Source organism: Pseudanabaena cinerea FACHB-1277, from assembly GCF_014696345.1.
GTDB lineage: Bacteria > Cyanobacteriota > Cyanobacteriia > Pseudanabaenales > Pseudanabaenaceae > Pseudanabaena > Pseudanabaena cinerea.
In genome coordinates this window covers 1-55595 of the sequence record NZ_JACJPY010000020.1, presented here as the reverse complement: position 1 = coordinate 55595, position 55595 = coordinate 1, and the positions used below count along the sequence as shown (strand labels likewise).

Sequence of the window (55595 nt, the reverse complement as noted above, 5' to 3'; positions counted from 1 at the left end):
TCCCTGTTAGATTTAGACCTTACTTCGATTAAATTACACCCTAATTTCCACAAGCTTTGCTCTTACGGCTCTATCTCTGACCAATTTTGTCCGTAGTATTGCTTAACGCAGATCTAAATAATTATAGGAGATGCCCTGTAAGAGTCCTTGAGATGTTTTTTGCAAGACCTATGGCGATCGGTCAGGCAGTGGAAATCTTAGCTAATGAAGCTGTACTAAGTGAGTCTCAACTTAAAAAGATCATTACAATCATCGAAGAAACACAAACCAAAATAAAAGAAGCACTCAGCCACAAATAAAAACAGATATATAGCAGTTTGACTATCAAATGACTATCATAGAAGATATAGAAATCTGTAGCTATCTCTAGCAAATACTTTCAGCCTAGTTAGTCATAGACTCATAATCGTTGATATGTCGGTTCGATTCCGACACCTTGGATTAGGCAATACAAGACACTACGACTAACTTACACCGTGTAAACACTTACAAGGTTAGACATTTTTGGACACATTTAGCCTAGTTTTTTTGACTATGTTGTTAAATTTAGACAGGCTGTTGTTTTTGGCGAAGGCTATCAGCCTATAGTCAATGAGGAGTTTAGTTGTACCAGAGCTGTGGGAGAACACAACAATGCCAGAAATTTTTGACAATATGCAGAACCCTTTACTACCAGAGTTACGCAGAACTCTAGATAAGGGAATTCGGGCAGATTTTTGTGTGGGTTATGTCAATCTGAGGGGATGGCGATCGCTTGAAGACAAGATCGAGCAGTTTGCAGGGACGGATGACGCACGTTGTCGCCTATTGGTGGGAATGCAGAAATTACCAAAAGATGAACTACATACGTTATTAAGCTTTGCCAATACAGAAAATAAAGTTGATTTGGCAGAAGTTAATCGCATCAAACGCAAGTATGTCGAAGAATTTCGATCGCAGTTAAGTTTTGGCGCACCAAATAATCAAGACGAAGCAGCATTACGAAGGTTGAGCGCTCAAATAAAAGCTGGGAAAGTAACGGTGAAATTATTTGCTCGACATACTCTCCATGCCAAGCTTTATCTAATTTATCTGCCTGAAATAACACCACGTATGGCTTATTTAGGGAGTAGTAATCTCACGCTATCAGGACTGTCTAAGCAGGGTGAATTAAATATCGATGTTAACGATCGCAAGAATACAGAGACTTTAGAAACTTGGTTTGAGGACAAATGGACAGATAAATTCTGTGTGGATATTTCGCAAGAACTAGCGCAAATTATTGATGAAAGTTGGGCTAGGGAAACACTGATACCGCCCTATCACATTTATCTAAAAATGGTTTATCACCTATCACAGGAGGCGAGAGCAGGGATGTTAGAATATCGATTGCCAAAGGAGTTTCGCTTATTTGACTTTCAGGCGGCGGCGGTAAAAATTGCGGCGCATCATGTGAATAAACATGGCGGGGTGATGATTGCCGATGTGGTGGGACTTGGTAAGACGATTATTGCGACCGCATTGGCAAGGGTTTTACAGGATGATTCATTTTTAGAAACTTTGATTATTTGCCCTAAGAATCTTGTGCCAATGTGGGAAGACTATGTGGCGGAATATCGCTTAATTGCGAAGGTAATGCCCATTAGTCGAGTGTTGGAAGAGTTGAAAGAGTTACGGCGCTATCGGGTGGTGCTGATTGATGAAAGTCATAATTTACGAAATCGGCAAGGGCGGCGCTATCGAGCGATTCAAGAATATATTGAAATCAATGGCAGTAAATGTATTCTATTAACCGCCACGCCCTACAACAAAGGCTATCTGGATTTGTCGGCACAGTTTCAATTATTTATCGATGAGGATCGCAATCTAGGAATTCGTCCTGAGCGATATATTCAAGAACTTGGGGAGACTGAGTTTCGGAATCGGTTGCAAGGGGAAGAGCGATCGCTGAAAGCTTTTAACTTGAGTGAGTATGCCGATGATTGGCGGGACTTGATGAAATTATTTATGATTCGGCGGACTCGCAGCTTCATCAAAAATAACTATGCTAAGACTGATTCTCAAGGAAGAAAATATCTAGAATTTCCTGATGGAAAGGTGTCGTATTTCCCCAAACGAATTCCGAAGACTGCGGAGTTTTCGATTAAGACCCTCACCCCTAGCCCCTCTCCCCCCTTGGGAGAGGGGAATAAGAACGATTCTCTTGCTCCCCTTCTCCCTACTTGGGAGAAGGGGCTGGGGGATGAGGGCGATCCCTATGCTTTGCTTTATTCCGATCGCGTGGTGGATGTGATCAATGAGCTAAATTTACCGCGCTATGGGTTAGGCAACTTTGTTTTGGAAGGAAAAAGGAAAAAGGAAAAAGGAAAAGGAAAGACGGTAGATTTGGAGATATCGGAGGGTGAGCAGAAGATTTTAGATAATCTTTCCCATGCGGGGCGGCGGTTGATGGGATTTTGTCGGACTAATTTATTTAAGCGTCTAGAAAGTAGTGGATTTGCGTTTTTACAGTCCCTCGATCGCCATATTTTACGCAACTATGTTTACCTCCATGCCATTAATAACGGGTTAGATATTCCCATTGGCACGCAGGATGCAGAGCTTTTAGATACGCGCAATGCTGATGAAGATTCGGATTCATTAGTATCGACAGAATTTGAGATCGAAGCAGAGGGGAACTCTAGCAGCGATGTGGAAGAAGAATCGCGCACAATTACAATGAATTATCTTGACCGTGCTGCTACGGTCTATAAACTCTATGGGAGCAAATACAAAAAGCGGTTTAAATGGATTCGGGCAAGTTTGTTCAAACCAGAGCTAAAAACGGCTTTATTAGCGGATGCTCAAGCCTTGACTAGGGTTCTCAATCTATGTCCTGAATGGAAATCTGAGCAAGATTGTAAATTAGCTTCCCTTGTTAATTTGCTGAAAGTCGAACATAGCGATCGCAAGGTGTTGATTTTTACCCAGTTTGCGGACACCGCTAAATATTTGGGTGAGCAGCTACCCAAGTTTGGGATTGATAAATTGGCGATCGTTACAGGTAACACGCCTAACCCGACCGAACTCGCCTATCGATTTAGTCCTAAAAGCAATAACAAAAGTCATAAAATCCCCAAAGATCAGGAATTGCGGGTGTTGATTGCCACGGATGTACTTAGTGAAGGTCAAAACTTACAAGATTGCGACATGATTATTAATTACGATCTACCTTGGGCAATCATTCGCCTAATCCAACGGGCAGGACGGATCGATCGCATTGGTCAGGAGTCAGAAGAAATTCTCTGTTATTCTTTTTTACCTGCGGATGGTGTTGAAAAGTTGATTAATCTAAGAAGCCGTTTACGTCAGCGTTTGGATCAAAATGCGGAAGTGGTGGGTACGGATGAGGCTTTTTTTGAGGGAGATGCCGATCAAATTGTGCGAGATCTGTATAACGAAAAGACAGGAATTATTGATGATGATGAGGATAATGAAGTAGACCTGACTTCTGAGGCTTTTCAGATTTGGAAAAATGCCACCGATCGCAATCCCGAACTCAAAAAGATTGTGGAGTCATTGTCGAATGTTTCCTACTCCACGCGATCGCATACGCCAGAGATCACTAAGCCTGAAGGGGTGCTGCTCTATGTTCGCACGGCAGAAGGGAATGATGCTTTAGCTTATGTCGATCGCAATGGTTATAGTGTGACGCAATCGCAATTGGCGATCCTCAAATTAGCTGCCTGTGAGCCGAATACTCCAGCGATACCAAGAGATGCAAACCATCATGAGTTAGTGAGGCAAGCAGCGATCATGCTAGTTAAGGAGGAGAAAAGTACAGGTGGTCAGCTTGGTAGTGTTAAGGGTGCAAGATATCGCACCTATGAACGGCTCAAGCGCTATCTAGATCATGAACTAGAGCGTAATCCTCTATTAGTTCCCACCGATTTAGACAAGGCGATCGATGAGATTTATCGCTATCCGTTGCGCCAATCAGCGATCAATACTTTGAGCAGTAGGTTTAAAGATGGCATTGATGATCAGCAGTTGGCAGATTTAGTTTTGGCTCTCCGCACTGATCATCTTCTTTGTATAATTTCAGAAGAAGAGCATGAGCAGGAGCCACAGATTATTTGTTCGATGGGAATTTTTCAATATTAGTAAATGTGGAATTTATGGCACAAGATTTATTTCATGATGCAGTCAAAAATGCCCTCATCAAAGATGGTTGGCAGATTACAGACGATCCATTTTTCTTGAAAGTTGGAGGCGTTGAATTTTATATAGATCTTGGAGCCGAAAAACTCATTGCTGCGGAACGTAATAATGAAAAAATTGCCGTGGAGATCAAAAGTTTTATCAATCCGTCATCACTAACGGATTTTCATCTGGCGATCGGGCAGTTTCTTAACTATCGAGTAGCATTAAAAGTAAGAGAGCCAGAACGCGCAAACTATTTTTAGCAGTCCCCAATACTGCTTATGCAAGCTTCTTCCAAAAGGAGTTTGCCTATATGGTCATTGCCGAATATCAATTGGAAATCTTTGTCTACGATATCGAAAATGAGGTAATCATCACATGGAAAATCTAGAAAAAACCGCTAAGTATCGCGCCATCATCAAAGAGATTTTGGGACAATATGCGTCATATAAACCTTCTCACGGCGAGATCGAGATGCAGTTTCTGTCAGATACAGAACATGATCACTATCAAGTGTTAGGTGTGGGTTGGGATCAAAAAATACGGGTTTACGGTTGTTCGATGCACTTAGATATTAAAAATGGCAAAATCTGGATTCAAGCTAATAATACGGAATTAGATATTGGTCAAGCTCTCGTTGAGAAAGGTGTCCCGCGAGAAGATATTGTGATCGGTTTTCAGCCTGTCTATATCCGTAAAGTATCTGGATATGCGATCGCTTGACAAGTAAAAAGGTAAAAGTAAAAAGGTAAAAGTTATGGCTGGATTATATGAAACAGATTTTTATCAATGGACGGTTGAGCAGTCGCAGCTTTTGGCTTTAGGTAAGTTGCAAGGTTTGGATTTAGAAAACTTAGCTGAGGAGATCGCATCTTTGGGTAGGCAGGAAAGACAGGAGCTAGAAAATCGGTTGGGTGTGTTAATTGGGCATCTTTTAAAATGGCAATATCAACCAAATAAGCGATCGCGTAGTTGGCAGGTGACGATTAGTAATCAAAGACGCGCAATCAAGAAGCTATTAACAAATAATCCGAGCTTGAAACCCTATTTAGATACGGCTGTGCAAGATGGATTTTTATTAGGATTGGGTTTAGTGCTTTCGGAAACAAAACTTAAAAAGAAGCTATTACCAACTGATTGTCCCTATGCGATCGCGCAGATTCTTGATGCTAATTTTCCTGATGATATTAATGAAGATTTGGAGTAAAATAAAAGTATGGAGATTTAAATTATGACGATCGCCCTAAAAAAAAGCACAAGTACACTTTCCCTTGAGGAGTTTCTGGCTTTACCAGAGACAAAACCTGCGAGTGAGTATTTCAATGGCAGAATTTTTCAGAAACCAATGCCCAATATGCATCACAGTGTTTTGCAAGGTGAGTTGACGAGTCTAATTAATCAGAAAAGAAGAGGCGATCGCTTGGCTAGTGCTTTTCTGGAATTAGATTTTGTGATGAGTGATGCGATGATCGTTCCTGATATTTCTGTATTTGTAAGCGATCGCATTTTGATTGATGAGAATGACGAAATTTCTAATGCTCTGATTAAGGTTGCGCCTGATTGGTTGATTGAAGTTCTTTCGCCTGAGCAGTCGGTGACTTTGTTGATTGCCAAAATCAAGTTAGCGCTTTTGCATGGGACTAAGTTGGCTTGGTTGGTAGATTCTATGGAGGATGTGATTTTGACTTTTACGGATAATGGGTTTAATAGTCATCATGGTATGGACATTTTGCCAATGTTAGAAATTTTTGAGGATTGGCAGTTGTCGGTACAGGATGTGTTTAATTTACTAAAGTTTTCATAAATAGATCATAAGCAAACAGTATAATTATAAAAGTTAGTCTCATAGAAAAACAGGTATGCAATATCTGAACTTGCAGGAAATTGATCCTTCCCTTGCTGCAATTGTTAATCAAATTTCAGTCAACCAATCTGAAATTGTCATTACTCGTAATGGAACACCTTTAGCACGGATTATTCCTTATAAAATTTCTCGTAATAGGCATTACCCACTTTTGGGGATGCCTATTACGATCGCAGATGATTTTGATGAGCCAATGCCTGAGCTTTGGGAAGCGTTAAGCGAATGATTTTACTGGATACTCATGTTTGGTTATGGTTACTTCATAATCCCAGCCAATTGTCAGAAAAGGCACTGTCGGCGATTCATGCTGAACAAAATCAGGATAGCTTGTTGATTTCCGCTATCTCTGTATGGGAAATAGCTGTTAAAGTTAGTCTTGGCAAATTAACCATTCCACTTCCAATTGATGAATGGTATCAGTTAGCTCAAAGTCATTCAGGAATTATCGTTGAACCACTTTCTCCAATAGATGCGATCGCTAGTAGCTTATTGCCTGAACTATTTCACAAAGATCCTGCTGATAGAATTTTGGTGGCGATCGCTAGGCGTTATCAAATTCCATTGGTGACTTGTGATAGCAAGATTTTAAATTATCCTCATGTAGAAACAATCTGGTAATCATGGCAATTAATCTCAAAAAGTCGCGTCAATATTTACAGGATTTTGATTTTTCGAGTTTGTTTATTGAGGAGTTGGGCTGGTCGAATCCGCCTAGTGGTGGCGCGATCGCTTTTAAATGTGATGGGAAAACTTTTTATCGTAGGGGTGTGGCGGAGTTGGCGGGGGTGTTGGTTTTAGAGGTGACGGCTGAGGATGGGGAGATTCCTGATGGTAAGGTGCGAGCGAATGTGCATAAGGAGATTTGCAAGTTAGCGCTGGAGAATTTGGTGATTTTTTTGGATGGCGATCGCCAGAAAAGTCTGTGGTATTGGGTGAAACGGGAGGGGACTAAGCAATATCGCCGCGATCATTTATATGTGAAGGGGCAATCTGGCGATTTGTTTTTGAGTAAGTTGGGGGCGTTGGTTGTTGATATTAGTGATTGGGATAAGGGAACTGTATCGGTAATCACGGCGGCGCGGCGGCTGAGGGATAGCTTTGATATCGATCGCGTAACTAAGAAATTTTTTAGTGAGTTTCAAGACTTACATGGGGATTTTTTGGAGTTAATTGAGAATATTGAACTTGAAAGCGATCGCCGTTGGTATGCTTCTATTTTGTTGAATCGTTTGATGTTTGTGTACTTTTTACAGCGCAAATATTTTTTGGATAATGGCGATGAGTTGTATTTGCAAAATAAGCTGAAAGTGAGTAAACAAACGGGTGATGATTGTTTTTATCGAGAATTTTTGCAGCCGTTATTTTTTGAGGGCTTTGGTAAGCCAGAGGGCGATCGCGCTGATGATGTTAAAAAGAAAATTGGTAAAATTCGCTATTTGAATGGGGGTTTATTTTTGCCCCATGGATTAGAGAAGCAATATCCCAATATTAGTATTAGCGATCGCGCCTTTGAGCAGGTTTTAGATTTGTTTTCGCGCTATTCATGGAATCTCGATGATACGCCTGAAGGGAAGGATGATGAGATTAATCCTGATGTGTTGGGTTACATTTTTGAGAAGTATATTAACCAAAAGGAGTTTGGGGCTTACTATACTCGTCCAGAGATTACGGAATATCTCTGCGATCGCACGATTAATAAGTTGATTTTAGATAAGGTTGCGGGTAAGGCTGACAGTAATCTTAATGAGTTATTGCTGAGATTAGATGCTAATTTATGCGATCGCCTCCTAAATCACATCCTGCCAAATCTAACTTTGCTTGATCCTGCCTGTGGGTCAGGGGCTTTTCTAGTGGCGGCGATGAAGACTTTGATCGGGGTTTATGCAACGGTGGTTAGTCAGGCGCGGCGGTTTGTCGAAGACCCTCACCCCCTAGCCCCCTCTCCCAAAAAGGGCGAGGGGGAACAAGATCCCGAATCTTCTCTTACTCCCCTCTCCCCCCTTGGGAGAGGGGCTGGGGGTGAGGGTCTTAAAAAATGGCTCGATGAAGCAAATTCCCATCCTTCCCTCGATTACTACATCAAGAAGCGGATTATTACGGATAATCTCTATGGTGTGGATATCATGCAGGAGGCGACAGAGATTGCGAAATTGCGGTTATTTCTGGCTTTAGTGGCTTCTGCGAAGAAGGTTGATGAGTTGGAACCTTTGCCGAATATCGATTTTAATATCATGGCTGGGAATTCTTTGATTGGATTGATCAGGGTTAATGCCGATGCTTTTGCTAAAGGAAGTCAAGGAACTTTAGAAAATCAGTGGACTAGCGATCTCTATAACCAAATTTTGAATGAGAAGAATCGCGATATTGCTTTGTACAAAAAACATTCTTTTCTATCAGATTCTCAACGAAATCCTGATCATAGGTCACAGGAATCAAGTGTTGCAGAATTGCGGAATCAGATCGAAAAGCTAAATACTGAGTCGCAGGTTAAACTAAATGATTTATTGCTGAATGAATTTAGCAGTAATTTAAAGATTAAGTTTGAGGAGGCGCAGTTAACGGGTAAACCGATCAAACGGGTTCTCAATATCAATGATATTAATGTTTTGGAGCCGTTTCATTGGGGTTATCATTTCGATAGGGTGTTTGAACGCGGCGGGTTTGATGCGATTATTGCTAATCCGCCTTGGGAGATTTTTAAGCCACAGGCTAAGGAATTTTTTGCTCACCATAGCGAGTTGGTGACGAAGAATAAAATGGATATTAAAACCTTTGAGAAGGAACAGAAGAAGCTTTTAGAATCTCCTGATGTGGCGATCGCTTGGCTAGAGTATCAGAGCAAGTTCCCTTATGTTAGTTCCTATTTTCGCTCGGCTGAGGATTATAAAAATCAAATTTCAATTGTGAATGGCAAGAAGGCAGGGACGGATATTAATCTCTATAAGCTGTTTCTAGAGCGTTGTTATCATTTGTTGCGAAAGGGTGGTGAATGTGGGATCGTGATTCCTAGCGGGATTTATACAGATTTAGGAACTAAGCAGTTACGCGAGATGTTGTTTAGTGAAACGGAAATTACAGGTTTATTCTGTTTTGAGAATCGTAAAGCAATTTTTGAAGGTGTGGATAGTCGTTTTAAATTTATCATTCTCACTTTCGAGAAAGGCAGTAAAACCGAGTCTTTCCCTACACGCTTTATGCGTCATGATGTCACTGAGTTAGCCAATTTTCCTACGCCCGATGATATTCGTTTAGACATTCCTCTCATCCGCAAGTTATCACCAGATTCTTTGTCAATCATGGAGTTTAAGGGCGAGATTGAATATCAGATCATGAACAAAATTGCAAAACATCCAACGTTTGATGCAGATAATTCTCTGTATAAAAATCTTAAATTCTCAAGAGAAATAGCGCCAGATTTAGATCGTGAATATATCAAAGATGAACCTGCTAAAAATCTTTTACCTCTTTTAGAAGGAAAAATGATTCATCAATTCAATGCTTATTTTAATCCTGAAGTAAGATTTTGGATGTCAGAAAAAGATGCTAGAAAAACTATTTTAGGAAAAAATGCAGATATTGGGCAAAAACTAGATTATCAAGTTTATCGTTTAGGATTCCGTAAAATTGCGAGAAATACTGACATAAGAACCATGATATCTACAGTTATCCCACCTAAACTATGTATTGAGAATTTACAGACTGTTAACATGGTTGATGCAAAAGGCGATTTAATTACCTCATACGCAGAGATTCTTATTTTATGTTCTATTTGGAATAGCTTTGTCTATGACTTTCTATTGAGAATGAAAGTAACAGCAAATATCAATTTTTTCTTTGTTTACAATACTCAAGTTCCTCGTCTCCAAAAAGGCGACAAATGGTTTGATGCAATAGTAACCCGCGCCGCCAAACTCATCTGCACCACACCCGAATTTGATGAGTTAGCTAAGGAAGTCGGACTAGCACCAAAAGCCCCTCACCCCCTAGCCCCCTCTCCCAAGACGGGAGAGGGGGGACAAGAATCTTCTCTTACTCCCCTCTCCCCCCTTGGGAGAGGGGCTGGGGGTGAGGGCAACTACGGCGTAACCAACGAGATAGAACGCGGCAAGCTCAGAGCCGAACTCGATGGCATCATCGCCCACATCTACGGACTCACCGAAGAAGAATTTCAATATATTCTCACCACATTCCCCATCGTCCCCGATCCCGTCAAACTCAATGCGCTTAATGCTTATCGCGATGTCCGTACAGGATTGATTAAAGGGCATCTCTAAAAAAGAGAAAGAGAGGTAAACATGAAAATCAAGAGCAATTAATTAACCAAATAACAAGACATTATCATGGATATTTTCTGATGTTAGATATACTATCTCTTTAAATTTGACAATGTATCTCTAACTTCGCGATTATTCCTGCTTTGGAGACAGAATAATCCCTTGTTCTAAGCCGATGTTACCTTCAACTTAGTCAAAAATACAAATCGATGCATATTGTAAACTAGATTGCGTAAACCAATGCAAGCCTTAGCTCTGGACATACCAATACAACGCATCAGCTTACTTCCCATCATCATCATTTGATTACCAAATATATGCTCCACCTTTGCTCTGACTTTGGAGCGATGATGATTCACCTCTTGCTTGAATTCTGACAGTGGTTTAGATTTTGTACCCTTGTGATGTACCTTACTGCGATAACCATCAGCCGCAAACTTCTCTTCTTGGGCGACGGAACGATAGGCGCTATCAGCATAAACGTCAGCATTGGTATTGTGTGGGTCGATAATCGCATCGACTACCTGCGAGTCATGAACAGCCGCATCGGTTACTTCATACTCCCTAATCAATTTGTGTTTGACATCAATATCCACATGGTTCTTGTAGCCGTAGTAGCTGATGTCGTTTTTCTTTGTCCATCTTGCATCAGTATCTTTCTGCTCTAGTTTATTTGGCTGTTCTTTCCATGCTTCGGGGATCTCACCTTCCTTGATCTGAGCATTTTCTTCCCGACTATTTCTTTGTTTTGGTACGGGAATAATACTGGCATCAATGATCTGTCCTTTCTGCGCTCTATATCCGTTGCCGTTCAGTTGTTCTCCAAAGTGCTTAAACAACTTTTCCACTGTCCCTTTCTTTGCTAGTTTGTCTTTAAATAGCCAGATTGTCTTTGCATCTGGAATTTCATCTCCGATGCTCAGTCCTAGAAATTCTCTAAAGCTTCTGCGGTCATAGATTTGATACTCTGTCTGGTCATCGGACAAGTTGTATTGGCTTTGCAGAATCAGGATCTTCAACATCAGGATGCGGTCGTAGGGTTTTCTACCTCCTGTACTTTTCTTCTCTTTCTTAAATGCTTCATTCAGAATTGGCAGAAATGATGCCCAGTCGATGATTTTGTTTAATTCTAATAGTGAATTTTTAAAGCTGCTGTGTTTTACTTCGTACTTTTCAAAATCAAAAATATTTGTCTGCCTATCCTGCATTGCTTTTTAGCCTCTTCTATCTCTTTATTATTGTAGTACATCTCTGTCCCGATTCCTCAAATCCCTTGTACTGTCTATTCCTATTTTTAGAGATGCCCTAAAGATAAAGTGTAAAATGAGTACAATTACTTTACCTATAATTCTTTTATGCTTAAATCGATCCGAATCAAAAACTTTAAATCAATCCAAGACAGTAAAAAAATTCGTCTTACCCCACTTACTGTTTTTATCGGTAACAATGGCTCAGGAAAAAGCAGCATTATCGAAGGCTTAGAAACCTATAAAATAATCATTGAGTCTGGATTGCACGAAGCCATGCTGCCTTGGCGAGGTTTTGAGCATATTCGTAACAAAGCGGTTCCACATAACCTCCACAAATCCAATGGCGATCGCCCCTATGAAACTAACCCAATCGAATTTAACTTAGCATGGCAGAATTATCATACTGCCATGACAATTAATCTTGGAGCAGGAGGGAACGAACAATTTATCCAAGCAGAAACCATCACAATTAGTGAAAAAGGAGCAAGCAAAAGAATAATTGACCGAACCTCATTTGCTTCCACAGATGAGCATCAAAACTTTTATCCAGAAAGACTACCAGATGATCTTTCTTTAATTTCCTTAGATCGAAAATTTCACGCAAATCTGTATCAAAATCTTTCCCATTGGCAGTTTTTAAACTTAAACCCATACACAATGGGATTTCCCTTACCGCAAAAACGTACAGGTGGACAAGTTCATTTATCCAAAGATGGTTCAAACATTGCCGAGTATCTCCTAAATATTTATAACCTCAACAAAGCCTCTTTTAATGGCATTATCGAAACATTGCAATATGTTCTACCATACGCAACTGATTTACAACCAGCGATTACTTCAGAACTAGAACGAAATGTCTATCTTCAACTAACTGAATCAGATTTTAAAGTGCCTGGTTGGTTGCTTTCCACTGGAACCCTGCGAGTGCTAGCCCTGTTAGCCGTCTTACGTCATCCCACACCACCGCCATTAATTGTCATTGAAGAAATCGAAAATGGACTCGATCCACGCACTATTCACCTGATCGTAGAAGAAATCCGTAACGCAGTTACATCAGGGCGATCGCAAATCATCATCACCACCCATTCCCCATACCTGCTTGACCTATTGACCATATCTCAGATCGTGATGGTGGAGAGAGATAGCCAAGGACAACCCCTATTCACCCGTCCTGCTGATCAAAAATCTCTCCAAGAATGGACAGAACAATTTAGCATCGGCAAACTTTACACAATGGGACAATTAAATCAGGAGGGAATATCTTGAAAATAGGGATGATTTTTGAGTGTGGACCGCAAGGAGCAGACAAAAAAGTATGCGAAAGGTTTGCCCGTCAGATTAAGCCAGATATTCAGATTATCAGCGTCACTTTAGACAACAAACCCAACTTAATCACCAATTGCGGTAAGGTGGCGGCTCAATTAATCAAACAAGGCTGCGATCGTATTCTCATCGTTTGGGATCTTTATCCAGCATGGCGCGAAAAAAAACAAAAGCCCTGTCGCAAAGAAGATCGTCAAGCAATTCAAAATACCCTTGCAAATGCTGGTGTGACCTCTGCAAATGTTTATCTAATTTGCATCGAGCCAGAGCTTGAAGAATGGTTTCTCTACGATCTAACCGCACTCTCAAGCGTCTTATCAACCACAGCCCATCCCGTAACAATTAGAAAATCCCCTAATGGTGGAACCAATCCTAAAAAGACCTTAACCAAACTATTTGAAGAAAACACTGGCAAAAAATACAATGACCTCATTCATGCAGACATAATTGCCAAAAATATATCCAAATTCGAAAAAATTGCGAAGAAATGTCCATCATTTGAACGCTTTGTGCAGAAAATTACTTAAATATATATTCTCTTGTTGACTGTATGAGCCATGAGCAAACTTGAAAAACTGATAGCGCAATTTTTAAGAGATCCGCCAGAAGTCCGATTTGATGACGTACAGTATCTCTTGGAAGCATTTGATTTTGAAGAAAAAAGTGTAAAAGGAAGTCATCATACATTTCGTAATTCGGCAGGACTAAAAATAACCATCCCGAAACAAGGTGGCGAAATGGTGAAAGGAGTATACGTTCAGCAAGTCATAAAACTACTAAATCTAGAAGACTAAAATCATGAAAACCCAGACCAAACCTAAAACCCTAGAAGAATACCTCAATCTCAACTACCCCATCACCCTTTACCCCGAACCTGATGGCGGCTACACCGTGATGATTGTCGATTTAGTCGGTTGTCTTTCTCAAGGTGACAGCCTCGAAGAAGCAGTTGCCAACATTCAAGAAGCCAAACACGCTTGGCTAGAAACAGCTTGGGAATGTGGCGATGATATTCCTCTTCCAAATTTACAAATAAAAAGTAAAACAAGGAAACTGGCATGATAATACTATGCACATTCAAAAGCGATCGGGATGTGCGTCAAGTAAAAAGTAAAAAGGTAAAAGTAAAAAGTAATGGCAAAAGACTTATTTCATGATGTGGTTAAAAACGCTCTAATCAAAGACGGTTGGAAAATTACAGATGATCCATTATCCCTAAAAGTTGGAGATTCAGAACTTTATATTGACCTTGGTGCAGAAAGATTAATTGCTGCTGAGCGTGATAATCAAAAAATTGCCGTAGAAGTTAAAAGCTTTATTGGCAACTCATCTCTTAATGATTTTCATTTGGCAGTTGGGCAATTTATTAACTATAGAATAGGTCTAAAATTCACCTATCCAGAATATAAAATATTTTTAGCAATTCCCAACACTGCCTATGAAACCTTCTTTAAAAAAGAATTTCCACGCATGGTTATCAAAGAATGTCAGCTTGATGTTTTAGTTTATGATGTCAAAAAGGAGGTAATCATCACATGGACAATCTAGAAAAAATTCACAACTACCGTAACATCATCAAAAAATTTCTTCGCCAATACGCCTCTTATAAACCAGCAAATGGCGAAATTGAAATGCAAACCATATTTGATATAGAACAAGATCGATATCAAGTACTAGCAATTGGTTGGGATAAAGAAAGACGTATCCATGGCTGCTCAATGCATCTCGACATTAAAGCAGAAAAAATTTGGATTCAAGCCAACAATACAGAAATAGATATTGCTGAAGCTCTAGTTAATCAAGGAGTGCCTAAAGAAGATATCGTGATAGGTCTGCAACCTGCTTATTTACGGCAATATACAGGATATGCAACAGTTTGAACTCAGAAGATTACTTAAATCTATATTCTCACCATATTTCTCATAGTTAGCGATCGCCTCAAACTCAATGCGCTTAATGGCGATCGCGATGTGCGAACAGGATTGATAAAATGAACAAATTTGAAATCTTAACCCCTCTTGGCTTAACCGTTCGCACCTCAGAAGAATATTGGCAAAAAGTAATCGTCAAACATCCTGATATAGCCAATCTGGAACTAGAAGTACAACAAGCACTCGCCAACCCAGACGAAATTCATCGCAGTAGCCGAGATGAAAATATACTATTGTTTTATGCAGTCCTCAAAGCCAAACGATGGGTTGTCGCCGTAGCCAAACGCTTAAACGGAGACGGATTTTTGATCACTGCTTATCAAACCGACGCAATCAAAGAAGGAGAACTACTATGGCACAAGTGAAAATCTACTACGAACCAGAAATGGAACTCTTGACCGTGTTCTGGCAAGCCCCACGCACAAATCAGATCTGCACCGAACTAGGCAATGGCATCATCCTAATTAAAGACGCGGATAACGGAGAACCAATTGGCATAGAACTCCTTTCTTATCATCCCAGCGACAACCGCTTTGATAGCGTCAGCATCGAAATGGGGCAGTTGGTAGGATAAAAACCTGTAGGGGTTGAGCATTTGTGTCACAATTCCCAAACTCATCACCAAAATCTCGATCCGCAAATGCTCAACCCTCTTCGCCATTCACCAACAAATTATCCCCGCGTTATGAGATTCCAGATAAAAATAAATTGTCTCTACGTTGCGAGGTTTAGGGCAGAGCATTCCCAATTTAAAATGGTCTGAAATATCATAAATCTCTGTGGGAATGCTCTGCCCCTACAAGTATTATGATCATTAATAATATTTTTTGTGTTTTCGATAATTGGCGATCACCTCAAACTCAATGCGCTTAATGGCGATCGCGATGTCGAGCGAGGATTGATCAAGTAAAAAGGTAAAAGTAAAAAAGAAAAACAAATTATATGCCAGCAAAAGAAATCGGCAAAATCCTTTTAGAAAACCAAGTTCTAAAACTGTTCACATTCAACCCAGACAAAGAGGTTATCACCCGATGGATCGACTAAATACCTATCGTCAAATTATCCGTAATACCCTCAAACCCTATACCAGTATTACCTATGCCAACGTCAATGGCAAAAATCGCGCCGCCTTTGACTCAGACACAGACCAATACATTATTCTTTTTGAAGGCTGGAACCATCAGCAGCATCTGCATAGCGTTTTGCTACATATCGAAATTGTCAATGGCAAAGTCTGGGTGCAATATGACGGAACCGAAGATGGCATTACCGATGAACTTGTCAAAGCTGGTATTCCCAAAACAGACATCGTACTCGGCTTTCATGAACCTGAAGTTCGTCCCTACACTGGATATGCGATCGCCTAAAACTCTACAGAAATCGTTCAAGACCAACAAATTCTTCTTTTAGTCTATAACATTCAAACTGGAGATAAACTAGAACAGTATCGCCAAATTATTCAAGAAATTCTTACCGAACATAGCCAAGTTAAACCTGTCTATGGCGAAATTGCGATGAAGTTAGTATTTGATCGAGAGCGCGATCGCTATCAACTGCTGCGTACTGGTTGGCAAGGCGATCGGCGAGTCTTTGGAGCCTTAATCCATATAGATATAGAAGATGGCAAAATCTGGATTCAATATGACAGCACTGAGATCGGCGTTGCCAATGAACTCACCGATCAAGGCATCCCCAAAACTGACATCGTGTTGGCTTACCATGCTCCCTTTATGCGTCAATATAACGGTTTTGCGATCGCCTAATGCTTAAATCACTACACATCAAAAACTTTAAAATGGTTTTGTTGTCAGCATAGGACTATAGCGCACTGCTGATAGCAAACCATATTCCAAGCCTTCACCGATCGCTTTGCAAGAGGCATCAATGATATTGTCGGAAACACCTGCGGTTGACCATCGGCGTTTGCCATTACTAAATTCAATTAAGACCCTAGTGGTGGCATGGGTTCCCAATTCGCTATTAAGAATCCGTACTTTGTAATCGGTCAGATAGAAATTTGCGATTTCTGGATAGAAGTTGATTAAGGCTTTGCGTAATGCCAAATCGAGAGCGGCAACAGGCCCACTGCCCTCGGCGGCGGTAAGCTGCTCGACATCATTAACCACGACTTTTACGGTTGCCTGTGAGTTAACAGAACCCGTGAGATGTTTAGTATCACTTGAGCAATATACATAGAAATTTTTAATGGCAAAGAATTTGGGGCGATCGCCCAAAGCTTCACGTACTAGCAGTTCAAAACTGGCTTCAGCAGATTCAAATTGATACCCAATTTGTTCCAGTTCCTTGGTTTTTTGCAAGATTTGGCGACAGGCTCCATCCTCCTTTCTCAAGCAAATGCCAAAATTTTCCACCTTGGCAATAATATTGCTCAGCCCTGCCTGATCGGAAATGACGATGCGGCGATGATTACCAATGCTTTCGGGGGCAATATGCTCGTAGGTGATGGGGTTGCGCTGTACGGCACTGACATGGATACCGCCCTTATGGGCAAACGCCGAAGCACCGACAAAGGGGGCATGGTCATCGGGAGCAAGATTGACAATTTCGCTGACCTGACGGGATAGCTCGGTGAGCTGGCTCAATTGCTCTGGCTCAATGCACCTATATCCCATTTTTAGTTGCAAGTTGGGCATGACGGTGCAGAGATTAGCATTGCCACAGCGCTCACCATAGCCATTAATTGTGCCTTGTACCATGGTTGCGCCATGTTGAACGGCAGTGAGGGCATTGGCAACGGCAAGCCCAGAGTCATTGTGAGTATGGATGCCAATTTGCGGAATTTTGCCGCCATGCCATGTTTTGAGAGACTCATAGACAATATTGATAATTCTTGCTATGTCATGGGGTAGGGTTCCGCCATTAGTATCACAGAGAACAAACCATTCCGCCCCTGCTTCTAGGGCAGTTTTGAGGGTTAAAAGGGCATATTCAGGATTGTGTTTGTAGCCGTCAAACCAATGTTCGGCATCGTAGATGAGGCGGCGATCGCATCCTTTGAGATAGGCGATCGTATCTTGGATCATCGCCAAATTTTCGGCGAGGGTGGTGCGTAACCCTTCAGTGACATGGAGATCCCAAGATTTACCAAAAACCGTAACCCATTTGGTCTTAGCCGCCAAGATCGGCACAAGCATAGGATCGGTTGCCGCCGTCAGATGGGCGCGACGAGTGGAGCAGAATACGACTAATTCGGCATGGTGGAGGGGTTGTGTCTGCATCCTTTGAAAAAATTCGGCATCCTTAGGATTTGCCCCCGCCCAGCCCCCTTCAATAAAAGCCACCCCCAACCGATCCAGCTTGGTGGCAATATGGATTTTGTCCTCTAGGGATACAGACAGCCCTTCGCGCTGTGTACCATCCCGCAGGGTCGTGTCGTAAATATAAATCGCATTATTAGGGTGAGACATATTATTTGCCAATTATTTGCCAATTACTTGCCGATTACTTGCCGATCGCCTTGACAATAAAAATGCCACCGAAATACAACATTCCCACCGCACCCGCTAAGAGACTCTGGGTCATGGGGTCAGTGGATGGGGTCAGCACGGCTCCAAGGATCACTGCGCCTAAAACCACATAGCGCCAACCCGCCAACATCCGCTCCGAATTAACGATCCCAATAATTGCCAATAGTGCTTGGATCACAGGAATCTGAAAGGCTAAACCTGTACTGAATAGCAGTAACAATACAAATTCAAAATAGCGATCGATTGACCAAAACTGCTCAACCACATCACCACCATAGCTAATAAAGAAGTTTAGCGCCGCAGGGATCAGTAATTGGTATGCAAAAACGATGCCAAGGACAAATAAAATACTGGAGCCAAAGACAATGGGAGCGATCGCCCGTTTTTCGCGGCGGGTCAGTCCTGGTAAGACAAAGCGCACAATTTGATAGAGGATGGCAGGACTAGACAACAGGATGCCACTATAGCCAGCAACTTTGACGGAGACAAAGAAATATTCCCCTGGGGCAAGTTGCAAGAACTTGACCCCCTGTGCAGGTATTTCCAGAACTGCCACAATTTTGTTAACAAATATAAAGCAAACGACTATGCCCAAGAAAATCGCAATCAGGGCATAAAAAATGCGCGATCGCAGTTCTTCTAAATGATCAAACAAAGACATCTCCACATCGTCAATCGTCTCAAGTTCATCCTGATCCGCAGGACTGGCGATCGCCTCGCCGCTACTGAGATTTCGCTCTGGCGGATTTTCTGGCAAATCCTGATATTGTGGTGAAGACTGCTCTGATGTGTTTACCGTCTCTAGCATGGTGTCGTTGTCGTTATTAAAAGAAAATCAACTGGAGCAATGGGGGCTGACCTAATTATAGCGATCGCATGGGCAATGAATTTTGTAAGATTCATGACATTTGGCTGTAATCGGCAATAGTTTTGGAAAACATAAACACATAAACACATAAATATAGATAAATAATATAGATAAATATAGATAAACCATAGCGATACCGTTTTGTACTTTGGGATAAACTCCGAGTAACATGGATCTATAGCAAGCAAAAAAATTTATGCTGCGAAAATCAGTTGAGTTTTTATCCCAGCAACTCAAATATTCCTCATCCTTATTCCGTAATTATTTATTCCACAATTACTTAGTATCTATTACCTTCACTAAAGTTTGGCTAGTTAGCGCCATGCTCGTGACCACGATATTTGTCGTCAATGGTTGCGTTAACGCTCAGGCTTTACCAGTCTTGCGCTTAGGCATGAATAATTGGCCTGGCTATGCGATCGCCCTTTATGCTCAAGAGGCGAAACTATTTGAGAAACGTGGCATTCAGGTTGAGATTACCAAGTTTAACAATCAACAGGACAATATTCGGGCAACAATTCGCGGCGCTCAGGACATGAGTTTTGTGACTCTATGGGAATTGATGCAGATCGACCCTGCCAATGATCGACCTGCGGTAATCCTCGTTGCTGATCTTTCATCTGGCTCCGATGCGATCGTGGCAAGGTCAAATGTCCCATCAATTAAAGACCTCAAGGGCAGAAAAGTCAGTGCTAAACTCGGTACAGTCGCCCATTTGATCCTGTTACAGGCACTTCAATCGGGAATGATCAAACCCCAAGATGTGGAAATAGTCGATGTATCTAATGAACGCGGAGCCGAACTTTTGCAACAGGGGAAAGTTGATGCGGCCGTAATGTGGGAGCCGTTATTGGGTGAGACAATTAAAAATGCTGATTTAAAAGTTATTTTTGATACGGCTGATGTCGATAGCTTAGTTGTGGATTGTCTAGCCGTCAGCTCAAAAAAAGTCAGCATTCATAGGGAAAGTCTGGTAAAATTCATTTTAGCTTGGTTTGACGCAATCCAAGGTGTAGAAAATAATCCTAACCTTGTATTTGGGGTGATCGCTAATCAGACCAATCAAACATTAGAGGCTGTGGCAAAGGGATATAGTGGACTAAAAAAGGGAGACATCGCCTTAAACCAAAGAATGTTTGAGAAGAATGGTCGGTTAGAATCAATTATTGCTGATTCGCAAAGGTTGCTGCTCGAAGATACCCGTCACGCTAGGGTTATTCGTCATGATGTTGAGATTGCTCCAGACCCATTAATGGAAGCAATCAAAATGTGGCAACCACAGTAAAGGTATTGCAGAAATAGCTTATGAATATAACGCATAAAACTTAGTCCCGATGAAAAAGAGCTTATCTAGTCAACTATTAAGCGGTTTTAGTTTAGCCATAGTGTTAGTGGGAACGCTGACCCTAGTGATTAATTATCGCCTATTACAAAATGATCTAGATAAACAAGTCAAAAGTAATGGTCAGGCGATCGCTCGCAGCTTAGAATTTGCCACCGAGGGGCTATTAGAATATGGGAATACCAGTATTTTGCAGCGCATGGTGCAAAACTATGCCACCTTACCCAAAATTGTCGATATCGATATAGTTGCTCCCGATGGCAAATCGTTAGTTCTTAATAAATCAGTCAAGCCCAGCAACCCCTCTACTAACAAGCATAAGTTTAGTGGCATATCTTCCGAATTGGACAATGCTTTTATCCAAGCTGCAACCTCTGGATTAGAGATAGTCATCCAAACAAAAATTAAAAACAAACAGGCATTTGTGCATATATTGCCATTTAGCAGCAAACTTTTTGATAATGGTAATCAATATTTCAATCAGCGCGGATTAGCAATTGTGGCTATTGATTTAGAACAGGTGCGAAATGAGGCTTGGGCAATATTTGTCACCACCACAATTACTATGTTCATTGGCATTTTAGCAATCTTGTTTTTAATGCTAACGCTAATTCATAAATATGCAATACAGCCTCTTAAATCATTACATACGGAGATCGTCAATAGTCAGGCATTAGACAATATCAAACTGCCTAAGATGTTACCCGATAATGAAATTGCTTTCTTAGCCAATACATTAGTCGCTGCGATCGCCCAATTACGGGCGGTAGAAAGTCAGAAAAATGCTGAATTGAGTAAAATCAATAAAGAGCTATCTGATTTAAGTCAGTTTCTAGAGCAGAAGGTGATTGAACGTACTGCCGAGCTAACAGATACTAACCTAGAACTGCAACAAGCCAAGGAATTGGCACAAGAGTCTAGCAAAGCCAAAAGTCTGTTCTTAGCTAATATGAGCCATGAGCTAAGAACCCCTCTCAACGCAATTTTAGGCTTTGCCCAACTAATTCTTGAAGATGATCAAATACCAACAGAAACTAAAGAACAGATCAATATCATTAGCCAAAGTGGGCAGAATCTGTTAAATATGATCAATAGCATTTTAGTAATTACTAAAATGGAACCAGGAAGACAAAAACTGGATATTAAGCAATTTTATATCAGTGACTTAATCAAAGGTGTTCAAGAAGTTATTGCATTTAAGGTTAGACAAAAACAGCTATTCTTTAAATTGGAAAATCAAGCAAATATTAATAGCTTAATTGAAACTGACGAATTAAAACTGAAACAAATATTGGTTAACATTCTAGATAATGCCTTGAAGTTTACCGATACAGGCGGTGTGACCCTGCGGATTAGTTCTGAAACAATTTTACCAGATCATCTCCAAGAATCTCAATATATTCCTCTCTATTTTGAAGTGGAAGATACAGGTATTGGTATTAGTGAATCAGACTTAGAATTTATTTTTGATCCCTTATTTCAAGCAGACTTGGGCAATCGTTTTTATGAAGGAACTGGACTAGGATTGCCTCTTAGTAAACATCTAATCCATTTAATGGGAGGCGATATATCTGCATCTAGCTCCCTCCATCGAGGCTCTCTATTTAGATTTAATATACTTGTAAAGCTAGTCCAAGATGTTCCCGATGATAACCCGATAAAGAATTTGTCTTTAGATGACAACCAAATTATTCCAGATAGTTCTATATTTAACCCAAATCTTATGGGTTTCTTAGTCAATGATGCTGCCAAGATTAATCCAAACCTAGATATTCTCTTAGCAGAGGATAATCAGGTTAACCAGATAATTGTATTGCGAATGCTACAGAAGTTAGGCTATAAAGCCGATGTTGCCAAAGACGGTTTAGAAGTATTGGCAAAACTAGAAAATCATATTTACGATGTGATTTTGATGGATATTCAGATGCCGCATATGGATGGTTTGGAGGCAACTAAAATGATCGCCCATAATTATTGGCATCAGGGCGATCGCCAACAGCCATCGACAGTAAATAATTTCAATAATACTCAGGACGGCTATCCTTACGTGAAGCCCTTAGTAATTGCCTTAACTGCCAATGCCTTTGCTGAAACTAAGGATGACTGCTTGGCGATCGGTATGTATGATTACATGACTAAACCCGTTGCCATCGACACATTAAGGGAAGTCCTTCAAAAGGCAAGCATCCAGCTTTTTACCTAAATAGCGCGATCGCGCTGAGTTACAAATAAGCCTTGACGATAGACATAAATCCGTGCTAGAAGCACGGGGAGTTGAACCTATTCTTCTGATAAATTTGGGTTTAACAGCAAATTGCTGTAATCTGTTAATGACAATGAGAAACTTTATACCCATAGTCTCACGCTGATACAATTATTTAAGTTTCCCGTAAAAAAATCCTGTAGGTGTTTGGAAGACTCTATGCGTATAAACTTGCTCATAATTACAGCCCTTGCCACCAGCACATTATCAATAGACTCATTGCTGGCGCAGGCTGCTCCCCCCAAGCAAGAGATTGCTCAAGCCCCCGCATCCCCAGAGCCTTCTCAACCTGCTACACCGCCCACCTTCACGCCTCCCGCCACACCGCCCATATCTGCGCCCGAAGCGCAAGTACTTGTTGGTGAAGTGGTGATCAAGCCACCCGAAGGGCAGCCACCTCTGCCTCCTGAGTTAGAACAGCAAATCTATAGTGTCATTGCCACCAAACCAGGGCAGACTGTCACCCGTACCCAGCTTCAGGCAGATATTAATGCCGTATTTGCCACAGGTTTTTTCTCGAATGTGCAGGCAGAGCCAGAAGACACTGATATCGGTGTGCGTGTCACCTTTTTTGTGCTACCTAACCCCGTACTTAAGGCAGTTAATACCGAGGGCGCAAAGGTATTAGAACAGAAAGAGGTCGATCGCATTTTTGGTTCGCAAATTGGCAAAATCACCAACCTCAAAGATATTCAGGCTGGGGTTAAGGAACTGGAAAAATCCTATCAGGACAAAGGCTTTGTATTGGCTCAAGTGGTTGATATCAAAGCAACCCCCGAAGGTGTCATTAACCTAATCGTATCTGAAGGGGTAATTGAAGGGATCAAGGTTGCCTTTATCAATGAAGACGGCAAGACCGTAGATAATGAAGGTAAGCCAGTTACAGGCACAACTAGGGACTTCATCATCACGCGGGAACTGTCCATTAAAGAGGGCGAGATTTTTAACCGTAAGACCGTTGAAGGCGATCTCCAAAAAGTATTTGCCTTGGGGCTATTTGAGGATTTGAATATTGGACTAGCTCCTGGTACTGACCCGCGCAAGGTGATTGTTACGGTCAATGTTAAAGAGCGCAGTACTGGCTCGATTTCGGCGGGTGCGGGGCTTAGCTCCTCAACAGGACTATTTGGTACGGTCAGCTTTCAGCAGCAAAATTTGGGCGGCAACAACCAAAAGCTCGGCTTGGATATCCAAGTTGGTGAACGGGAACTATTGTTCGATCTTAACTTTACCGATCCTTGGCTAGCGGGAGATCCTTACCGCACCTCCTTCACCGCAAATATCTTTAACCGCAGTCTTTTTAGCTATATTTTTGATAGTCCCATTGGCATTGGTAAAGATAATGTTAGCCCCCGCATTAACCGATTGGGGACTGGTTTTAGCTTCTCGCGTCCCCTTGGCGCGGGTACTACTGCCTCCGTTGGTTTGCGCTATGAGAGGGTAAGTGTCACCAATAGTAATAACAATCAAGTTACTGCCACTGACTCCCTTGGCAATCCCCTATCCGCTAGTGGCACTGGTCAAGATGATCTATTGCTGTTGCAATTTGCCTATGCCAATGACCAAAGGGATAACCCGATTAAGCCATCTTCTGGATCGGTATTTCGGGTTGCCACTGAGCAGTCTGTGCCAATTGGTTCGGGGTCAGTTTTTCTAAACCGCATACGGGCTAGTTATAGCTACTTTATTCCTGTTAACTTCCTAAATTTTTCGGAGGGAGCGCAAACCCTTGGCTTTAACTTTCAGGGTGGGACAGTTTTTGGAACCCTGCCCCCCTATGAGGCTTTCCAGTTGGGTGGTAGCAACTCAATAAGGGGTTGGGATGAGGGCAAGATTGGCAGTGGGCGAAGCTTTGCCACGTTCTCAGCAGAATATCGTTTCCCTGTGTTTAGTATTGTGGGCGGTGTGCTGTTCTTTGATTATGGCACTGACCTTGGCTCTGCTTCGGCAGTACCAGGCAACCCTGCGGGAGCGCGAAATAAGCCAGGTAGTGGCGCGGGCTATGGGATTGGCGTGAGAGTGCAATCACCGCTAGGTTCGATCCGTGTTGATTATGGTCTGGCTTCCAATGGCGGTACGCAGTTTAGCTTTGGTCTAGGGGAAAAATTCTAGCCATGCTTTATCAACAGACGATCGCGTCTCCATTTTCACTGTCAGGGGTTGGGTTACATAGTGGCGAAGCGGTGACAGTAACCGTCAGCCCTGCGCCCATTGATGCGGGTCGCTATTTTATGATTGGCGATCAAAAAATTCCTGCTAGTACTAATGTGGTGACAGCTTCACAGCTATCAACTGAGTTGAGGCAAAATGGCGCTGGCGTGCGGACGGTGGAGCATTTGCTGTCGGCTTTGTTTGGTATGGGTGTGCATAATGCCTGTATAGAACTCGATCGCCCAGAGTTGCCAATTCTGGACGGATCGGCGCTGCCTTGGGTGGAGGCGATCGCCCAAGTTGGTATTGAGTTACAAGCTGAGGGCGATCGCCTAATTGCCTTACCACAACCGCTCACGATCGCTAAGGGTGATAGTTTTGTGACAGCGATCCCCGCCGATCACCTGCGCTTTACCTATGGCATCGAGTTTCCTAGTCAAGCGATCGGCGAGCAGTGGTTTAGCTGGTCGCCCAAGGTTGAAGATTTTGCGGCGGCATTTGCCCAAGATATTGCCCCTGCCCGTACTTTTACCCTTGCCGCTTACATTGATCAAATGCGAGCCGCAGGGCTAATTAAGGGGGGCAGTCTAGAGAATGCGATCGTTTGTGACGGCGATCGCTGGGTAAATCCGCCCTTACGCTTTGACAATGAACCCTGTCGTCATAAACTTTTAGATCTCATTGGCGACCTAAGCTTGCTAGGATTTTTACCGAGGGCGCATATTGTGGCTTACAAAGCGAGTCACAATCTCCATGCTGAATTGGCGGTCGCGATCGCCAATGGGACTAAAGCCTCACAATTGCTGACTCAGTAATTAACCAACACCAACCAAAAAATATCAAAAACCCTTATAAAAAAGCATCTGCAAGCATTTAAAAATATGTCAACCTTGACCGCCACCAGTACCGAAATTATTGATGAAACCAATATTGCCAATATACCCACTAACAGCACTCAGACAGATGTTGCACCAGAGTCAGCACAAGATCCTGATATTGCCATTGTCAAAAAAGTCTTGATGATTGAAGACATTCAAAAATTACTGCCCCATCGCTATCCATTTTTGTTGGTAGATCGAATTATTGATTTTGTCCCCAATAAGTCCGCCGTGGGCATCAAAAATGTCACCTTTAACGAGCCATTCTTTCAAGGACATTTCCCAGAGCATCCGATTATGCCAGGGGTGCTAATCGTGGAAGCGATGGCACAGGTGGGCGGGATCGTGTTGAGACACTTACCAGGCATGGAAAATCAACTATCATTATTTGCTGGTATCGACAAAGTGCGCTTCCGTCGCCCTGTTGTACCAGGCGATCGCTTGACGATTACCACAGAACTTTTAGTTGCCCGCAAGCGCTTTGGCAAAATGCAGGGGCGGGTGGAAGTTGATGGTCAACTGGCTTGCGAAGGTGAGTTAATGTTTTCATTGGTTGAGTTGTAATCGATCATATTTGCCATTATCATCTACCCCATTTTCCAAAGCAGCTACCCTGCTCTTGAAAGGCAAATTTTAAAAGTCAAAGACATTACTCTGATAATGTTTTTACTTTATGTATTTTTACTTTATGTAAGTGCTGCCCCGCTTACATAAAGTGGTCTAAAGCAGAGATCCAACTGGTCAAGCTAATTTAATTAATTACTTTAACTAAGGATCTCATCCGAGCGATCTAACTTAATAACTAAGCGAGCCAAACTTTTTATGCCTGTGTCCCATGTGCCTGTGTCTGAATTTATTCACCCGACAGCCATAGTGCATCCTGATGCCCAACTACATCCGACTGTCAAGGTGGGCGCTTATGCTGTCATTGGTGAGCAGGTTAAAATTGGCGCTCACTCTGTGATTGGACATCACGCGATTGTTGAAGGACACACCGAAATCGGCGATCGCAATCACATTTACCCTGGTGCAGCGATCGGACTCGACTCACAGGATTTAAAATATCTAGGCGCAGATAGTCTGGTGCAGATTGGCAATGATAACCGCATCCGCGAATATGTGACGATCAATCGGGCTAATGAAGCCCATGAAGTCACCCGTATCGGTAATGGCAACTTACTAATGGCCTATGTCCATGTGGGGCATAACTGCGAAATCGAGGATCGGGTGATTATTGCCAATGGGGTTGCCCTTGCGGGTCATGTACATATCGAGTCTAATGCCAGATTAAGCGGTGTGTTGGGTGTACATCAATTTGTGCGGATTGGGCGGCTGTCAATGATTGGCGGCATGAGTCGGATCGAACGGGATGTGCCACCCTATATTCTTGTTGAGGGCAATCCTTCGAGGGTGCGTACCCTCAACCGTGTGGGCATTGACCGCGCTGGACTGGATGCCGATACGCAGCAAGCTCTCAAGTCTGCCTTTCGATTGCTCTACCATCAAGATCTCACATTGGCGGATGCCCTAGAAAAATTAGCAATTTATGCTGACAATCCCCATGTACAGCATTTGCGGCAATTTTTACAAGATTCAATTACCTTACCCAAAAGACGCGGATTAATTCCGCACCGCCATTAACTATATTTGTTTTCACATTGGTACGGACAAGGTGAAAACCGAAGATAGAAAATATGGATTTGATGGAGTGCAAATTGTCATGGACAACTTGCACACTGCAATAAACCTCAAATAGGCGGCGCAATGCGCCGCCTATTTGCATTTTTTAAATTTCAGCGTTTTGCCCTAGCTTAAAACCGTGAAAGCCTGTAGCTAATAGCTGCTAATAGCTAATAGCTAATACCAACCCTAGTCCATTTTGACTGTAGCCATACATACACAAGAAATAGTCCAGAAAATAAGCCAGCGATCGCCCATTTCGCCCCATCTTTCCAAAGGGAAATCGTTGCTCGGCGTTTTAAAACATCGGCTTCAGTCTGATTTTTGAGTACAGACTTCTCGATCTCAGCTAGTAATGTTTGTTTTGCTTCTTGGAGATTAATCCTATCGCTAATATTGGCTTGGGCATTAATCGCCTGTAAAATGTTGCGAATTTCGTCATCGGTATTGGCTTTACTGAGACGATCAGCAACCTCTTGGATCGGACCATTTTGTTGGGCAACCTTAGCAATAATTTCACTATGACGAATATTTTGCACGCGCACGGTATTGACGATCGCCAAAGGGACTCCAAGCAGTAATAAAACTGCGGCAATTATTGCAATCCAAGCCACAATTCTGGTGATGATTCTTTCCCAAGGCATTCTGGCGCTATATTCCCCCATAAATACTAAAGGAAACGCCAATAATAATAATGGGATTCTTTCAATCAATTGACCGTATAAACTTAGCTCCCATACAGCATCTGTAAATTTAAAGGGAATTGCTAATACAAAGTTGTCGAGGAGAGAGAGAACTAGGCAGCAATAACCAAAGGCTCTAATTAATAGATAGGTTGGCCGCCCCATTGCTGGCATTTGCGAGTCTTCCATAATGTCTGATATAGCTGTGTTATTGAGAGTTAGGACTTTAAAAGCTCAAGAGTTACTGGTGCGACACTTGGCACGATCGGTTAATTCTTGGAGTTTATCGATAAAATTGATATGACAATAGCCTATTATCATTGGCTTGCCTACAAAAAAGGATAGAAAAAATTCATGCAGGATCGATTAATTAGGGCGATCGCCGCTAATGCGAGGGTGCGGGTGGTCGGTGTTGATATTACTCAGTCACTCAATGAAGCCTATCGCCGCCATCATTTATCGGCTGTTGCCACCGCCGCCCTCGGACGTGCCATGAGTGCCAGTCTCTTGCTTGCTTCTAGTATGAAACAGCCGCAGGCGCGGGTAAATGTTAGGTTAGCAGGAGATGGCGATTTGGGGTTGGTATATGCTGATGCGGGGTTTGATGGCACAGTGCGTGGTTTTGTGGCGAATCCTGATATTGATTTACCCGCTAATGGTGATGGCGGTCAAAATGTACAGCAGGCGATCGGCTCTGTGGGGCTACTTAAGGTATTGCGCGATGTTGGCTATGGCGAACCCTACAGCAGCACGGTTGAGCTAGTTGCAGGTAATGTATCCGATGACATTGGTTGGTTTCTGGCTTCTTCTGAACAGACTTACTCACAAGTGCTTTTTGTTGAAGAAATCAATACCGAAGAAATTGCAGCAGGTATGGATGCACCTGTCAAATTTGCGATCGGGATGCTATTGCAGGTGATGCCCAAGGCGGCATTGAGAGCTGCAAAAACTGCCAATCTGTCCCAAGAGTCTTTAATTATGCAATTGGAGTCTAAGGGGGCTGTGTCGCAATGGCGATCGCTTTTGGCGCAGGGTAAGGCATTGGAAGCAGTAATGCAGGAGTTGTTGGCGGATATAGATCTAGAAATCTTGCCGATGGGTAAGGAGGTACAGTTTCATTGCCCTTGCTCATGGGATCGGATGTTAGGGGCAATCAAAATTATGGGTGAGGAGGAGCTAAAACTGATGATTGCTGACGATCGCGGTGCAGAGGCGATTTGCCATTTCTGTGGTGAGGTTTATCATGCTAATACTGAGCAACTATCTCAACTATTATCAGAATTGCTAACAGAAAAAAGCATTACCAGCATTTCCTAAGTTATTCGCAATTTATCCTTGAACTATACCTAAATCTTTAATTACCATGACAGTAAGCGCACAAATAGGCATCATTGGTGGCAGTGGACTCTACAAAATGTCTGCTCTCACCAACATTCAAGAAGTAAATATCGATACCCCCTTTGGTAAAACTTCAGACGCGCTCATCTATGGCGAGTTATCAGGTACTTCCGTTTTATTTTTAGCAAGGCATGGGCGATCGCATCATTTGCTACCCTCAGAGGTTCCCTATCGCGCCAATATCTATGCAATGAAGAGCCTAGGGGTAGAGTATATTATTTCCGCTTCGGCGGTTGGCTCATTACAGGAATATGCCCGTCCTTTGGATATTGTATTGCCTGACCAGTTTATCGATCGCACTAATGGGCGAACAGCAACGTTTTTTGGTGAAGGGGTCGTTGCTCATGTTGCTTTTGCAGAGCCAATTTGTAAGGCTTTGCTATCAGTAGTCGCATCGGCGGCAGAAAATATCGATCTAGGGCGCAATAAGGTACATAAGGGTGGGATTTATCTCTGCATGGAGGGACCAGCTTTTTCTACGAAGGCGGAGTCGTTGCTTTATCGCAGTTGGGGCGCGAAGGTGATCGGCATGACTAACTTGACTGAAGCTAAGCTTGCCCGTGAAGCGGAAATTGCCTATGCCACGATCGCATTGGTGACAGACTATGACTGTTGGCATGACGATCATGAGAGCGTGACCGTGGAAATGGTCGTGCAGAATTTGCAAAAAAATGCTGCCAATGCCCAAAAGGTAATTCAAAATGCCGTAGCCAAGATTGCAGCTAATCCGCCGAAGTCAGAGGCACACCATGCGCTCAAGACTTCAATTTTGACAGATTTGGCACAGATCTCTGATGCTAGTCGCGATCGCCTCAAGGTGATTTTGCAGAAATATCTATAAATCATCTATAAATCTAAAGGAAGTGAGTGCTTCGCGCTCACTTCTTGCATTCTCGCAAAGCCCTATTGCTCAAAATTAATTCGGTCACGGTTATAAATTTAGCCCAAGAAATTGCAATCAGTGAGGTTCTGATAGGGTAGCAAAACATAGATCGTAATAATTGTGCGTTAGTACTGCCATACCCAAATCCATCTGCCAATCTAGCCATATTGAGTATTTCAATGCTAAAGAGTTTGCGCTTAGAAAATTTTAAAAGTTTTAAAAATGCCGAACTTTCCCTTGGAGATTTGACGGTTTTAGTCGGGACTAATGCTTCAGGTAAGAGCAATATTCGTGATGCTTTTAGGTTTTTACATGGCATTTCGCGAGGGTATAGTATTGCTGATATTATTGGTGGTAAGTATGAGGATGGCGTACAGCAGTGGCAAGGTATAAGAGGTGGGACAAAAGAAATAGCCTATCGCGGAGCAAATTCATTTGCTATTTCTGTTTCTTTTTCTGTAGATGATGGGGATCAAAAATCTGAACTTGAATACTTTATCCAGTTAGGATTAGATACAACACATAATCCATTTCCATACATTAAAAAAGAGCATCTATCCTGTAATCAAAAAACTGATCCTATTTTTGAAGCAAGTTTTAATTTGAATCATCCAGTTTATCCCAATTCTAGTCAAATTCATTTTTTGGACTATCTTGAAGACTATACATTAGATATAGAAACTGATGAAGATATTTATGAACATTCTGTTTATGATTACTTAGCTAATCATATCCCTGTACTTGCTCAAGTTGCTAAGGGAGCTAAACCATATGGAGAGTTAGATCGAGAACAATTTTCACATTCAACAGCAAAACGAGTCTGCGAAATAGCTTTAAATGCCATAAACGAAATGAGATTTCTGGATCTCAGTCCTGATGTAATGAGACTGCCATCTTTTGCGGGACAAAATACATTGGGTGATCGCGGCGAAAATTTATCATCGGTAATGTTAGATATTTGTCGCGATCAAACCCGTAAGGCGATTTTATTAGATTGGTTGCAAGCCTTAACACCAATGGATGCAAAAGATTTTGACTTTCCCGAAGACTTTACTGGCAAAGTTTTACTAAGAATCGAAGAAGCAAGTGGTCAGAAAACAACTGCTTATAGTGCATCGGATGGAACATTGCGATTTTTAGGACTATTAGCAGCGCTTTTGGGTAATCAGCGATCGCGCTTTTACTTTTTTGAAGAACCCGAAAACGGTATTCATCCCAATCGTTTGAGTTTACTACTACAACTAATGGAGCAAGAAGTCGCTAATGGCTCAATGCAAATAGTGATTACAACCCATTCACCGCTTTTGTTAAATTTCCTCAGTCCTGCCAGTCTCGAATATGCCTCTTTAATGTATCGAATAGGCGATCGCGCCGAGTCACGCATCACTAAAATTATGGATATTCCCAATGCTAGGGAAATTGTTGCTAACGATGGGTTATCGAGCTTACTCGACTCAGGTTGGTTAGAAGATGCGATGTATTTCCTCGAAGATGAAGAGGTACAGAACCCATGAATGTTCTTGTAATTCCCGAAGATTTTACAAATGATCAAAACGCATTGCAACCAATTATAGAAGCGATGATGGCATCAATTGGTAAACCTAAAGCAAAAGTAAAAGTTTGTACTGATCCACGTTTGGGTGGAGTAGAACAAGCTTTGAAATGGGAAAAGATTCAACCTATATTAGATCGCTACAATATGGTTGACATATTCCTACTTTGTGTTGATCGTGATGGCAAACCGTCTCGGCGAGCAGAGCTAGATCACCTGACTAAAAAAGCCCAAAGTTTTCTCACAGATAAATACCAAAATCGTTGCAAATTTATAGCTGAATGCGCTTGGCAGGAATTAGAAGTATGGATTTTAGCTGGACAAAAAGATTTACCTAGAGATTGGTCTTGGAAGGAAATTCGTGGTTATTACAGCGATCGCTCAGCAGCTTTGACATGACTTCTCCCTCGTAATTCTTTGTTGCACATTGCGTATTTATACCAATTAACGAAAGTGTGACTACACTTTCGTTAATTGAAAACCAAACCCAGTAAGGGTTTTTAAACAAAAAAATGGCGTAGCCATTTCTTTATTCGGTATTAATAGTAAATCTTACCGCCACCCCATTGACTACCCAAGATTTTAGGTTGCAAAAGAATGTGACCAGCGATCGCTACTAGATTCTCATCGGTCAAGTTTCGCATTTCGGTAAAAATATCTGCACTCTTGGTACTGGGGTGTAATTCAGAGATTTCTATTTCACCATCGTAGGTAGTAGGGTTTTTCATATAATCCACTAAGCTTTTGATATTGTTACGCGGTGGTGTAGCTAGTGCTAGAGCTTGAGGATCTAATCCTACGTTCTGATCAGTCTTCGTTATGCCCCCAGCATGACATTGAGCGCAGGCGTAATTAAATAAACGTTTGCCCTCTTTCACTTGCTTTAGACTGAGAACGACGGGATCACCTTGATCGTTTAAGTCAACGGTGCGGATGTCTTCGCCTAATTCTAAAGCAAAAGAACTACCGACAAATAGCTGGAAATTTAACAAAGTAGCAACTAATACAACACTAATAATTTTTGTAAACTTTTTAAACATGGTTCCACTCCAATTTCAAAAATTTAATGCTCGAAATTTCCCAATTACTCGCTTTTTCTAGTGTTTAGAGCATTTGCCTGATACAAGGTGCGATCGCTATCAAAACAGCTTCCAATAGATCGCGAGATCATGTTCTTTAGCGAGTAGGAGATTGTTTTTGAGAGTATCAGAAGATCTCGCAGTTGCCAAGAGGTTGACACGCGATCGCTTCTCTCACAAGTATCTCTTATCGCAGTGTACAAGTTGTCTAGGACAACTTGTACAAGCTGCCTAAGTCCAAGCTCTCATTTTCAAAGGATTCATCAAGCCGTAAGGATCGACTAAACGCTTGAAGTCTAGCTGATTTTGATCAACGGTCTTCATGCCGCCATCTTCGAGAATGTAGGTATGGGGATTGGCAATGAATACGCCTTGGGATTCGTGGTACTCAATGATTTCATTGAGGCGATCGCCAGTTGTAAAGCGCACTAATTGCAGCGCCGCAGGAATGACCACCCCATTTACCCTTATAAACTCCAAATGCATGATCACTTCATCACCGAAATGTTCGTGCATCTTTTGCAATAAATGTAATTGCGGATCGTTGAGAAATAGGCTTTGCAGATAGGTTAAAGAAGCATCCGCAGCACGGGCATGGAGAGTGGTATGGTTCCATGAAAATTCTACTAGGCTAATCCCTTTACCCATTTCTTGTGTCGATTTCTCATAGCAAATTTCTCCTTGAAATTCCTTGACGAGGCTCAAAAATGGTTCGCGATCGCTGGCGGCAACTAAGATTAAAGCACAATGAGCATTTGCGGGAATATAGCTTTGTAAAGCGTTAAAGAATCTAGGAATTGGAGCCGCATGGACACTAATCATTTTTTTGATAATGCCATCGCTATTACCTAAGACTTGCCCAAACTTGGCGGCGGTCATGAAATCGGCAAAGCTCACCACAAACTCTTCCCAATCATAGGCAGGTGCAAGGGGAACTTCTAATTCTGTAATGATGCCATTTGTGCCATAGGCGTGATTCACCTTCTGCACATCGTCGCCGCGCAACTCGATGATCCTTGGCTGATCCTCAAGGGTGACGACCCGTGCCGCCCTAACATTGCCGCGATCGCGTAACTGTCCATACAACACCGAGCCGATGCCCCCACTGCCTCCCGCAATAAAGCCACCCACTGTTGCACTTCGCACCGTAGAAGGAACCATACGCGATTCCCAGCCAATTTCCTGTGCCTGTTTGTCCAATGCCGCTAGTTTAACCCCAGTTTCAACCCTTGCCAAACCTGCCTTAATCCATTTAATTGCTTGTAATTTGGAAGTCTCTAAAATTACGCCCCCCATGAGCGGTGTGCATTGACCATAGTTGCCAGTACCACTACCCCGCACCGTAATCGGCACTTTATATTTGACACAAGCTTGTGCAATTTGTAATACTTCCATCTCATCCTTAGGACGGAAGACAATATCCCCCACCTTGCCCGACAGCAAAGGCACTAAAACAGGACTGAAGTGATAATAATCTTCTGAAAGTTTGGCAACTTGAGCAGGGTTGATAATTGCCTCAATATGGGATAGCTCTTGAGATAGATCTTGAATCGATATTTGCATGATTAATTAAGAGGGGTTTTGATAATTCTGCTAATAGGATAATCATAACCGCAAGAACAAGCCTAAAACCCTTCAAGACTAACTCTGAGTGAATCTGCACCTAAACTTAGCGCAAATAAGATGGAAGCACTTACAAAAATAGAGAGCATCTTAGATTTGCATTAAAGCAATTTTTTGTGGATTTCATAATGGATTCCGCAAACAAAGGCTATGGATTTAGTTTTGCGTTAAAGCACTCTTACTCCCAAAAAGTTAGATGGCTAACATAGCGTGTAAAGCAGTTGTATTATCTAAACCTAGTGATTATTTCATTCCATTTTTGTTTGTGTTCAAAATTTATTTCGCAATCTTGTTCAATTAATGCAGAATAGTCATTGATAAATTCAGATAAATCATTGACTAGTCTCAGATAATACTTGATCGTTGGTAGTACCCCATTCACGATTATTTGACATTTGTATTTATTAGCTACTTCATCAATCATTCGAGAAATATCACTCACATCTTCTTGCTTAACATTCGCTGAAGATAAAATTAAATATCTCTGAGGATTAAATTTGGCTATTTTTTCTGTAGCGATCGCCACTATATGTTTATCTATAGGCTTCTCGAATTTAATTTCTATTACCTCTAAAAGAGAAGTAGGAGGTTCTGAATAATGAACTTCAATATCACCTGCACTTTTTGAAGTTCTATCTGAAGCGGTGTGACTACCCAATGGCTTTAAGATGCAGTTTTGATACCTGTTTACTTCTTTTATGATTAATTCATATATTGCATAAACGGCAATTACAGGCAATTTTGAAGTTCCCTTCGCTGTATAGGTTTTGCAGTAAAAATGTTCTTCCAATGCCGAAACAATATCGTTTATTTTGATCTCAGATTTTTTATTGTCATCGATTTTTGGGATTTCAATAGTTTCTTCTTTGGCTATTTCTACTACTGCTTGGAGTAAATAGATAGTCATCTGTTCAGCTATTTTTTGCTGGTTAGTTGACTTAACTTTCGCCTCCAGAAAATCTAGAATACTTAAAAAAGCATCTTTAACCCCTTTGCCGCCGATTTTACCTTGGTAGTCTATTAAATATGGAAATGGTTGTTCCAGTGAACGTGTTAACCATCCACTTTCTGACATTGAAGGCAATCCCAAAGATTTAAGAGTTGGTGTAATGTACTTTGTATCAATAGTTCTTCCTGAAAATCCATTTGGCAAATTTTCTTGGTGAAATCTAACATCTTGTTGGGGATGCAAAGTTTTATGTATTAGGAGAGTAACCAGTACTGTATACACTCCCTTTTGTTTAGAGCAGTTTTGAGCAATTAAATCAATTTTTCCTAAAATCTCTTGTGGTATTTTTTTAATTTCTACTACAGTAGATTTTTTAGATATTAGTTCGTATATTTGAATTAATTTATCTCGATGATTCATTTTTTAGCTAAAAAGTGATAATTGTTTAGAACTATATATGTTAGTTTGTATTAATTTAGATATAGGTTGAGATAATTCTTTCTTAACTTCTAATGCGATTTGATAAATCATCGGCACACATACTGAATTACCTATTTGCTTGTAAGAACTACCTAGTATTTCGCAAGATTTAAAATATTCTGGGAAACCCATAATTTTATAACATTCATTAATAGTTAGTTTTCTAACTCTATCCTCTGATGGAATATAGATAAAAAATCTTCCCGAAGTTTCTTGAGATGGAATAGTTGGATGAATTCCTTCTACTGAATAAATGCGATTTGGTTGATGATGCACTCTTGATAGATGTTCGGTATTAGGTCTTACTCCTTTCTTCCAAATACTTTTATTGGTTCTATAGCCCGTAAATATTAAGCCTGATTGTTGATGTTTAGGATTATCAATTAATGTGTATTCATCAGGTAATAAGTATTCAAATTTATCATCTTTACACAAAAAATCTTTTAATTTGGGAATTGGCTTAATAAGAGATAGATTTCTAAAATTAAAAACTTGTTTTTTACTGGCAATAATAACTAATCTTTCACGATGTTGAGGAACACCAAAATCCTTTGAATTGAGTAAAGCATAGCTAACGTAATAGCCTAACTCTTCAAGTGATTCTAAGATAATTGCTAAAGTTTTACCGCTATCGTGATAAATCAGATATTTGACATTTTCTAAAACGGCGATCGCTGGTTGTTTGGCTTCGATAATTCGACAAATATGGAAAAATAATGTGCCTCTAGTGTCTTCAAATCCCTTGCGTTTACCACAAATACTAAAAGGCTGACAGGGAAAGCCAGCCGTTAATACTTCAAAATCAGGAAGAGATCGCACGTCAATTTTGGTAATATCTGCAAATGGAGTTTCACCAAAGTTATTTGCATAAACCGCTTGACAAGTTGGATCAATTTCGCATGAAAAAACGCATTGGTAGCCTGCTTGGGTGAATCCCAGTCTAAAGCCACCAATGCCAGCAAATAGATCAATGAATCTTAATTGAGTCACAACTTAGTTAAATGCACTTATCTAAAAAGTACCTGCTAATGCACCAACACAGCGATCGCAAATATGAGGATGCTCGGTAGACTCACCGATATGAGTTGAGTAGTTCCAGCAACGTGGGCATTTCTCACCATCAGCTTTCGCGATCGCAATTTGTAAATTGGTTGCCTCTCCCTTAAAGTCAGCATCGGGTAAGCTATCGACAAGCTCGACCTGTGACACGATGAAGAGATAGCGCAAATCTTCTCCTAAGGATTCTAGATAAGCTTTCTGAGTTGCATCAGTGGCAACTAGTAAGACCTTCGCTTCTAGGGGTGCGCCGATCAGTTTGCCAGTTCTAGCGGATTCTAGGACTTTATTGACCTCAGAACGGACTTCGCGGAGATACTCCCATTTAGTTGCCAATTCGGGCTTGTACCATTCAGTATGTACAATAAACCAACCTGATTGGAATACGGACTTGGTAGGTGCGGGATAGGGTAAGTATTGCCAGATATCCTCGGCAGTATGGGCAAGCACTGGGGCGATTGCCTTGGCAATAGTCTCTAAGCAATACATCAACACGGTTTGGCAACTGCGTCGACGGGGAGCATTGGGCGCACTGATGTAGAGGCGATCTTTGGCAATATCTAAATAGAAGTTAGATAAATCAACGGTGCAGAAGTTTTGGATGGTTTGGAAGAAGCGCGAGAATTGGAATTTCTCGTATGCTTCGGTGATGTCCTTAGTGACTTCGGTGAGACGATGGAGGATATAGCGATCGCTTTCCGAGAGATCGGCATAGGGAACTAGCTGCTCCGCAGGTTGAAAATCAAAGAGGTTGCTGAGCAAGAATCTGGCGGTGTTGCGAATCTTACGCGACACATCGGACATCTGCGCCAAGATGGTTTTGCCGATGGGAACATCACCGTTGTAATCGACACTCGCTGCCCAGAGACGGATCACATCCGCACCATAGGGAGGTTCTTTCTTCTGGTCTTTGCCACCATTAATCACCACCATCGGATCAACGATATTACCGAGGGACTTACTCATCTTCTGTCCCTTTTCATCGAGGACAAAGCCATGAGTTAGCACCGTCTTGTAAGGTGCATAGCCATTAGTTGCCACGCTAGTTAAAAGCGAAGATTGGAACCAGCCACGATGTTGATCGGAGCCTTCAAGATACATATCCGCAGGATAGTTCATCGCATAGGGAACGGTGCGTGAATCATGGCTTTCGCCGCCGAGTACTCCTGCCCATGAAGATCCAGAGTCAAACCAGACATCCATTGTGTCCGTACCTTTACGATACTTGCGACCATTATTTTTATAGGCTTCAGGCAGTAATTCTTCCACTTCCCTTTCCCACCACACATCGGAACCATGGTCACGAATGAGCTCTTGAATATGGGTAACGGTTTCTTCCGTAAGCAAAGGCTCATTAGTTTCTTCGTCATAGAATACGGGAATCGGTACGCCCCAAGTGCGCTGACGGGAAATACACCAATCTGATCGCTCTTGCACCATTGACGTAATCCGATTCTCACCGATCGCAGGAATCCAGTTAACTTCTTTGATCGATTTCAATGCTTCTTCGCGGAAACCATCAACGGAGGCAAACCATTGCTCAGTAGCGCGAACAATCACAGGCTTCTTAGTACGCCAATCGTAGGGATATTTGTGGTTATAGGCTTCTTCTTTAATTAGGGTTCCATTAGCGGTCAAGATTTCCACAACCTTAGCATTGCCTTCTTTGAGAACGCTCAACCCTGCTAATTCTGCGCCAGCATCTTCATTGAAAATACCGCGATCATCCACAAGGGAAATCATGCCCAAATGATATTTTCTGCCCACGATAAAGTCATCTTGACCATGATTAGGCGCAGTATGCACTAAGCCCGTACCTGATTCGGCGGTGACGTGATCGCCTAAGACAATCGGACTAGGGCGATCAACAATGGGATGCTTAGCAATGGTTCCTTCGAGAACATCTCCCTTGAAGGTGTATCTCACTTCCAAAGATTGTTCAAAGGTGGCGGCTAACTTCTCAACCAGTTCTGTGGCGACAATATAATTTTTATCACCAGCCGCAACGATGCTGTAGTCAAGATGGGGATTAGCACTAATTCCCAAGTTTGCAGGAATTGTCCAAGGTGTGGTGGTCCAGATTACGGCATGGAGATTATCAAGGGAGGCGATCGCCTTCAACTTATCGCTAGATTGCGTGACTGGGAAAGCAACGTAAATACTCCGCGAAACGTGATTTTCGGGGTATTCCAATTCCGCTTCTGCGAGAGCAGTATGGGAACTGGGCGACCAATAGACGGGTTTCAAACCACGATAGATATAGCCTTTAAGTGCCATCTTCCCGAATACACCGATCTGGGCAGCTTCATATTCAGGTTTCAGAGTGTAGTAGGCATTCTCATAGTCTCCCCAAACGCCCCAACGCTTGAAGCCTGTCGCTTGTTCGTTAATCGTTTGCAGGGCAAATTCCTTGGCTTTTTTCCGCAATTGCAAAGGTGTTAAATTAGCACGTTCTTCGGCTTTGATATTTTGTAAAACCTTAAGTTCGATCGGTAAGCCGTGGCAGTCCCAACCCAACACATAGCGCACTTTATAGCCACGCAATAACTTATAGCGATTAATAATATCTTTTAAAACTTTGTTTAAGGCGTGACCCATGTGTAATGTCCCGTTGGCATAGGGAGGACCATCATGGAGGGTAAACACATCGCCTTTGTTGTTATGGGTGAGGTCTTTAAAAATACCTTGCTCTTGCCAAAACTTTTGAATCTCTGGTTCACGAATAATTGCATTTGCCCGCATCGAAAAGTCGGTTTGGGGCAAGTTAACGGTGTCTTTATATTCAAGATTACTGGCTGGATTCTCAGATTTGGCTTTAGGAGCAGAGGTCATGATACTAGGTGAGGTCAGTTTTAATAGAGTTTAGCCTCTATTATGACGCAATATTAAGCAAACAGCGATCAAGTTTAATCTCTATAGAAATTCCCTGTGCTACTCGAAATCTTATTTGGCTGTATCAGTATCAGCTAACTGTTTGCAGAGTTCGCTAAGGCGAAAGTTAGGTGGGAATTTACCATCAGATTTGATTTGTTTGATATATTCTGAGGGAATGCGCCACAATAAATGCGAATCTAAAGCTTTGATAATATCGCCATGATCGATTACCCCTGCCACTGACCCCACAGGCGATCGCACGATTAGATATTTAAGCTGCTTTTCTTCAAGGAGATTGATCACATCGGCGAGTTTTGTCTTGAGCTCAACCGTATCAACTTCATCAAGGGGATTGGCTAAGGACTGCACGGTTTGAGATGACCATTCCTTGCTATCGATATTGCGAATGACAACGCCAGAAATAACACCGCGATCGCGCCCATTGGCAGAAGCGATATAAATAGGATTGGCATCTTTATCTTCCATTAACAAAAATTTGTCGGCAAACTCTCTAAGGGATAAATCTGCATCGACTAGCCGAAAATCGCGGGTCATGGCAAATTCGGCGGTGATATTGAGCAATGCTTGCTGAAGATTGTTAATGTACAGATAGCTCCCTGCATTGCCAAACAGAAACCAACCGAAGAAAATCAAAAATAAGCCGCTCAAGTTGGTTAAGGCAATAAAGCCGCCCAATAGCATTACCAATATGCCAAAGGTTTGTCCCGATCGCGCCGCCCAACGTATTCCTGCTAAGCGATCGCCTGTCACTTTCCAGATGGCTGCTTTGAGCATCGTCCCACCCTCAAAGGGCAAGGCTGGAATCAGACTAAACACAAAGAAGATGAAATTAATGCGAGCAAAATTTAAGGCGATTAATGTCCAGATTGTCCGCAGGTTGCCAATGCTGTCGGGTAGAGCCTCGATCGCTTTAGGACTGCTAGAAAAGGCAACATCTCCCGCAATTAGCCAAGCGGCAGTAAACCCAATGATGCTCAAAACTAGGCTAGTTAGTGGTGCAGCGATCGCAATGCCAAATAGTGCTAAAGGCTTTTGGGGTTCTTGCTCAAGGTTATTGTTGCCTCCCCCCATAAACTGAAGATTAATGCTGTTGATATTTACACCTTGTGCTTTAGACATCAGAGCATGGGCGATGCGTGTCATGGCGATCGACAGGAAAAATAGAATGGCAGTAATCGCGCCATAGCCAAGGGCAAAGTTTGGTGAAAAGCGGCTATAAGCGCCACTTAGCCAAACCGCTAAAAAGCCAAGGATCAAAAACCAAGATACGTCTATATATAGGGGAATGCCTGAAATACTGCCGATGCGGATACCGCCTCTCATGATGTGTATGTCCTAAAGTTGTTGGCAGGGGAGATATGCTTAATTGCCCTAAGGCTTCATTTTATACTAAAGCCCCAAAGATAAGTAATGGCGCTTTATGCTGTCACTGGTTTAGATAGGCGATCGCCTGCTCTTGGGTCGTAATTAGCCCATCGATGGCGGCACTGCGAAGGGTTTGCAAAATCTCCCCCATTTGCTTGCCAGCGCCATAGCCTAGTTTTTGGAGATCTTTACCTGTGAGGGGGGCTTTGATCCTTTGCCATTTGGTTAAGTAATGCCAAATTATGCGCCTATGGGTGGGTAAACATTTTGCGGCGGCTAAAAGCAATGTATTTAGATCAAATTTTTGCAAGTACAGTGTTATTTTTGATGGCTGAGGGGATGCACTGCCAAATTCGAGACTAGATAAGTCGGCTAAAAGTTTGACTAAATTGATCTGGCGCAATTTTTGATCGTTAGTTAGTCCTAAGTTTAGGGAATCCAGTAATTGGTTGATGGGCTGAGTTAGTTGCACCAAATCGGGGCGATCGCCGTAACTTTTCACAACATGATCAACTAAATAGGAAATTAATAATTCGATCCCCAAATTAATCTGTGACGATCGCTTAGTTACAGGAACTTGCTGACTCAAATTCATCTGCTTTAGCCAATATTGCGATCGCCGCCATTGATGCTTAAAACTATGGAGATGCTTAACCTTTGGCAAATGTAAATCAGGGTGAATGCAGCGCAAAGCCCCTAAATTTTCTAAGTACGCAAACATTTGTGCCGACTTCGGTTCGGCAAGGGTGTAACTTAGCTCTGCCCTTAACCTCGCGCCGCCGATCGCATCATGGAGACCTGTGCTAGTCGTGGCGATCATTTCCGCCACCGTTTCATCGGCGATCGCAAAGCCAAGGCGCACCGCAAACCGCACCGCCCGAAATAGGCGACGGGGATCTTCGGCAAAAAGTCCTTGGCGGATACCCTGAATTTGACGCTGACGCAGATCCTCAATGCCATGAAAGCGATCGATCACCTCGCCTCTAGTGCCATGCACGGGATCAATTTGTACCGCCAGCGCATTTACTGTAAAGTCCCGCCGATAGAGATCCTGCTCAATATTGACAGCCCTCACCTCTGGATTTGCCCCTGCATAGGCATAATGCTCTGCCCTAGCGGTTGCCAAATCCATCGTAAAGTTAAGCGCCCCCTGCCAGACTAGTTCTGCCGTCTGGAATTTTTCATGGATCTGGATCTGGGATTCTGGGAAGATCTCATGCAAGGCGATCGCCACTTTAATCCCTGCATTTTCGCCACCATCAAACACCAAATCAATATCCTTAGGAAACTTAGGCGCTGTAACCTCAGCTTGCAAAATACCATCACGCACAATCCCCCCCACGGCAAAAGCGCGTAAATTCTGCTCAACCGCGATCGCCGCCGCCTTAGTGATAATTTGCCATTGTTCAGGGCTAAAAAAGCGATCGAAGTTGAGGATATACATTTGGGATTAGGATGATGATTAGCAGTTGCAACTAAATTTTAAAGAATTTATTAGTCCTATGAATTATTTGATCAGTGTTTGGAGCGATCGCATCAAAGCCGAAGAGGTCTATACCACCCTCGAAAAAGCTAATTTCCCTATGAATTGTATTTCTATCCTTGGCAAAGGTTATAAGAGCGCCAGTGAGTTTGGGTTTATCGATCCCCTTGTCCAAGGTAAAAAACAAGCCTTTTTAATGGCATATTGGCTAGTTCCCTTTGGTTTTTTTGCGGGTGTGGGCTTTAGTCTCGTCACCGATTTGCAAACCTTCGCTTGGGCTGGCACGATTGGCAACCATGCGATCGGTGGTTTGTTAGGCGCTTTTGGCGGCGCAATGGGTAGTATTTTTGTGGGTGGCGGCGTTGGTGTTGCCACAGGCAGCAGCGATACCGTTCCCTACCGTAACCGCCTAGACGAAGGCAAATATTTAATTATCATTCAGGGAACCGATCAAGAGGTTGTCCGCGCCAATCAAATTATGCGCCCCCTCCGTCCCGAAAATATTCAAGGCTATGTTGCCCCATAACTGCGCCATAACATTAATGCGCTTTGCGCTCAAAAATCAACCACGAAAAAGAAAACTACGCTGCGCGTAGTTTTCTTGAAAATGAGTCTTAAAAACTAGTATTGACTGCGCGGCGCAATGCTGCACCATCGCCAACAACACCTAAATTTTGAATAACCTGATGCTTTCTTGCTTCTTCTAAACGGTTCAGGTCGTTATAACTCACCCAAGCAATGCAGTCCACAGGACAAGTATCGATCGCCTCTTGAACCAGATCTTCCTCATCGCCATCTTGAGCGATCACCCGAGCCCTCCCATATTCCTGCTCTAAGAAAAAAGTGCCGCGAGCAGTGTGAGCGCAATGTCCACAGCCAATACAAACGGTTTCATCGACAAATACGGCGTTTTGTCGCAAATCACCGCCCAACTCAGGCTCAAAGCCAGAACGATAATCGATTTCTGACTCAGAGCTAGGCGATTGAACTGTACTTGGGGATAAATTATCCATGCCAGCGCTGCAAAACAAGACGCACAGAGCCATCTTCACGGACTTGCTGCTCCGCCAAACTAAAGCCCTGTTGGGTCGATTCGCCCATGACCGTGGCGATCGCGTAGCGTTGCGTTACCTTATGCAAAAAGCTTTCCACCGTCCAAGGCTGCTGCCAAAACTGCATATCAGCCACAAGCGCGTAAGCAGTGCCATTCCACTGAAAACCAACATCATAGCCATTCTCTTGTTCAATGACGACATCGGCAACGGTGGTATTGCCTTCGTAACCACGCATCGGTGCATCGCCAGATTTCCAATTGACACCTAAATCGGTGAGGGCTTTTTGCAGAGGCTCTAGGCTACGGATTTGGGTTTTAACTTGGCTAAAATGTGACATAGGGCGTATCCTAAAGTTTATCTAAAGTGGATTTAAATACAACCTACCGACAGGGACAAAGAGCGCCACTATCGATAAATTATTTGAGCTTTAAGTCAGCGCCAAGCGCTTGATCTGTCTTTTATTATAGTGATTATTCCCATTGGCTAAATCGAGTCACATCTTCAACGGACAAACGATCAGGTTGGCTATTTGAGACTAAGCTTTGATTGGCAAAATTTTCAGAAGTTAGCTCACGATGGGCAACTATGCCTAACTTTGCTTCGATCGCTGCTGTCACCTCAGCACAACTAGAACCGATGATGCCCGTGACGCGCTCTTCGACCCGACCATCAGGATAAATAATAAATTCCAGAGTTTCCATACTGGCTCTAGTTATTGAATTAATAGACAGTGTGACGCAAATCTCCCATAAACGTCAATAAGCTATCATCGAAAAATCAATATACTTTCCCCAGTGTTTTACTAATGTCTATCCACCCTGCGGCTTTCAGGTGAGTACGGTACGAGATTCTGTCTCAAGGAATAAAGCTAGGAAAGTCTTTTTGCTGAAGAGAAGCAATGAAAGTAGAAACAGCAGCATCTAAATCTGCTCTAGTTCTAGGCTTAAGTCTGCGTAAAAAAGCCTTTAATTGTGATCAAAGCATTTCAATGATCGCCTATCTCAAAACCCGCCATCACCGCGCCATCACCCCGCCCAAAAAGCGATCGGCTATCCCTAAAGATACATCATGGATATTCTCAAAATACCAGCATTTCTCTAATTAGCCATTTATTGTCCTTGCGGACTAGATCATATTCAACGGTGTAATTGGCATCAGCCTTAGATGCACCACTATCCAACTCACCGTTACTAAAGAAATTGCGCGACTCAGAGATTTTGGCAATGACCTTGGCTTTGGTTTCGCCATCGGCAATTACTTGATCAACTCTGGTGGATTTAGTTTGGTATTGCAGATAAGAATTACTGGCTTTCAGCTCCTTCGCACGACTTCTCCAATCGCTGAGCGCAGGCTCTGTCAAAATTTCTTCGAGAATGTTTTCTTCATAGGTATTGCCAAGGGCCTTTGACTTAGTTGCTTGCCATGTTTCGATTAATCTTGTGGCTGTTTCCTTATTGAGTGGGCCAGATTGGGCGATCGCTGCTGCTTGTGGTGCTTGGCTAGACTGGGCTAAGGTGGTGATTGGTTTTTCCAGTGGCACAAAGGTTCTGCTGCGGGTTGGACTCATCAGGCTGTTAATCGCCCAAACCACTAAGGTAAATGTGCCGCCGATCAGGGCGATCGCTATGGCAATGACAATGGCTAATCGCCCAGTATTAAACTTACGTTTGGGAGCGGTGGGAACTGAAGGCGCATGATTGGGACTAGGGCGTTTAATCTCGCGTACTGCTTCATTGATATTTTTAGAGCGTGGCGGTGGTACATGACCTGTACGCGGCGATCGCGGCAATTCACCTCTGCCATTGTTATTCGCAGCACTAGAGCGACTTATTAGAGGCGCATTTGACCTCTGGAAACGGGTTGGTGGTTCAGGACTGTAATCTGTTAGTCTTTGCTCATTAGCTGTATCTAAACTATTGGCCGCGCTGGTCTCAGCGTTAAGATTAACCGATGAGTTACCAGATAAACTGCCCGATGCGCTGGCAAAATTGCCTCTATTCTCTCTACGCGATCGCCCCTCATCTAGACCCAAGCCCCCACCCACAGGCGCAGTCCATTCTGAAGATATCGCGCTAGTGTTGGGCAACTCTTCTAAATAGGACTGAACCTGATCATCAGCAAAATAATCCTTAAGGGATACGATCTGATTCATCAGGTCGCGAAAATGGGGATATACTTCTTCTTGTAACCAACGCTCACTATAGAGGCATAGCCCTGGCAATAGATCGGGAGCGCCTTCAGAGTTTTGACGAATAAATGCCACCTGATCATCCTCAGCGCTATTATCAATGGCAATGCTCGCCTCCTCAGTTTGTCCCAACAGCAAGGCACATACGGCTTTTTCTAAATATATGTCCTGTCTAGCACTTAGCTTGACTAATAAGCCCTTGGCACGGCGAATCAGGGCGGGCTGGCGCTGCGAAAAGCCCCTAGCAATGAGGGCATATACTGCCAAATATGTAGCTACTGAGGAAGGGCGGCGTGCCTCTTCTTCAAAAAGAGTTTGCTGCTCTAGGGTGGTCATATAACTGCGTAACTGTTGAATAAATCGCAGAAAATCATCAATCCCCAATCCCGAATAGTCATTGCCAGAACCGTCAATACCGCGCCGCGCATCTAACATCTCTTGCAAAAGCAATAACCCCTTGCGGTGGTTATTGGTCTGATTGTCAGGTGCAGAGAGCAGTTCGAGGATGCGATAGGGGCGCAGACGAAATAGATCCGCCTGGATTTCACTGCGAATGCTTAAAAATAAACCTTCACGCAGCAAAATTTCTTGGGCAGACTCAAGGGCATCGGCGGCGGCTTCGTACTGACCTTGCTTCCAAGATTCGCGTCCAAGGTCTAGATAGGACAGTGATACTGATAGCAATAGGTCAGGATCGTGGGGCGAAACGCGAGGTGATTGATATTCGGCTTCTTCGGGATCGTAGTAGGGACGGGCAATATTAAGAACTTTTTCGGATTCTCCTAGCTCGTACAGGATCAGCAGCAAACCTGCAAAGTCTTTTTCATCGGCTTCGATTTGTGGGGGCAGGGGGGCAGTGGCTGTTTGAGTATTTCCAGTTTCCGCAAGTTCAGGATCACTACTGGTTTGATTGGCATCGGTGAGGGTTTCGTAAGCTTTGTCGATAATGCGCTTGCGTGAGGCGATCGCCGCATCAGAATATTCTCGCCTTGGCATTGACAGCAGGCGATCGCGATGGGCTTGATGAATCTTGTCTAGCCCTGACAGATGCGTTAATCCGAGAATACGATAACAGTCTAGGGGAACTCTCACTTTACTTTTTTACCCGAAACTTCAATTGGAAATGCCGATCTAAATGCCGATAATACCAATCCGACTGTTCATATGCTATGTATAGAACGCCCGAATTATACACCAAGATAATCGGTAACAGTGCTTTGCGCTAAATTAAGGCTTGGGTAAATTTTACAGGTACAACTTCGTTTTGAATGTAAAGTAGCCAAAATATCAACAGGTTGCGTCAAGGGCGATCGCCCGATTGATAGCAATTTTTTCATTAAGCCGCGCTTGATAGATTGCCAGTTCCTGCGGGAGGACACCACTGATAATGCCAAAGCTATCTAAGTCCATCCCCCGCGACAGCATTTCGAGACACCATGTATGCCTTGCTTGATCAATTTTTAAGGGCGTACCGTCAGCATTGCGGTAGGGCATTGTCCAGCGCTCCCATAGCTGCTCGATCTCTTCTAGGGCTAAGGGTTTGCGATCGTCGCCGCCAAACATTAAGTCGGTTGTCTGATTGTTAGAAATATTATTGGAAATATTCGTAGTGCCAATATTTTTATGGCGCATCTTGAGATAAGCACTAAGAGGATTGTTGCTAGCGGAGCCATAGCGATGCCCTAATATTTTTTGGTTAAGCGGTACTGAGCGCTTATTGCCATGACTGCCAGTGACACAAAGGATACCGTGATTACCCTGATGTTGGTAATCACTGAGACGCAGCTTTGTAATATCTCTAGCCGTTAAACCCGATGCAAATAATAAATAAGCGATCGCATAGTCGCGCACACTAAATTTTTTGGCTTGTAACATAATTTCACGCACAGTATCAGCGCCAATATCCATAATCGGATGCGCCTGTGCCATCGGCATCACCTCTTGCACAAACATATCAACCAATGTATTGACAAATTCATCGCGATCGCTCCAGACCGCCTGTACATCGCTCGTCAGCGTAATCACGGCATACCCCAAAATGCAGGTATTCAGCAAATTAGCAACTTTAATCGCAGGGACAGGATATGGCAGTCGCGACTTGATTAATACTTCGTGAATAGCATTGGCGATCGTCTGATTAACTTGGTTAATACCTTGGGCAAGCGCCTGACGGCTTTCATGGGGATACTGCCCAGCCTCACCCACCAGCGATCGCACCAACTCAGGCACGCTCTCTAGCGCCCTTAATGAATTTTGGATATAATATTTAAGAAAGCGACGCAAATCGCCCTGACTAGAGATATCCGACACCATCAGAGACTCTCCCACTTGTGCCAACACCAAATATTTTTGCAAACATTCTTGCAGTACAGCTAACAGTAACCCATGTTTATTGCCAAAATGTCGAAATAATGTAACCTCATTAACCTTGGCAAAATCAGCAATTTGGCGAGTGGTTGTTTCGGTAATGCCCTGACTAGCAAATAATTCCAAAGCTGTATTGACTATGCGTTGACGAGTAGGGGTGCGCGACACAGGCACGGATGTATGTACCATCAGATATGTTAATTGGTATATTTTGCAAGTGATACTTGCATTATTGATGAATAAGCGGTTAGACTTATGCCAACTGTAAGTGATACTTGCATCATATAGCTGCTTTACCTCACAAAATTTTTTAATATTTCATGACCGCCAACATCCAAATCCCCATCGCTGAACAGAAATTGAACTGGGTAAACATTGCGTTTTTCAGTGCATTTCATATTGCTGCCCTCGTACTCGCCCCTTTTTATTTTTCATGGCAAGCTGTATTGCTTACAGTTTTCCTGCATTGGTTGTTTGGCAGTATTGGCATTTGTCTTACTTATCATCGCTTACTGAGCCATCGTAGCTTTCAAGTACCTAAATGGCTTGAGTACATTTTGACCACTATTGGCGCTTTGGCAGTACAGGGTGGACCAGTGTTTTGGGTGGGTGGTCATCGCCAACATCACGGTTTTACCGAAGACAATCAAAGAGATCCTTACTCCGCTAATCGTGGTTTTTGGTTTAGCCACATCATGTGGATTATTCGATCGCGCCCCGAACATTTTCAACGCGAAAATTATCAGAAATTTGCGCCCGACCTTGCCAGTGATCCATATTACGCATTCTTAGATAAATATTTTCTATCCTTGCAACTGCCCTTGGGTGCACTGATGTACTTCATTGGTGAAAACTTATTTTCAGGCTTGGGTTGGTCTTTTGTGGTCTACGGAATGTTTGTTAGGTCTGTGATTTTGTGGCATAGTACTTGGCTAATTAACTCTGCCTGTCACAAATGGGGTTACAAAAACTTTGCTGAAACCCCCGATCATTCAACTAATCTATGGTGGGCAGCAATCCTTACCTATGGTGAGGGCTGGCACAATAATCACCATACCTTTCCTAAGTCTGCGCGGTCAGGTTTGATGTGGTGGGAGCTTGATCCCACTTGGTCAATAATTAAACTACTGCAAACAGTTGGCTTGGCTAAAAAAGTGTATTTAGCCGATCCTTGGCTACCGAAATCAAACTAAAAAAAAGGGCGCTTAGCGCCCTTTTTTTATCAGTTGATAGACAAAACTGATACATTTAACCGATACATTTATATGTATATCTGTATGCGGCTAATCAACAAGGAAAAGTAAATACATGGATCACCGCCACATTCGCTTTAGCGATCGCCAAGAGGATGTTGACATTCATCAATTGCAAGCACTGTTTAAAATGGGGACATTTTGGGCAAATACAAGAACTGTGGCGGATATGGAAATCGCGATCGCTAATTCTAAGCCCGTCGTCACTGTATGGGACGGCGATCGCCTCATCGGTCACGCAAGGGCAACCAGCGATGGCATCTACAGAGCAACTATTTGGGATGTCGTGATCGCTACCCAATATCGCGGCGCAGGTTTAGGGCGTAAACTTGTGCAAACCGTACTAGCACATCCCCATGTTTGCAACGTGGAGCGAGTCTATCTCATGACTACCCACCAGCAAAAATTTTATGAACAAATTGGCTTTGACAGCAACACATCAACCACCCTAGTACTATTCAACCACCGCTTCAGTGGCGATCGCGCCATGCAACTCCCCGCATCGATCCCTGAAGTAGAAGAATCTGTAACAACCAGCGATCGCGTGCTATCAGTTAGCAGTAGATACAGCGCTTTGCGCTGACTGAAAACCCATTAAAAGCTTTAATAGGGCTATATATACGGCATAGCATTCTTTAGCACTTTAATTAATTAATATTAGTGTTATGTTAGTTTAGTTAATTTCGCTTTGCTATTCGTATTATTTACTTATATCCCATTTAAGTTTGGTGGGAGTTCATGGTTGACACCTCATATACAGGTCAAAGACGCACAAGGAGCGAATTTGAACGGCAACTACAAAGGCTAGAGCAAGATACCCTGCGAATGGGCGCACTAGTCGAAAATTCATTTCTCAAAGCTCACGCCGCCTTATTTGAGCGTGACCTAGAATCAGCCGCGCTCATTGACGCTCAAGAAGAACAAATTGATCAACTCTATCGGCAGATTGAGAGCGACTGCATTAGTCTCATCACATTGCAATCGCCAGTAGCCCGCGACCTGAGGTTGCTCAGCGCTCTCATGCAATTGATCCGTGATATTGAGCGCATCGGCGACTATGCTGAAAACCTCGGAGAAATTGCGATCAAACTTTTTCCTTATCCAGCATCGCCATACCTCAGCGAACTACAAGTCATGTCCAATCGTTGTCGCGCCATGCTGGCAATGAGTTTAGAAGCCTTAGCCAACCTCGATGCCAATATTGGCATTCAAATCAAAGCCAAAGATGATGCCGTTGACCATGACTACAAACATATTTACAATCTTTTGGCATCCCAAAGAATTTATGGCGAACCAATGGAACCAGTCATGCTCATGGTATTGGCAATCCATCATTTAGAAAGAATGGCGGATCACGCCACCAATGTTGGGCTAAGAGTGGCTTATATTGTTACAGGCAAAAGAGTTCGTTAAACCCAGAAAGGATCTTGAGTAGTGCAAAGTACTGCTTAAAAATCTTTTCTGGGCTTTAGGTTAGCGCAAAGCGCTGTAAAGGTATCCTTAAGTAAGAAGATTTGCCAAGTAACAGGGAGAATCTAGCGTAATGACAGGAGAACATAATCTATGAAAGCCATGATTTTGGCTGCGGGCAAAGGAACTAGAATTCGCCCAATCACAAATATTATGCCCAAACCCATGATTCCCATCATGCAAAAGCCTGTGATGGAATTTTTGGTTGAATTGCTAAGACAACACGGCTTTGATCAAATTATGGTCAATGTCAGCCATCTATCTGAAGAAATTGAGAACTATTTCCGTGATGGTCAAAAGTTTGGCGTACAGATGGCATACTCCTTTGAGGGGACAATCATTGATGGCAAGTTGCAGGGCAGCGCCCTTGGTTCGGCGGGGGGATTGAAAAAGATTCAAGACTTCTCTCCCTTCTTTGACGATACTTTTGTGGTTTTGTGTGGGGATGCCCTGATTGACCTTGATCTGACCTATGCCGTTAATTGGCATCGCCAGAAAAAATCCCTAGCTACAATTATTACCAAAACAGTTCCTAAGGATCAGGTGTCAAGCTATGGTGTAGTAGTTACAGATGCTGATGGCAAAATCAAAGAATTTCAGGAGAAGCCCAGCATTGAATCTGCCTTGAGCAATACGATTAATACTGGTATCTATATCTTTGAGCCAGAGATCTTAAACTATGTACCGTCAGGGGTTGAGTTTGATTTGGGTAGTGATTTATTCCCTAAGTTGGTGGCTGCCGATTTACCTTTTCACGCCATTTCTATGGATTTTCAATGGGTCGATATTGGTAAAGTTCCCGACTATTGGCAAGCAATTCAAGATGTATTGTCTAATAAAATCAAAAATGTGAATATTCCAGGACATGAAGTGCATCCTAATATTTACGCAGGGCTGAATGTGTCGGTAAATTGGGATAAGGTGGACATTCGTGGACCTGTTTATATTGGTGGGATGACGCAAATTGATGACGGTGCAACTATTATTGGTCCGACAATGATTGGACCTAATTGCCATGTATGTAGTGGAGCGGTGGTGGAGCGTAGTGTTATTTTTGAATATTCGCGTTTGTCTGATGTGCGCCTAGTGGATAAGTTGGTATTTGGTCGCTACTGTGTCGACAAAACAGGGGCAACTATAGATTTACAGGCGGCGGCGCTAGACTGGCTAATTACGGATGCGAGACATCAGCACCATGTCTATTCGCCCCTGGATACTACTAAATAGTAATACGGCGCTTTATGCTCAAGCCCAAACCATTAGAAACCTTGAAAGTGTGGCTAAGCTAGGCTATCAAGGTTTCCAATGTAGTTGGTTTGGGCGACAATTATTGTAAATAAACAGAGTGGGTAGGGCGCAAAGCGTCTTACTCTTCCCTAGCGTTACGGGCACGCATAAACTGATCAACGCCCTTGGCGATCGCCTCTGCCATGAGCTTTTGATAGTTGGGATTATTGAGATTTGCAGCTTCATTGGGGTTAGTCACAAAACCCGTTTCCACCAAGATCGCTGGCATTGAGGTTCGGACAATTACATAGAAGCCTGCGGCTTTAGGACCGCGATCATTAGCCCTTGTATCTGCGATGATCTGGGATTGTACCAATGTGGCAAGCTCACGCCCAGTAGATGAACCCCGCGCAAAAAATGTTTCCACGCCATTCACATTACTACTACGCGATGCCAGAGAATTTGCATGAATGCTAACAAATACATCAGCATTGACCCGTTCTGCAAGAGCAACCCTTGGGGCTAGGTCAACTTCGACATCATTGGTACGGCTGTAATAGACTGTGTAACCCATACTTTGTAAACTCTGCCCCAGAAATAGGCTAATGGGTAAAACCACATCTTTTTCCTGAATGCCATTGCCGATCGCCCCAGGATCGCGCCCACCATGACCTGGATCAACTAAAATTACGCCGCGACGGCGATCGCCATTATTAACAATCGTACTGTTTGTTGGTGGATTAATCGGTATTGCAGGATTAGGATTATTGGGTTGATTGCCTGCAACAGGTACAACACTGTTAAGAGAAACCTGTAAATTGACAGTTTGATTGTTTGCCCTCTGAACTTCGCGGATCTGCCAGCCAGCGATCATCTTGATGCCAATTTCTACGGAGTTGCCAACCTGTGACAACCGAATTCGTTCGATTGGACTGTTTGCGGCAAGGCTAGGGCGTTGGAGGTTAGCAGAAATCTTGGCATTTGTCACAATCAATCTATAACTACTCGAAGGCATATCAAAGCCGATTTGATAGTTGATTGGCTTGCTTGCCTCAATGATTAACTGTCCTGTACTGGTGAACGATAGTTTTTCAATGGTGGCATCATTGGCGATCGCGGGTGATGGCTGCGTAATTACATTAGGGTTGATGGGAGTAGGTGTTTGAATCGACTGCGCTTGCAATTGCTCGACTAGTCCATAGCTAGTCGCCATGCTCATGAAAATTCCGACAGCTAGTTGCCGATACAGCAAAATAATTCTCCCGTAGTTATACAAGTTTTTTAGCTTGAGCGACTGCACAGCTAGATTCATAGAATATCGTCAAAGGTCTTGCTGAGTGGCGCAGAGATATTTTTAAATTTCAAAAGTGTTGCAGAACGCCATCTTTTAAAATGTTTCTGGATGTCAAATCAATACAAGTTGCTGTATCTACCTACGGTAAGACCTTAGAAATTGGTCAACACCTATAGCGATCGCTTCAGCCATTTTGCCTTGATAGATCGGATTAATTAGCTTGCTTGACTCTGAAGGACTTGTAATAAAACCAGTCTCCACTAAGATAGCAGGCATCGAAGTTTTAGTGACGACATAAAATCTAGCTGATCTCACACCACGATCATTTGCACCAGTACTAGCAATAATTTGTTGCTGCACTAAGTTTGCGAAACTGTTACCCAGAGACGAACCAGGTGCATGATAAGTTTCAACACCATTTACCTCAGATGAGCTAGCATCTAGAGAGTTGACATGAATGCTTACAAACACACTAGCATTGGCATTGTCTGCCATAGCCACCCTTGGCTCTAGATCAATTTCTATATCCTCGGTGCGAGTATAGGCTACCGCATATCCCATCTGCTGTAAAAACCGCCCTAACTGCAAACTCATAGCCAAAGTAATATCTTTCTCATGATTGCCATTGCGGGTTGTGCCTACATCAGCACCGCCATGCCCCGCATCAATCATGACTAGTTGGCGGCCATTTAGATTGCCTGCACCTAAGTTTGGTGGGTTTGTAGGGTTGGCGATCGGGATATTGGGGTTCTGACCAATCGGATTAGTGATTTTGCCAACAATGCCAACACTATTTAATTGCAAAGGAATTTCTAAAGGATTAGGACGATTGGCTTCTTGTATTTGCCAACCCGAAGTTGTTTTCACGCTCACAACCACAGAGCTGCCAACTTGATTTAGCCGAATTTGCTCAATGGGGCTACTAGCTCCCAAAACTGGGCGGCGTAACCTTGGAGAAATGCTTGCTGAGGGAATTGTAAAACTATAAATATTACTGACAGCATCAAAATTACCACGATAGGAAACTGGACGATTAGCCTGAATTACCAGTTGCCCGTAACCATTAAAAACTAGCCCCTCAATTATTGTTGCGATGGGATTTACTGATCGGGGGGGATTGCTTGAGGTGGTGGTAACACTAGCTAGACCGCCGACAGGACGCAACCAAAATATGCCCCGACTTTGATCAAATGAGCTTTGCCAGCTAGTCGGCTCCGCACCATCAAGATCAAAAACTAATCTAGCGATCGCTGGCGACTTTTGAAATTGGGCTACTCGAACTTGTTTGATCCCGTAGCGATTGATCGGCAAAACCGAATTATGTAGTCTTGGCGCAACCTCAGTGGACTGCAAATCTAAAATAATGCGATTAGGGTTATTCACCCGCAAAGTAGTGATCTGCGGCACACCATTAATAGCTAGGGCTAATCCATTGGTTTCATTGCCAATACCTCTTAGCTGTAACTGAGTTGATGCTGTTGGTGACGGCAACTGTGCTAAGCGATCGCTGCTTGGTAATGTATTCGACAAAGTTACCTGCCCCTTAGGCACTGTTAATTGCCGATGCAAATCTTCAGCATTGCCAGCGCTCACAGACAAACCGCAGCTTGATAAAAAAACAACTAGCAACCCTAGCGATCGGCTATGCAGATCACAATACTTGCGATAGCTTTGGCAATAACGTTTGTAATGTTTTTGAATATGAATCAATTGGTTTACTCCTGACGGGGCGACAAAAGATATGGGAAGTATGAGTAGATGGGGATTTGAGGATTTAAGATAAAAAAGATAGGTCAAGTCATAGTAAGTATGACCTATCTAG

At 42.8% G+C, this 55595-nt stretch carries 53 protein-coding genes and 1 pseudogene; 36 read left to right on the top strand and 18 right to left on the bottom strand.

Annotated features, from left to right (window positions below; translation table 11 throughout):
* The first annotated feature begins 152 nt into the window (after positions 1-152).
* From H6F44_RS08650 to H6F44_RS08610, 9 genes and pseudogenes are all read left to right on the top strand, one after another.
* Positions 153-299, top strand: a complete 147-nt coding sequence (locus H6F44_RS08650) for a hypothetical protein (RefSeq protein WP_190350551.1) — start codon at positions 153-155, stop codon at positions 297-299.
* Between the two features lie 334 nt (positions 300-633).
* On the top strand, positions 634-4122 hold the full coding sequence (locus tag H6F44_RS08645) for a helicase-related protein (RefSeq protein WP_190350550.1): 3489 nt from the start codon (positions 634-636) through the stop codon (positions 4120-4122).
* Between the two features lie 14 nt (positions 4123-4136).
* Positions 4137-4552: pseudogene (locus tag H6F44_RS08640) on the top strand (element excision factor XisH family protein).
* Positions 4540-4884: a XisI protein gene (locus tag H6F44_RS08635; RefSeq protein WP_190350549.1), complete on the top strand. Its 345-nt coding sequence runs from the start codon at positions 4540-4542 to the stop codon at positions 4882-4884. Before H6F44_RS08640 ends, H6F44_RS08635 begins: the two are co-directional and overlap by 13 nt.
* 34 nt (positions 4885-4918) lie before the next feature.
* Complete coding sequence (locus H6F44_RS08630; protein ID WP_190350548.1) at positions 4919-5368, top strand: DUF29 domain-containing protein; 450 nt, start codon at positions 4919-4921, stop codon at positions 5366-5368.
* 24 nt (positions 5369-5392) lie between these two features.
* On the top strand, positions 5393-5965 hold the full coding sequence (locus H6F44_RS08625) for a Uma2 family endonuclease (RefSeq protein ID WP_190350547.1): 573 nt from the start codon (positions 5393-5395) through the stop codon (positions 5963-5965).
* A gap of 55 nt (positions 5966-6020) precedes the next feature.
* Positions 6021-6251, top strand: a complete 231-nt coding sequence (locus H6F44_RS08620) for a type II toxin-antitoxin system Phd/YefM family antitoxin (RefSeq protein ID WP_190350546.1) — start codon at positions 6021-6023, stop codon at positions 6249-6251.
* Entirely contained in the window at positions 6248-6643 is a 396-nt protein-coding gene (locus H6F44_RS08615; protein ID WP_190350545.1) for a type II toxin-antitoxin system VapC family toxin, read from the top strand. The genes H6F44_RS08620 and H6F44_RS08615 overlap by 4 nt, the downstream gene beginning before the upstream one ends.
* Before the next feature lie 2 nt (positions 6644-6645).
* The gene (locus tag H6F44_RS08610) at positions 6646-10299 is read left to right on the top strand and encodes an Eco57I restriction-modification methylase domain-containing protein (protein WP_190350544.1); all 3654 of its coding nucleotides are present in this window, start codon (positions 6646-6648) and stop codon (positions 10297-10299) included.
* Between the two features lie 167 nt (positions 10300-10466).
* Here the strand turns inward: H6F44_RS08610 and H6F44_RS08605 are convergent, their stop codons facing one another.
* Positions 10467-11507 carry an IS5 family transposase gene (locus H6F44_RS08605; protein WP_190350543.1) on the bottom strand — a complete coding sequence of 347 codons (1041 nt, stop codon included), beginning with the start codon at positions 11505-11507 and terminating at the stop codon, positions 10467-10469.
* A gap of 147 nt (positions 11508-11654) precedes the next feature.
* Here H6F44_RS08605 and H6F44_RS08600 point away from each other — a divergent pair, with 147 nt between their 5' ends.
* The 10 genes from H6F44_RS08600 (at position 11655) to H6F44_RS08555 (ending at position 16566) form a co-directional block, all read left to right on the top strand.
* On the top strand, positions 11655-12815 hold the full coding sequence (locus tag H6F44_RS08600) for an AAA family ATPase (RefSeq protein WP_190350542.1): 1161 nt from the start codon (positions 11655-11657) through the stop codon (positions 12813-12815).
* Positions 12812-13399, top strand: coding sequence for a DUF4276 family protein (locus H6F44_RS08595; protein ID WP_242016499.1), 588 nt, complete (start codon positions 12812-12814; stop codon positions 13397-13399). Before H6F44_RS08600 ends, H6F44_RS08595 begins: the two co-directional genes overlap by 4 nt.
* A gap of 30 nt (positions 13400-13429) precedes the next feature.
* Entirely contained in the window at positions 13430-13666 is a 237-nt protein-coding gene (locus tag H6F44_RS08590) for a type II toxin-antitoxin system HicA family toxin (protein WP_190350541.1), read from the top strand.
* Between the two features lie 4 nt (positions 13667-13670).
* Entirely contained in the window at positions 13671-13934 is a 264-nt protein-coding gene (locus H6F44_RS08585) for a type II toxin-antitoxin system HicB family antitoxin (protein WP_190350540.1), read from the top strand.
* Positions 13935-14006: 72 nt separating this feature from the next.
* Positions 14007-14420, top strand: a complete 414-nt coding sequence (locus H6F44_RS08580) for a XisH family protein (protein WP_190350539.1) — start codon at positions 14007-14009, stop codon at positions 14418-14420.
* Positions 14408-14752, top strand: coding sequence for a XisI protein (locus tag H6F44_RS08575; RefSeq protein WP_190350538.1), 345 nt, complete (start codon positions 14408-14410; stop codon positions 14750-14752). Before H6F44_RS08580 ends, H6F44_RS08575 begins: the two co-directional genes overlap by 13 nt.
* 110 nt (positions 14753-14862) lie before the next feature.
* A complete protein-coding gene (locus H6F44_RS08570) occupies positions 14863-15168 on the top strand; it encodes a hypothetical protein (RefSeq protein ID WP_190350537.1) in 306 nt (101 codons plus the stop codon).
* Positions 15156-15377 (top strand): hypothetical protein, encoded by a 222-nt coding sequence (locus H6F44_RS08565; protein WP_190350536.1) that lies wholly within the window; start codon positions 15156-15158, stop codon positions 15375-15377. Before H6F44_RS08570 ends, H6F44_RS08565 begins: the two co-directional genes overlap by 13 nt.
* Before the next feature lie 457 nt (positions 15378-15834).
* On the top strand, positions 15835-16170 hold the full coding sequence (locus tag H6F44_RS08560) for a XisI protein (RefSeq protein ID WP_190350535.1): 336 nt from the start codon (positions 15835-15837) through the stop codon (positions 16168-16170).
* Between the two features lie 12 nt (positions 16171-16182).
* On the top strand, positions 16183-16566 hold the full coding sequence (locus H6F44_RS08555; RefSeq protein ID WP_322096189.1) for a XisI protein: 384 nt from the start codon (positions 16183-16185) through the stop codon (positions 16564-16566).
* A gap of 27 nt (positions 16567-16593) precedes the next feature.
* Here the strand turns inward: H6F44_RS08555 and cimA are convergent, their stop codons facing one another.
* Together cimA and tatC are read right to left on the bottom strand one after the other, a co-directional pair.
* The gene (gene cimA, locus H6F44_RS08550; RefSeq protein WP_190350534.1) at positions 16594-18231 is read right to left on the bottom strand and encodes a citramalate synthase; all 1638 of its coding nucleotides are present in this window, start codon (positions 18229-18231) and stop codon (positions 16594-16596) included.
* 34 nt (positions 18232-18265) lie between these two features.
* The gene (gene tatC / locus H6F44_RS08545; RefSeq protein ID WP_190350533.1) at positions 18266-19099 is read right to left on the bottom strand and encodes a twin-arginine translocase subunit TatC; all 834 of its coding nucleotides are present in this window, start codon (positions 19097-19099) and stop codon (positions 18266-18268) included.
* A 256-nt stretch (positions 19100-19355) separates the two neighbouring features.
* Between tatC and H6F44_RS08540 the strand changes: the two genes are divergently transcribed.
* The 6 genes from H6F44_RS08540 (at position 19356) to lpxA (ending at position 27434) form a co-directional block, all read left to right on the top strand.
* Positions 19356-20444, top strand: a complete 1089-nt coding sequence (locus H6F44_RS08540; RefSeq protein WP_190350532.1) for an ABC transporter substrate-binding protein — start codon at positions 19356-19358, stop codon at positions 20442-20444.
* Positions 20445-20493: 49 nt separating this feature from the next.
* Positions 20494-22704, top strand: a complete 2211-nt coding sequence (locus tag H6F44_RS08535) for an ATP-binding protein (RefSeq protein ID WP_190350531.1) — start codon at positions 20494-20496, stop codon at positions 22702-22704.
* 219 nt (positions 22705-22923) lie between these two features.
* Entirely contained in the window at positions 22924-24876 is a 1953-nt protein-coding gene (locus tag H6F44_RS08530) for a BamA/TamA family outer membrane protein (protein WP_190350530.1), read from the top strand.
* A 2-nt stretch (positions 24877-24878) separates the two neighbouring features.
* Positions 24879-25730 (top strand): UDP-3-O-acyl-N-acetylglucosamine deacetylase, encoded by an 852-nt coding sequence (lpxC, locus tag H6F44_RS08525; RefSeq protein ID WP_190350529.1) that lies wholly within the window; start codon positions 24879-24881, stop codon positions 25728-25730.
* A 66-nt stretch (positions 25731-25796) separates the two neighbouring features.
* On the top strand, positions 25797-26357 hold the full coding sequence (fabZ, locus tag H6F44_RS08520) for a 3-hydroxyacyl-ACP dehydratase FabZ (protein WP_190350528.1): 561 nt from the start codon (positions 25797-25799) through the stop codon (positions 26355-26357).
* Positions 26358-26615: 258 nt separating this feature from the next.
* Positions 26616-27434, top strand: a complete 819-nt coding sequence (gene lpxA, locus H6F44_RS08515; RefSeq protein WP_190350527.1) for an acyl-ACP--UDP-N-acetylglucosamine O-acyltransferase — start codon at positions 26616-26618, stop codon at positions 27432-27434.
* A gap of 209 nt (positions 27435-27643) precedes the next feature.
* Here lpxA and hpsJ-A read toward each other — a convergent pair whose 3' ends face one another.
* On the bottom strand, positions 27644-28345 hold the full coding sequence (gene hpsJ-A, locus H6F44_RS08510; RefSeq protein ID WP_190350526.1) for an HpsJ-like protein, cyanoexosortase A-associated: 702 nt from the start codon (positions 28343-28345) through the stop codon (positions 27644-27646).
* 165 nt (positions 28346-28510) lie between these two features.
* On the opposite strand from hpsJ-A, the gene hslO reads away from it, so the two are divergent.
* The 4 genes from hslO (at position 28511) to H6F44_RS08490 (ending at position 32388) form a co-directional block, all read left to right on the top strand.
* Entirely contained in the window at positions 28511-29473 is a 963-nt protein-coding gene (hslO, locus tag H6F44_RS08505) for an Hsp33 family molecular chaperone HslO (protein ID WP_190350525.1), read from the top strand.
* A gap of 46 nt (positions 29474-29519) precedes the next feature.
* Positions 29520-30395 carry an S-methyl-5'-thioadenosine phosphorylase gene (locus H6F44_RS08500; RefSeq protein WP_190350524.1) on the top strand — a complete coding sequence of 292 codons (876 nt, stop codon included), beginning with the start codon at positions 29520-29522 and terminating at the stop codon, positions 30393-30395.
* A gap of 221 nt (positions 30396-30616) precedes the next feature.
* Positions 30617-31951, top strand: a complete 1335-nt coding sequence (locus tag H6F44_RS08495) for an AAA family ATPase (RefSeq protein WP_190350523.1) — start codon at positions 30617-30619, stop codon at positions 31949-31951.
* A complete protein-coding gene (locus H6F44_RS08490; RefSeq protein ID WP_190350522.1) occupies positions 31948-32388 on the top strand; it encodes a hypothetical protein in 441 nt (146 codons plus the stop codon). The genes H6F44_RS08495 and H6F44_RS08490 overlap by 4 nt, the downstream gene beginning before the upstream one ends.
* A 140-nt stretch (positions 32389-32528) precedes the next feature.
* On the opposite strand, the gene psbV is transcribed toward H6F44_RS08490, so the two are convergent.
* The 7 genes from psbV to H6F44_RS08455 all read right to left on the bottom strand — a co-directional run bounded on the left by psbV (position 32529) and on the right by H6F44_RS08455 (position 42880).
* Positions 32529-33029 (bottom strand): photosystem II cytochrome c-550, encoded by a 501-nt coding sequence (gene psbV / locus H6F44_RS08485; RefSeq protein WP_190350521.1) that lies wholly within the window; start codon positions 33027-33029, stop codon positions 32529-32531.
* Between the two features lie 270 nt (positions 33030-33299).
* Positions 33300-34631 carry an FAD-binding oxidoreductase gene (locus H6F44_RS08480; protein ID WP_190350520.1) on the bottom strand — a complete coding sequence of 444 codons (1332 nt, stop codon included), beginning with the start codon at positions 34629-34631 and terminating at the stop codon, positions 33300-33302.
* Positions 34632-34917: 286 nt separating this feature from the next.
* Complete coding sequence (locus H6F44_RS08475) at positions 34918-36060, bottom strand: hypothetical protein (RefSeq protein ID WP_190350519.1); 1143 nt, start codon at positions 36058-36060, stop codon at positions 34918-34920.
* A gap of 3 nt (positions 36061-36063) precedes the next feature.
* Positions 36064-37110, bottom strand: a complete 1047-nt coding sequence (locus H6F44_RS08470) for a DNA cytosine methyltransferase (RefSeq protein ID WP_190350518.1) — start codon at positions 37108-37110, stop codon at positions 36064-36066.
* A gap of 21 nt (positions 37111-37131) precedes the next feature.
* Entirely contained in the window at positions 37132-40008 is a 2877-nt protein-coding gene (ileS, locus tag H6F44_RS08465; RefSeq protein WP_190350517.1) for an isoleucine--tRNA ligase, read from the bottom strand.
* 111 nt (positions 40009-40119) lie between these two features.
* Positions 40120-41394, bottom strand: a complete 1275-nt coding sequence (locus H6F44_RS08460) for a site-2 protease family protein (RefSeq protein ID WP_190350516.1) — start codon at positions 41392-41394, stop codon at positions 40120-40122.
* Positions 41395-41497: 103 nt separating this feature from the next.
* Complete coding sequence (locus H6F44_RS08455; protein WP_190350515.1) at positions 41498-42880, bottom strand: CCA tRNA nucleotidyltransferase; 1383 nt, start codon at positions 42878-42880, stop codon at positions 41498-41500.
* Between the two features lie 58 nt (positions 42881-42938).
* On the opposite strand from H6F44_RS08455, the gene H6F44_RS08450 reads away from it, so the two are divergent.
* Positions 42939-43445, top strand: coding sequence for a hypothetical protein (locus tag H6F44_RS08450; protein ID WP_190350514.1), 507 nt, complete (start codon positions 42939-42941; stop codon positions 43443-43445).
* A gap of 88 nt (positions 43446-43533) precedes the next feature.
* On the opposite strand, the gene H6F44_RS08445 is transcribed toward H6F44_RS08450, so the two are convergent.
* From H6F44_RS08445 to H6F44_RS08435, 3 genes are all read right to left on the bottom strand, one after another.
* Positions 43534-43932: a ferredoxin gene (locus tag H6F44_RS08445; protein ID WP_190350513.1), complete on the bottom strand. Its 399-nt coding sequence runs from the start codon at positions 43930-43932 to the stop codon at positions 43534-43536.
* Positions 43925-44311 (bottom strand): DUF1257 domain-containing protein, encoded by a 387-nt coding sequence (locus H6F44_RS08440; protein ID WP_190350512.1) that lies wholly within the window; start codon positions 44309-44311, stop codon positions 43925-43927. The genes H6F44_RS08445 and H6F44_RS08440 overlap by 8 nt, the downstream gene beginning before the upstream one ends.
* A 133-nt stretch (positions 44312-44444) precedes the next feature.
* Positions 44445-44675, bottom strand: coding sequence for a DUF2997 domain-containing protein (locus H6F44_RS08435; protein WP_190350511.1), 231 nt, complete (start codon positions 44673-44675; stop codon positions 44445-44447).
* Between the two features lie 197 nt (positions 44676-44872).
* Here H6F44_RS08435 and H6F44_RS08430 point away from each other — a divergent pair, with 197 nt between their 5' ends.
* Positions 44873-45079 (top strand): hypothetical protein, encoded by a 207-nt coding sequence (locus H6F44_RS08430; protein WP_190350510.1) that lies wholly within the window; start codon positions 44873-44875, stop codon positions 45077-45079.
* On the opposite strand, the gene H6F44_RS08425 is transcribed toward H6F44_RS08430, so the two are convergent.
* Positions 45053-47254, bottom strand: coding sequence for an IMS domain-containing protein (locus H6F44_RS08425; RefSeq protein ID WP_322096187.1), 2202 nt, complete (start codon positions 47252-47254; stop codon positions 45053-45055). The genes H6F44_RS08430 and H6F44_RS08425 overlap by 27 nt on opposite strands.
* A 195-nt stretch (positions 47255-47449) precedes the next feature.
* Positions 47450-48718 (bottom strand): TetR family transcriptional regulator, encoded by a 1269-nt coding sequence (locus tag H6F44_RS08420; RefSeq protein ID WP_190350509.1) that lies wholly within the window; start codon positions 48716-48718, stop codon positions 47450-47452.
* A gap of 131 nt (positions 48719-48849) precedes the next feature.
* Between H6F44_RS08420 and H6F44_RS08415 the strand changes: the two genes are divergently transcribed.
* The 5 genes from H6F44_RS08415 to H6F44_RS22960 all read left to right on the top strand — a co-directional run bounded on the left by H6F44_RS08415 (position 48850) and on the right by H6F44_RS22960 (position 52588).
* Positions 48850-49722: an acyl-CoA desaturase gene (locus H6F44_RS08415; RefSeq protein ID WP_190350508.1), complete on the top strand. Its 873-nt coding sequence runs from the start codon at positions 48850-48852 to the stop codon at positions 49720-49722.
* Between the two features lie 115 nt (positions 49723-49837).
* Complete coding sequence (locus H6F44_RS08410) at positions 49838-50365, top strand: GNAT family N-acetyltransferase (protein WP_190350507.1); 528 nt, start codon at positions 49838-49840, stop codon at positions 50363-50365.
* Positions 50366-50520: 155 nt separating this feature from the next.
* A complete protein-coding gene (gene phoU, locus H6F44_RS08405; RefSeq protein WP_190350506.1) occupies positions 50521-51195 on the top strand; it encodes a phosphate signaling complex protein PhoU in 675 nt (224 codons plus the stop codon).
* Between the two features lie 150 nt (positions 51196-51345).
* Positions 51346-52479, top strand: coding sequence for a sugar phosphate nucleotidyltransferase (locus tag H6F44_RS08400; RefSeq protein ID WP_190350505.1), 1134 nt, complete (start codon positions 51346-51348; stop codon positions 52477-52479).
* Positions 52448-52588, top strand: a complete 141-nt coding sequence (locus H6F44_RS22960; protein ID WP_206754447.1) for a hypothetical protein — start codon at positions 52448-52450, stop codon at positions 52586-52588. Before H6F44_RS08400 ends, H6F44_RS22960 begins: the two co-directional genes overlap by 32 nt.
* 30 nt (positions 52589-52618) lie before the next feature.
* Here the strand turns inward: H6F44_RS22960 and H6F44_RS08395 are convergent, their stop codons facing one another.
* Together H6F44_RS08395 and H6F44_RS08390 are read right to left on the bottom strand one after the other, a co-directional pair.
* The gene (locus H6F44_RS08395; RefSeq protein ID WP_190350504.1) at positions 52619-53791 is read right to left on the bottom strand and encodes an N-acetylmuramoyl-L-alanine amidase family protein; all 1173 of its coding nucleotides are present in this window, start codon (positions 53789-53791) and stop codon (positions 52619-52621) included.
* 117 nt (positions 53792-53908) lie between these two features.
* Positions 53909-55483 carry an N-acetylmuramoyl-L-alanine amidase gene (locus H6F44_RS08390; RefSeq protein WP_190350503.1) on the bottom strand — a complete coding sequence of 525 codons (1575 nt, stop codon included), beginning with the start codon at positions 55481-55483 and terminating at the stop codon, positions 53909-53911.
* Positions 55484-55595 lie beyond the last annotated feature (112 nt).

Bases quoted from the DNA above. Each gene is read 5' to 3' on its own strand.
- H6F44_RS08650 (WP_190350551.1), top strand. From the start codon at position 153: ATGTTTTTTGCAAGACCTATGGCGATCGGTCAGGCAGTGGAAATCTTA.
- H6F44_RS08645 (WP_190350550.1), top strand. From the start codon at position 634: ATGCCAGAAATTTTTGACAATATGCAGAACCCTTTACTACCAGAGTTA.
- H6F44_RS08635 (WP_190350549.1), top strand. From the start codon at position 4,540: ATGGAAAATCTAGAAAAAACCGCTAAGTATCGCGCCATCATCAAAGAG.
- H6F44_RS08630 (WP_190350548.1), top strand. From the start codon at position 4,919: ATGGCTGGATTATATGAAACAGATTTTTATCAATGGACGGTTGAGCAG.
- H6F44_RS08625 (WP_190350547.1), top strand. From the start codon at position 5,393: ATGACGATCGCCCTAAAAAAAAGCACAAGTACACTTTCCCTTGAGGAG.
- H6F44_RS08620 (WP_190350546.1), top strand. From the start codon at position 6,021: ATGCAATATCTGAACTTGCAGGAAATTGATCCTTCCCTTGCTGCAATT.
- H6F44_RS08615 (WP_190350545.1), top strand. From the start codon at position 6,248: ATGATTTTACTGGATACTCATGTTTGGTTATGGTTACTTCATAATCCC.
- H6F44_RS08610 (WP_190350544.1), top strand. From the start codon at position 6,646: ATGGCAATTAATCTCAAAAAGTCGCGTCAATATTTACAGGATTTTGAT.
- H6F44_RS08605 (WP_190350543.1), bottom strand. From the start codon at position 11,507: ATGCAGGATAGGCAGACAAATATTTTTGATTTTGAAAAGTACGAAGTA.
- H6F44_RS08600 (WP_190350542.1), top strand. From the start codon at position 11,655: ATGCTTAAATCGATCCGAATCAAAAACTTTAAATCAATCCAAGACAGT.
- H6F44_RS08590 (WP_190350541.1), top strand. From the start codon at position 13,430: ATGAGCAAACTTGAAAAACTGATAGCGCAATTTTTAAGAGATCCGCCA.
- H6F44_RS08585 (WP_190350540.1), top strand. From the start codon at position 13,671: ATGAAAACCCAGACCAAACCTAAAACCCTAGAAGAATACCTCAATCTC.
- H6F44_RS08580 (WP_190350539.1), top strand. From the start codon at position 14,007: ATGGCAAAAGACTTATTTCATGATGTGGTTAAAAACGCTCTAATCAAA.
- H6F44_RS08575 (WP_190350538.1), top strand. From the start codon at position 14,408: ATGGACAATCTAGAAAAAATTCACAACTACCGTAACATCATCAAAAAA.
- H6F44_RS08570 (WP_190350537.1), top strand. From the start codon at position 14,863: ATGAACAAATTTGAAATCTTAACCCCTCTTGGCTTAACCGTTCGCACC.
- H6F44_RS08565 (WP_190350536.1), top strand. From the start codon at position 15,156: ATGGCACAAGTGAAAATCTACTACGAACCAGAAATGGAACTCTTGACC.
- H6F44_RS08560 (WP_190350535.1), top strand. From the start codon at position 15,835: ATGGATCGACTAAATACCTATCGTCAAATTATCCGTAATACCCTCAAA.
- cimA (WP_190350534.1), bottom strand. From the start codon at position 18,231: ATGTCTCACCCTAATAATGCGATTTATATTTACGACACGACCCTGCGG.
- tatC (WP_190350533.1), bottom strand. From the start codon at position 19,099: ATGCTAGAGACGGTAAACACATCAGAGCAGTCTTCACCACAATATCAG.
- H6F44_RS08540 (WP_190350532.1), top strand. From the start codon at position 19,356: ATGCTGCGAAAATCAGTTGAGTTTTTATCCCAGCAACTCAAATATTCC.
- H6F44_RS08535 (WP_190350531.1), top strand. From the start codon at position 20,494: ATGAAAAAGAGCTTATCTAGTCAACTATTAAGCGGTTTTAGTTTAGCC.
- H6F44_RS08530 (WP_190350530.1), top strand. From the start codon at position 22,924: ATGCGTATAAACTTGCTCATAATTACAGCCCTTGCCACCAGCACATTA.
- lpxC (WP_190350529.1), top strand. From the start codon at position 24,879: ATGCTTTATCAACAGACGATCGCGTCTCCATTTTCACTGTCAGGGGTT.
- fabZ (WP_190350528.1), top strand. From the start codon at position 25,797: ATGTCAACCTTGACCGCCACCAGTACCGAAATTATTGATGAAACCAAT.
- lpxA (WP_190350527.1), top strand. From the start codon at position 26,616: ATGCCTGTGTCCCATGTGCCTGTGTCTGAATTTATTCACCCGACAGCC.
- hpsJ-A (WP_190350526.1), bottom strand. From the start codon at position 28,345: ATGGAAGACTCGCAAATGCCAGCAATGGGGCGGCCAACCTATCTATTA.
- hslO (WP_190350525.1), top strand. From the start codon at position 28,511: ATGCAGGATCGATTAATTAGGGCGATCGCCGCTAATGCGAGGGTGCGG.
- H6F44_RS08500 (WP_190350524.1), top strand. From the start codon at position 29,520: ATGACAGTAAGCGCACAAATAGGCATCATTGGTGGCAGTGGACTCTAC.
- H6F44_RS08495 (WP_190350523.1), top strand. From the start codon at position 30,617: ATGCTAAAGAGTTTGCGCTTAGAAAATTTTAAAAGTTTTAAAAATGCC.
- H6F44_RS08490 (WP_190350522.1), top strand. From the start codon at position 31,948: ATGAATGTTCTTGTAATTCCCGAAGATTTTACAAATGATCAAAACGCA.
- psbV (WP_190350521.1), bottom strand. From the start codon at position 33,029: ATGTTTAAAAAGTTTACAAAAATTATTAGTGTTGTATTAGTTGCTACT.
- H6F44_RS08480 (WP_190350520.1), bottom strand. From the start codon at position 34,631: ATGCAAATATCGATTCAAGATCTATCTCAAGAGCTATCCCATATTGAG.
- H6F44_RS08475 (WP_190350519.1), bottom strand. From the start codon at position 36,060: ATGAATCATCGAGATAAATTAATTCAAATATACGAACTAATATCTAAA.
- ileS (WP_190350517.1), bottom strand. From the start codon at position 40,008: ATGACCTCTGCTCCTAAAGCCAAATCTGAGAATCCAGCCAGTAATCTT.
- H6F44_RS08460 (WP_190350516.1), bottom strand. From the start codon at position 41,394: ATGAGAGGCGGTATCCGCATCGGCAGTATTTCAGGCATTCCCCTATAT.
- H6F44_RS08455 (WP_190350515.1), bottom strand. From the start codon at position 42,880: ATGTATATCCTCAACTTCGATCGCTTTTTTAGCCCTGAACAATGGCAA.
- H6F44_RS08450 (WP_190350514.1), top strand. From the start codon at position 42,939: ATGAATTATTTGATCAGTGTTTGGAGCGATCGCATCAAAGCCGAAGAG.
- H6F44_RS08445 (WP_190350513.1), bottom strand. From the start codon at position 43,932: ATGGATAATTTATCCCCAAGTACAGTTCAATCGCCTAGCTCTGAGTCA.
- H6F44_RS08440 (WP_190350512.1), bottom strand. From the start codon at position 44,311: ATGTCACATTTTAGCCAAGTTAAAACCCAAATCCGTAGCCTAGAGCCT.
- H6F44_RS08435 (WP_190350511.1), bottom strand. From the start codon at position 44,675: ATGGAAACTCTGGAATTTATTATTTATCCTGATGGTCGGGTCGAAGAG.
- H6F44_RS08430 (WP_190350510.1), top strand. From the start codon at position 44,873: ATGAAAGTAGAAACAGCAGCATCTAAATCTGCTCTAGTTCTAGGCTTA.
- H6F44_RS08420 (WP_190350509.1), bottom strand. From the start codon at position 48,718: ATGGTACATACATCCGTGCCTGTGTCGCGCACCCCTACTCGTCAACGC.
- H6F44_RS08415 (WP_190350508.1), top strand. From the start codon at position 48,850: ATGACCGCCAACATCCAAATCCCCATCGCTGAACAGAAATTGAACTGG.
- H6F44_RS08410 (WP_190350507.1), top strand. From the start codon at position 49,838: ATGGATCACCGCCACATTCGCTTTAGCGATCGCCAAGAGGATGTTGAC.
- phoU (WP_190350506.1), top strand. From the start codon at position 50,521: ATGGTTGACACCTCATATACAGGTCAAAGACGCACAAGGAGCGAATTT.
- H6F44_RS08400 (WP_190350505.1), top strand. From the start codon at position 51,346: ATGAAAGCCATGATTTTGGCTGCGGGCAAAGGAACTAGAATTCGCCCA.
- H6F44_RS22960 (WP_206754447.1), top strand. From the start codon at position 52,448: ATGTCTATTCGCCCCTGGATACTACTAAATAGTAATACGGCGCTTTAT.
- H6F44_RS08395 (WP_190350504.1), bottom strand. From the start codon at position 53,791: ATGAATCTAGCTGTGCAGTCGCTCAAGCTAAAAAACTTGTATAACTAC.